The following is a 57,671-nucleotide window of genomic DNA, read 5'->3' as shown; positions in this document are numbered from 1 at the left end:
CTAGAACGGTCTGGAAGAGTTCCATGATCTACTAAGTGGTTGATCTGCTCAGCGTCTAACGTTTCTACTTCTAACAATGTTTGAGCTACAAGCTCTAACTTGTCACGGTTTTCCGTTAAGATCTGCTTCGCACGCTCATAGCTTTCTTTAATGAAACGTTGGATTTCATTATCAATTTCATGAGCAATCGCATCACTGTAGTTTTGTTCACTGTGTAAATCACGACCTAAGAATACTTGGCCTTGTTGTGATTGACCGAATTGCATTGGTCCTAACTTTTCACTCATACCGTATTCTGTTACCATTTTACGAGCGATGCTTGTTGCACGCTGGAAGTCATTGTGAGCACCTGTACTCACTTCGCCGAAAATAATTTCCTCAGCTACGCGACCACCAAGCAATCCAACAATTTTATCCAGCAGCTCTGGCTTCGTCATAAAGTAGCGATCTTCTTTTGGTAACATAACAGCATATCCACCAGCTTGCCCACGTGGAACAATGGTTACTTTATGTACCATATCAGCTTCGTCTAATACGACACCGATAATTGTATGTCCTGCTTCATGATAAGCAACAATATTGCGTTCTTTTTTAGAAATAACTCGACTTTTCTTAGCTGGACCTGCAATTACGCGGTCTGTTGCTTCGTCAATATCGACCATTTCAATTTTCTTTTTGTCCTGTCTAGCAGCTACTAAGGCAGCTTCGTTTAACAAGTTTTCTAAATCTGCACCTGAGAAACCTGGCGTACGCATAGCAATTGCTTTTAAGTTTACTGATTCATCTAAAGGCTTATTGCGAGCATGTACTTTAAGCACTGCTTCACGGCCATTTACATCTGGACGATCTACCGTAATTTGACGGTCGAAGCGGCCTGGACGTAATAACGCTGGATCTAAAATATCCGGGCGGTTTGTTGCTGCAATAATAATGATACCTTCGTTAGCACCAAAACCATCCATCTCAACAAGCAACTGGTTCAATGTTTGTTCACGCTCATCGTGTCCACCACCAAGACCTGCGCCACGTTGACGACCTACAGCATCGATTTCATCAATAAAGATAATACATGGAGCATTCTTCTTCGCATTTTCGAATAAATCACGAACACGAGAAGCACCGACCCCAACAAACATTTCAACAAAGTCCGAACCACTGATAGAGAAGAAAGGAACGCCTGCTTCACCAGCAACAGCTCTTGCTAATAATGTTTTACCAGTACCAGGAGGTCCCACAAGTAAGACACCCTTCGGAATTCTTGCACCTAGCTCTGCGAATTTACGAGGATCTTTTAAGAACTCAACAACTTCCACAAGTTCTTGCTTTTCTTCGTCTGCACCAGCTACGTCTTTAAATTTAACCTTTTTCTTTTCTTCGCTGTAAAGCTTAGCCTTACTCTTACCGAAGTTCATAACACGACTTCCGCCGCCCTGAGCTTGGTTCAGTAAGAAGAAGAATAGGATGAAAATAATAACAAACGGAATGATTGACGTAAAGAACGTTACCCAGCCGCTTGTTTCATCAGCAGGTTTAAAATCAACTTCTACTTGATTATTTTCTGAAGCAGCGTCAATACGATCAAGTGCTTTGTCACCATCTACGATGTAAGTTTGGAACGTTTGATCCTTTTTATAAGAATCTAACTTTCCTTGCACAACATACACGCCTCTTTCAGGCTTCATAGAGAGTGATTTCACATCACCTTTGTCTAAGTGTTGAACAAATGTATCGTATCTCATTGGTTCTGCTTTTTGATTAGAGCCACTAAAGAAGCTTACCACGCCAATAATGACTAAAAATATAAGTAAATAAAAGATGGTATTACGGAAGATCCGATTCATTTCTTACCTCCTCCCACGATAAACAAATACTGTATTCAATACTAACATAGAACATTTATCCTATCCAATAAATTGCACTTGGATATGTGCTTCTTAATTGCTGTATACTTGCGGTTTAAGAACCCCAATATACGGCAGGTTACGATATTTTTCTTGATAATCCAATCCATACCCTACTACGAACGCATCAGGTACTTCAAATCCAACGTAATCTGCTTTAATAGCTGCTTTACGACCTGTTGGTTTGTCTAAGAGTGTGACAATCTTAATTGACTTAGCTTTACGGTACTTGAATAACTCTACAAGATAGCTAAGTGTTAAGCCGCTGTCGATAATATCCTCTAAGATAAGAATGTCTCGACCTTCAACTGATGTATCTAAATCTTTTAGGATTTTTACTTCACCAGAAGAAACCATCGCATTGCCATAACTTGATACATCCATAAAATCCATTTCTAAATATGTATCAACACGCTTAATTAGATCAGACATAAAAGGCATAGCGCCTTTTAGTACACCGATTACCAAAGGAAAACGGTCAGCGTATTCCTCAGATAATAGCTTACCCAATTCTTTTACTTTCTGTTGTATTTCTTCTTCTGAAATCAAAATTTCTTGAATATCCTGCTTCATTCCTTACTTGCCTCCTAGAAGTTTTCGCTACTTATAGTATAAAATAACATATCTGGACTTATGTGTATGCAGTTCATAAGCAGATTTTTTCAAACCAGGTAGCCACAAAATAGTTCCTTGGCTATCTTCCACTACCGGCCAATGATCTCTGAAGTGTAAAGGGATTTTTTCATCGATAAAAATATCCTTTACTTTTTTATGTCCCTTCATGCCCTTTACTCGCATTTTATCGCCATTTTTTCGTGTCCTTACCTTTAATGATTGTAAATCGTGAGCTTCATCTAAAAGAAAAACATCGTTTCCTTTTATATCTTCGACTTTATTATGTATTTCACAAATAAGCTGGTGACCATTTGGAAGCTCAACGACCCCTGGAATCGGAACAATAAATTCATATGGCTCGATGTTCCCCTCATTAAAGGTGAAAAGACAGTCGTTGTAAGATCGGATAATGCGTAAACCATTTGGAAAGTCAAGCGTCCCAGACGGTTTTTCACTTTCACAAAATCCTACTAACGTGTCAACATGCGCTGAGGAAAGGGTTGGAGGAATTTCTTTATAGAGATAGTTTAATATTAGTTGAATACCACGCCTTTGTAAAGGCTTGCGTATCCTTAGAAAACAATCTCTATCAATGAGAATTTCATTTTGCAATTTCTTTCTCATTACTTTATTCATCACATCGGTCGTTAATTCCTCTAAGTATGCTTGATCTTCATGCAAGTTCTCGCTAAATTGTTGAAATTTTTCATGTACAGCGACGTTTTCTTGCTTTAAAAATGGCAAAACGTAATGACGAAACCGATTTCTCGTGTACGAGTCTTTCTCATTACTCGGATCAATTCGAGGTGTAAGCCCATGTAGCTTACAGTAGCGATTGATTTCTTCTTTCGTTACGGCTAGGAAAGGCCTAATAATAAATCCATGCCCATATGGCCGCTTGGGCTGCATCCCTGCGTATCCATTCATCGTACTACCTCGAACCATTCGCATTAACATCGTTTCAATCTGATCATCTCCGTGATGTCCTAATGCAAGAAGGTTTGCTTTGTGCTTCTTCATAACATGAGTAAAAAATGCATAGCGGCATTCTCTGGCAGCTACTTGAGAAGATAGCTTTCTTTCCTTCTGATAGGCAGTAACATCAATCTGCTTCGCCTCACATTTAATATTCAATTGTTTGCAGTAGTTCTGCACATATTCCATGTCTTGCTGTGACTCTTGGCCCCGGAACATATGATCAACATGAGCAGCAATAATCGTAAGAGATTTTTGCTCTTTCAGACTCCATAAGAAATGCAGCAGCGCTAAAGAATCAGGACCACCAGAAATACCTACAACCACCGTAGAGCCTGCGGATAATAACTGATGTTTTGTCATAAAATTGTTCACTTGCTTTTCCATAGGAATGACTCATCCTTATAATGTACACGCAATAATGTATCATTAATTTACTTTATACGAATGACTATAAGGAAAGTTTCACAATTTCTCCAAACTTTATAGCACTTGAATAAATAGATACAAAATATAAATCAACATTACAGACGTACAAAGTAGTAGCGTCTCTAACACGTGAGAACGCTTCTTCTTTACTTTAACACGAGGGGCAGACGGTTGACGAACGTTTTGAGGCTTTGTTCCTCTACTTTTTGCCCCTCTTCTTTTTTCGACCGATAACACCTCTGTTTTCATTTCTTTAGCTGACTTATACTTTCCCGTAACCGCTTGATACAAAACGTCTCCGAAAGGTTCCAACTGCTTTGTTGTTAATATAAATTGTTTTAATTGTTCAGCCGGTTTGTCTGTTTTATTAATTCGCTTGCCATAAGCCGCGTGAATCAAAACCATAGATACGGCAAACAAATCATAGGTCGGTTCTGCTTTTCGGGAGCCAAGCCCCCAGTGCGCTCGATCATAAAAGTCGGTAAATTCTTTTATTGACCGCCCTTGCAGAGTTGTTCCTCCCACGTCGATCCATCGAACTTTTACGGGGTTAGATGTTACGACCAGGTTTTCGGGTTTTAAATCGCCAAATACCCACCCTTCTTCATGAAGGTTTTCTAAGTCTGTTAAGAGCTGACTTGCAAACACTTGCAACCATTCTGTCCCTCTTGTTGAGATAAAAGAAAGGAGAGGCTGCCCTTTCACATACTCCATTACATAGAAAGAAAGAGCGTGAGAACCATAGCTCCAATCATCTACATCAAGTAAACGCGGTCCTAGCACTTTGTCTTTGACTTGAGACAACTTTTTTAATACATTCACTTCTGCTGTAACGGACATGTTGGAAAAGCTTATTTTTAACGCCGCTAGCGTTCCGTTTACTAATTGGACTAAGTAGACAACTCCAGTTGCTCCCACGCCTAATTTCTCAAGAATTTTATAATGGACGTGATGCCATTTCCCTTGAATTTCTGTTCCCGGAGATAGGTTACATACCTGATTCTTCAATGTATTGTTCATTATTTTTTAACAACCCTCTCAATGAGCGCTTTTTGGTGAAATAATGAGTAGCCTCTTTGATAGCCGGTCCAGTAGGCGTAATACCTCCTGCTGTTAGTTTTGGGAAAATCGTTGAAAGCGACTCTAATCTTGGATTCCAGTCCATTAGCTTCTCTACATCTTTCTTTTTCCCAGGAAATAAAAAGATTGAAAATTGATTGTGCCCCATGCGAGCATTCAAGCTTAACGATAAATCTAACAGCGACTCCTTTACAGTAGGGAGCTTATTTTTCATACTTCCGCTCATGTCAACTAAAATAAGAATCTCTAAGTCAACCGTTTCCCCAAGTTCATCAACCACTTCCATGATTTCTCCTCGCTTCTCAGGAGATAACTCTTCTAATCTTGAATTAGAGGAACCTAGAATTTGCTGAAGTTCTTTATTTACAACGCCTTGAAGTGTTTGCGTCATTGCCTGCCTTGTAACCATTTGAACAGTTTGAGACAGCTGTTTTACGTAAACAATTTGACTCACGCCACCGCCTGACATGGCAATGCCTTCTATTTCATTCGTGCTTTGCTCATCAATTGTATCCTCTTCCATCACACCAATAACGTTTACACTAATTCCTTGTTCTTTAGCTAGTGCAGCCATTGCTACCGGATCTTCACCTGTATTTGAACCACCGTCCGTAATGACCAACATCTGTTTCAATGTACCTTTTTTCATAAAAAAATCCCCTCCTCATTATCAGTATTAACATGATAGACGAGGAGGAGATAAAATATACTTCTATCTAACTATTGTGCTTTTTTACGATAAGCGTAAGAAGGAATCGATGACCATTTCGGGGTATTGTGCTGAAGTTTTGCCACAACTACCGTCATATCATCTTCAATTAAACCTGATTTTGTTCGAATAACTTCTTCCATAATTAAGTCTGCAATTTCTTGTGGATCGTTTGTTTGAAGCTCGCCAATTTTTCGCTTCATCCACATTTCGTAGTTCTCAACGTGTTTCGGTCCTTCAAATACACCGTCACTCATCATAATTAACAAGTCTTCCGCCTTCATTTGTTCATTCACAACATCCACTTCAAATTCTTCAATAATGCCCATTGGCAAATTGCTTGCCTGTATTTTAATAACCTTATCTCCGCGTTTGATGAAGCTTGGCGTAGAACCGATTTTCAAGAAGTTTACATTGGCATCTTGTAAATCAATCATCGCTAAATCTAAGGTCGAAAAGATCTCATCGTTTGTACGCAGGGATAAAATAGAGTTAATCGATTTAATTGCAATTGTCTCTTCTATTCCTGTTTGTAAAATTTGTTTTAACAGCTGAAGCGTTTCGCTGCTTTCATAGTGGGCACGCTCTCCATTTCCCATGCCATCACTAATAGCTAGTGCATATTTACCGGCGTTTAGCTCAATCATGGAATAGCTGTCACCGGATACAAACCCTCCGCCTTTAGCAGCATGTGCTACGCCTGTATCAACAACGTATGCTTTTGTACAGCCAAACGAAACGTGGCAATAGCCTTGAGGATATTTAGCACATTCTTCGTTCTTTACTACAATACTTTCACCTAAAATATCCGTAAGCATTGGCGCAATAATTTTCTCGCATTCTCCTCTTCCGTGACAATATGGCACCCACATTTCAATATCTACATTTCCAGGTTCTAAGCTATAAATTTCAATTTGATTGATTTCCATCCCAAAGTTACGAAGAGCTTCTAAAATCTGTTCTTCTTGTACATTTAAATTTTCGCGCTCTCGCTTAATTTCTTTTGCAAAATTCCCCATGACTTCAGAGACACCGTGAAGCTGTTCTGCTACAATCCTTCTACTTTCTTGAATTTGTGCTTTTAAGTGCTGATTGGCTTTAAAATACGTAAGTTCATGCTCAATCACATCGATGACTTTTTTCGATTTCACGCAATGTTTGTCCATTTCTCGAATTAGCCTTGGATTTTGTTCAAGAGTGCCATTATCAACTTCAAGCATAATTTCCTTCATATATTCATAGGTTGTATCAAACTGCTGTGCCCAGCATTGTTCTTTTTTAAAACAAAATTGGCACGTCCTTTCGGTAACGCTGCTTAAGAAATAATCAACTTCTTTATCAGCGCTTGGCTTTTCATCGTAAAATCCATTTTGCGTAAAGCTTTTGGAAAGTGCTTGAAAAACATTTGAAAACTGTTCTACGCGATTTGCTGTTACATCTCGGATCTTACGCACGTACTGCTGTTGTTCAAGCATATTTTCAGATGTCCCTGGTACTAGTTTACTTAAGTTTTTCAAAACAAAAGATGGGGTTAATAAAAATAGGACAACGGCCGTCAGTGATTCATACAAATTAGTCGTCAATCCTTGATCTGCCTGAGCATATAGGCCAATTAGCAATGAACCAACAACCAGCCCTAGAGCTGCCCCTAGCTTTTTACCGTCTTTTAAAAGTCCTCCAAGCAAGCCAGAAAAAGCGAGTAAACTCATTTCGTACAAACTAGAAACATTCGCGAAACTTAAAATTAAACCGGTTACGACCCCGACCGTAGCTCCTATCGTAGGGCCAGATACAAACGCAAAAACTAGTACTAAGTAACGAGATAATATATGTTCAGCCGAAAGGCCGTAAATCATCCACCCTATTGTCCCTGTCATAACAGATGCCAACAAAATAATAAGAGAAATCACTTCTTCTGTTTTTAATGATTGTTTTCGCTTTCGATATGAAATTAAAGGCACGCTTTGTAGGAAAATCATTGTTAAGATAAAGCTCAACCCTGCTTCTACTGCCACAAATGTAAAATCATACATGGTGAATTCCTTGGTAAACACATAAAAAATAGTTAGTTTTGTAAGTAACATCGCGCTAAATACAGTGAACGGCAGTTTCTTTAACGGATCCATTGTCAGTATGCCGCTAAATCGATGAATTAGTAAGAAAACAAATAGTGTAGCAAATACGGTACCTCCATTTTGAATAGAAACACTAAATGCCCCTGCCAATACGGCTAAACTTGCTAACGGTGCTTTTTCTTTCTTTATAGCCATTACGGCTGCAAAGAATGGCAAAGCAAATGGCATGATTTTCATTAAAATTAACGCTCGTCCTAATAAGAAACCTACGACTAGCAGCAATAATCCCCATTGAAATAACACCTTTTCCGTTTTCATACCCGCCTTTGTAAATACACGGGACATTTCTAATCTAGTTCGGTTAAATACCGCCTCTGTTGTTGGACTTGCAAAATCTCTTTCCGTCTTTTGCATTCTCCCACCACCCGCTAATTATACTTATTCGTTATTATATCGCGGCGAAAGGTGAAATTTTGTCAAACGGACTAGCAAAATACCTATAATCGTTCGACTATTTTCTAGTATTATATTGAAAACTATACAAAAAGATGTACAATCTTACATGGAGATTTAAAAAATATGAGAGATACTGTTCGCCCCAGAGAAAGCCTATGCTCATCATTCTTTTTTAAAAGCAAATAAAAGTCTATAAAAATAACAAAAAAGTTATTGACAATAACCCTGCTTTTTTATATTATTATAAATGTCTTTTAGAGAACGTATAATGGCGGTGTAGCTCAGCTGGCTAGAGCGTACGGTTCATACCCGTGAGGTCGGGGGTTCGATCCCCTCCGCCGCTACTCGAATAACGGCCCGTTGGTCAAGCGGTTAAGACACCGCCCTTTCACGGCGGTAACACGGGTTCGAATCCCGTACGGGTCATCAAAAAGCATGTACAACAAGTACATGCTTTTTTTCTACTCTTTTTTACATATAAAAAAAGCACCTTTTAGATAAAAGGTACTTTCCAAAAACTCGCTATCTATTTGATATAAGCAGCAAGTTAACCGCGTTTTGCACCGCGTCCACCGCGTTTTGATTCGGTATGGCGTTTTAGGGAAGATAAACGTTCTTCACTGTCTTTTAAGAAACGATTCATTTTTTGTTCGAATGTTTCTTTTGTACGGAAATCATTACCGCCACCACGATTGTTATTACGTTGTGGGCGTGAATCACGTGGACGGTCTGAGCGTGGCGCTCTTGCAGGACGCTCTGGTCTTTCTGGACGTTCTGGTTTGTCTACCGCTTTCTTAATTGAAAGACCAATTTTACCATCTTTCTCAACGTTAATTACTTTGACTTCAACTTCGTCGCCCACTTTTAAATGGTCGTTAATGTCCTTTACGTAATTATCAGCTACTTCACTGATATGAACCAAGCCTGTTGAACCTCCTGGTAACTCAACAAAAGCTCCAAAGTTCGTAATACCTGTTACCTTTCCCTGTAACTTGCTGCCTACTTCGATTGACATAAAAAAAATGCTCCTCCTTAAATGATAAAAGAAATCAATTTATTATATTATACAAAAAGCAAAAATACACTGTCAACGAACCATACGTTTAGTCTTTTTTTACATTAAAGATAATTTCCCCGTCTTCTGATAAAAAATAATCTCTCCGGGCAATCTTTTTAATATAATCATCGTCATTCAACTTGACGATTTCACCTTTTAACTGTTTTTGCTTGCTTTGTAATTTTGTCAGCTGCTGTTCTAATTTTACCTTCTCAGCTTTTTTGTTCTCAATAGCTGAGGTTTGCGTAATTAAAGCTGATACCATCAATCCACCAATGATTAAGGCCAACACTCCGAAAACAGTCAAACGCCTAATTAAACCGATACGCTTTCGATCTGTATTTTGTTTAATTTGTTCTTGTTTATGGCTATAATCAGTATTTAACTTCGCGACCTTTTTTTTTCGTACCGCACTCATTGAATTAGTCGTCCCCCTTGTTTTTTAAAGTGTTCACCCATGCAACGACTCTCATTATCATATTCTTTGCACGATTGTAAATTCCTTCTATATACCGAAAACCCATATGTAAAAATCGTTTTACAGGTTTAGGCATCATTCTCCAAAATACGAAAAGAACCCACCTAGTCGGTAAGTAAATAAGCTTTAGACAGAATACGAGCAGCTTATGAACAGCTCGGTAGATCCCTAAAGCGACTACAAGTAGAATATGAATAAAGAAGCGGATAGGCTTGACCAAAAAAATATTACTAAGCGTTAAAACACCTCGATATAAACTTAATACGCTCGAGACAGTAAATGTTAATACTTTTAAATACAGTGATTGAAATAAGCTTTGATACGCGGCAAAGCCGCAAAACAAAGCAAGAAACGCATACAAACGCAGTTCTCCTTCATTCACTAAAAACAACACATAAAAAATGAGAAGAGCTTGCACCATCCAAAACAATACGTCATTTACAAATACGAACCATGGGCGTGATTTAGAGCGATTAACAAAGTAACGATAAGTATCGAGAGAAGCACCTAAACCGCTTCCCAACGATACCATCGCAAGCATTGTATAGAGCTGAATGTTTAAACTCATCGAAACAACTTACTAAAGAATCCTTTAGCCTTCTCCGATTGGTTCTCATCTAAGTAAACTATATCAAAGATTTTTCCTTTTATCGATACAATTCCTTGATCAACGTCTAAATTTTTCATTTGCAGATTTTGCCCTCTAACTGACAAGAAACCCATCACTGTTTCAAGTAAAAATTCCTCATTGTCAAAGCTCTCTACCTGCTTCACACCCGTGATATCTAAGAGACGCCGACCCTTCATCACTAAATCATGATTTGGAGTATGGTCTTTGTTTGAATTGCTTGTTTCATAAAATTGGCTCATATCTTCATCCCCACCTCATTCATTAAGAGCATTCGCTCTTGTTATCTGTTGTTTAAAACATATGAATGAGAAAGGTGATTTAGAACAAGCCTTCATCAGTTATACTTCAGATGAAATACGCTCTTCTTTGACAATTGAGTACAAATTAGCTGCTTCTTCTTTTTTAGCTGCTTCTTGAAGAGCCTCTATTTTAACGGTAATTTTCTTCGTGCCAAATGTGATGGCTAATTCATCTCCTACTTTCACATTTGTGCTTGCTTTTGCAACGATACCATTAATCGTAATACGGCCCTTGTCTGATACTTCTTTTGCCAATGTACGGCGCTTAATTAAACGTGATACTTTTAAAAATTTATCTAACCTCATAATTCCCTCACCTTTCTGTTTTACAAACCTGTTTTTTTGGCTTCTTCCCAAAATTCATCTAACTCTTTTAACGAAAAAGATTCAAATGGTTTTTCAGAAGCTCTCACTTTTTCTTCAATATATTGAAATCGATTTAAAAATTTTGTATTCGTTTTAGCTAATGCAGCTTCAGAGTCGATTTTATAAAATCTTGCAATATTCACTAAAGCAAATAAAATATCTCCAAATTCATCGCTCATTTTTTCTTTATCAGCATGCTGTACTTCATCTTGGAATTCAGCAAGTTCTTCCTGTACTTTTTCCCACATAGGTTCAACTTCTGACCAATCGAAACCAACTTTTGCAGCTTGTTTTTGGTATCCGTGCGCTTTCATTAAAGAAGGCATAGCCCCAGGTACAGAAGCTAACAGAGAAGAAGGCTCCTCTCCTTTTTCTTCTTTTTTGATTTCATCCCAATTTTTTAAGACCTCATCTGCATCATTCACGCTCACTTCCCCAAATACATGCGGATGGCGTCTTACCATTTTCTCTGAAACACTGCGAATGACGTCATCAATTGAAAACATTCCTTCATCTTCACCGATTTGTGCATGAAGCAATACCTGCAGCAATACATCACCGAGCTCTTCAATCATATTATCGTCATCTTGACGGTCAATTGCATCTAATAACTCATAAGACTCTTCTAGCAAATAGCGCTTGAGCGATTCATGCGTTTGTTTTTGATCCCAAGGACATCCGTTTGGCCCTCTGAGCGTGGCAATAATCCTTCTGAATGAGTCAAATTGATGGTATAAAACCGTTTCGTCCGCTACTGGAGGGACATAAATAGTCGTTAAGTTATTGAGCGACATTTCTCTATCTAATTCATACAGCTTGACCGGCTGGATTTTTTCTTCACTGCTTCCCGCTGCCGTTACAATGTAAACGAGGTAATCATCAGGAACGTGTTCCATCAGCGTTAGTTTTACCTCTGAAGCAACGAACTGATCGTACACTTGAGCAATTAGAACATGACCCGTTAACTCTATTTCGCTTCGCTTTAAGTCTGTTCCGTCTAGCAGCTGAAATCCTTCAATAGGATCGATCTTTAGTGCGCCAAAAATTGGATCTAAGAAGCTTTGTCCCCCTTTAATTTCAACAGGAATGCTGCGTTCTTTTCCTTTTTGTAAAAGTAATTGAACCGTACGTTCTGCCACTAAAGGATGCCCGGGAACGGCATACACCACTTCTTCTACTGAAGCTTTATCGATTAAATCATTTGATATATGTTCATATACCTCTTCAAATCCATCATAAGATTCGTATACGTCATCATAGGATACGTACGTCAAGCCTTCACTTTCTAATTCTTTGATTACAGGATGTTCTTTTGTGCGCATATAAATATGCTTTTCCTGCTGCAGCAAGCGATAGATGCCTACGGGTAGCTGCTCTAAATCGCCTGCTCCTAAACCAATAACTGTTACTTTACCTGTCATTGCTTCACCTTCTTATTTATTTTTTAATACGTATTTAGCTAAAACACTTCCCATTGGAAGTAAACGTAATTCCTCTTCGGTAAAAATATGTTGTTTCATAATGATAAACAAATAAAACAAACCGCCTATTAAAACACCAGATCCTGTTTCAACCACTTGTTTGCTTGTATCTAAACCATTAGACCATACAAAGTGATGTAAACAAAATAAATAGCTTTGCAAAAGAATGACCATTGCTATGCCCGTTATAAAAATACCTCCACTCGCCTTTTTCGGAACGAGCGATACAGCTAGCTTTTTATACAGACAAAATAGATTGATTGCTGCAACAATAGCGAATCCAGCTGAGGAAGCAATGGCTGCTCCTATGGTTTGAAAATCTGGTATTAGCCAAAGATTCAATATCAGTTTAACCGTCATGCCAGCGATGACGGCTATTACAGGTGCGAAAACAGCTCCCATCCCCTGAAGCACAGCTCCAGCAGTTGCTGCTACGGTTGTAAATATAACTAACAAGCTCAAAATTTGTAAAACGTCCGTTCCGTCGGAGTTACTATATAAAAGCATATTAATGGGTTTCATCAGCGCAATCAAGCCAAAGGCTGCTCCAACTCCGACTACAAGCGATAGTCGGAGAGACAGCTGAACTTTTTCAAGCACAAATGACAAGTTCTTTTTCGCAATGGCTGAAGAAATAACGGGTACAAGTGAAAGTGAAAAAGCTGTACCTACTACTGTACCTAATTGAATCAACGGAAGTCCACGGTCATAAATACCTTTTGAAACTTTTGCTGCCTGTTCAGCCATGCCATGCGCCGTCAGACCGGAATATAATGTAAAGGAATCAATAAGCTGAATAAACAGCAGACCCATAGCGCTGATACAAATTAATAAACCTTGAATAATAAGGATTTTCACTACTTTTTTGATGTCTGCTTTTTTTATGCGTTGAAATACTCCCTTAGAATTTGTCTTTGTTCTAAAAACAAATAAACATAAAATAATAAGAGATGTTATACCGCCTGTTATGGAACCAAAAATAGCTCCTGCTCCTGCAGTATAAGGACCATACCCATGGTGGATAAAGAAAATAGATAGGCACAAAATAGTCCCTACTCGAACAATTTGTTCTGCGATTTGAGACAACGCAGTAGGAAACATATTATATAATCCTTGATAATAACCACGAATGACAGCAATAAACGGAATAAGTAAAAACGAAAATGAAATAATTTGAATGAGAAGCGTTAACTGACGATCTCCCATCCACTCGGCAATCGTTTCTGCAAAGATATATTGGAGGGAAAACATTATGCAGCCTACTACAAACAAAAAAGCAAATGAAACTTGAAGTATTCCTCGGATTTCCTTTCTCCGATTTGTTGCCACATAATCGGCTACTAACTTTGAAATAATTACAGGGAAACCGTATGTACCTAGCTGTAGCGCAATTCCATATAGCGGATAAACTTGCTGATAGATATAAAACCCTATATCTCCCGCAATATGGTGATATGGAATACGGTAAGTAGCACTTAAGATTTTCGTAAATAAACCTGCGAGCGTTAAAATAATCGCGCCGTTAAAAATAGAATAGAGCTTTGATTGTTTCTGCATTCCTACACCTTTCACCTGCAGCTTGTAATTATGTGAACAACGCTTTTTATGAGCCGCTAACTGTAGAAGAATAGCGCTTTGTTCTTATAAAACATCCTGCACTTTCCAATAAATAAAATACCGTACCATTATATCATGTTCTCTTTATTTCTAAGGTAAGACAGCATGAAAAAAGGTAGCAGAAACTGCTACCTTTTCAGTAAATAATGTAAAATAAAGATAATTACGCTTACTGCTCCATTTGACGAGATAAGAAGCTAGCTGCTGTTTCGGCTGCTTTATGCTCTACTTCACCAAGAGACTTCTCTTTTGAGAAGATGACAACAGCTCCAATCGGATCTCCATTTGCAATAATCGGACCGATTGTGTAAGAAGAAATATTTTCTTCGTATCCATCGACAAATTCAAGGTTTTTCCCATCAGTTACTAAAGAAGAACTGCGACTTTCCATAACAGATTCTACTAAAGAACTAATGTTTTTATTTAAGTATTCTTTTTTAGAGCTTCCTGCTACCGCAATAAATACATCGCGGTCACAAATAAGTACAGGATGACCTAAGCTATCGTATAGCGCTTCGCCATACTCTTTTGCAAAATCTCCTAATTCACTAATTGGCGAATATTTCTTTAAAATAACTTCTCCATCGCGATCGACGAAAATCTCTAGCGGGTCTCCCTCTCGGATGCGAAGTGTTCTTCTAATTTCTTTTGGAATCACAACGCGACCCAAATCATCAATACGACGAACAATACCTGTTGCTTTCATTCATTGAAGCCTCTCTTTCATATGATGATTAAAATAGTTGGTGAATATCACTGATGGCTATATGATAAAAGGTTCACCTTTGTTGAGGTTAGTATTCTTCACTCTACAACTTCTATTCACCAACCATCTCTTTTTTTGTTAAAAAGTGTGCTTTTATTAAAAAAATGTCCAAAAAACCGCCAAAACATGGGGATTTGGACATTTTTATTTCGGCTATATAAAAAGAAGGCTCAAAAATGAGCCTTCTTTTTAATTCGTAACTTGTTCTTTTTTAACAGTGGCTACTCCTTTTACTAACTGATACACAATATTGAGCCATTCTTTTTGAGCAAGTCCTTTTACGTTAACCACTAATTTTACTTTCTTGCCTTCCATACCTAAGCTGACCATTCTGCCAAATTGATCACCTAGCATGAATAATTTTTGGCCGTCTATCGTTGAGCTCGCTTCTTCAGAAAGCAGAATAGAAATTTCTTGTTTTGACTGAAGAATAGATTCTACTAGGTTCTGCGTTGCATATACTTTTGTTTCAGCTACTTTAAACAAGTACTCAACCTCAGCCGGATACTCCCCAAAACGATCAATCATTTCATCTTGCAATTCTTGAATATCCTCTAGTGCTTCAATTCCTCTAAAGCGCTTATACATCTCAATTTTCAAGCGGCCGTCTGTAATGTACTGATCAGGGATATACGCGTCTAAGTCCAGATTCATTTCCACATTAAATTTCACACTTTCTCCGTCAGACCCGCGTCTTTCCTCTATCGCTTCTTTAAGCATTTGTGAATAGAGATCGAAACCGACAGAATCGATAAATCCATGCTGCTGAGCACCCAGTAGGTTTCCGGCGCCACGTATTGAAAGATCACGCATAGCAATTTTAAAACCAGAACCTAATTCAGTAAATTCCTTAATAGCTTGCAGACGCTTTTCAGCTACTTCTGTCAGTACTTTGTCTTTATGATACGTAAAGTACGCATATGCCACGCGATTTGAACGACCTACGCGTCCTCTTAATTGATACAGTTGTGATAATCCCATCTTATCAGCATTGTTAACAATGAGCGTATTTACATTTGGAATATCTACTCCTGTTTCGATAATAGTTGTACTCACAATCACGTCATATTCGCCTTCTAAAAAGCTTAAGATAACCGCTTCGAGTTCTGTTTCATTCATTTTTCCGTGGGCATACGTTACCCTAGCATCAGGCACGAGCATCGAAATTTCTTCTGCTTTTCGTTCAATATCTTCTACGCGATTATATAAAAAGTAAACTTGGCCATCACGCGCTAACTCACGCTCAATCGCTTCACGAACTAGAACTGGATTATACTCCACTACATATGTTTGAACCGGAAAACGATTTTCAGGCGGCGTTTCAATAACAGACAAATCCCTTACACCCAACATAGACATATGTAATGTTCGTGGAATAGGTGTTGCTGTAAGTGTAAGGACATCAACGTTTGCTTTCATTTGCTTGATTTTTTCCTTGTGCGTTACACCAAAACGTTGCTCTTCATCGATAACTAACAACCCTAAATCCTTATAAATCACATCTTTAGATAGTAAACGATGTGTACCAATCACTACATCTACGGTCCCATTTTTTAGCCCTTTAATTGTTTCCTGCTGCTGTTTACGGCTGCGAAAGCGGCTCAATAGCCCAATATTAATTGGGTAGTCTTGAAAACGCTCACGGATGGTTTCATAATGCTGCTGAGCTAAAATAGTGGTTGGTACTAAAATAGCCACTTGTTTTCCATCTGTCACAGCTTTAAACGCAGCACGAATGGCTACTTCTGTTTTTCCGTATCCAACGTCTCCACAAAGCAGACGATCCATTGGTCTTTCATGTTCCATATCCTTTTTAATTTCTTGTACAGAACGAAGCTGATCTTCGGTTTCTTGATAAGGGAAAGCTGTTTCAAATTCTCTCTGTAAATCGCCATCCGGGGAAAATGCATAACCTTTACTTGCTTCGCGCTCTGCATACAGTTTAATTAAGTCATCAGCGATGTCTTGAACAGAAGACTCAACTTTTCGTTTCACTTTCTTCCAGTCATTTCCGCCAAGTTTATATACTTTCGGCTCTTTCCCTTCAGAGCCTACATATTTTTGTACTTGATCAATCTGTTCAACAGGAACGTACAGCTTGTCAGAGCCTTCATATTTGATATGGATATAATCTTTATGATTACCGTTAATCTCTAACGTTTCCATTCCTAAATAACGGCCAATACCGTGGTTCACGTGAACGACATAGTCACCTACGTTTAACTCTGAATAGCTTTTAATACGCTCTGCATTGGAAAGCTTTTGACGACGCTTTGATTTCTTGATCCGTTTTTTAAACAATTCTTCCTCGGTTAAAACTGCTAATTTTTGCATCGGCAGTTCAAAGCCCATTTGTAAATCGCCTTCAATAATTTGAACAAGACCTGGCACAAGCTGACCATTTCCATCTAAAATAGATGAATCAATATCATAATCTGCTAGCACCCCTTCGAGTTTTTTCACGCGCTCTTTATCTGCTCCTAAGAGGACTACCGTATAATTAGCATTTTTCCAACGTTCAATTTCACTTTTTAATAAGTTCATTTGGCCGTAAAACTGCTGCATCTGCTTACATGAAATATTAATAATATTTTGCGGACTCGTATACGATACGTGCTTCAAAAATAACGATAAGTATAAAAACTGATGTTTTGCTCGCTGAATAAGAGATGGGAGCTTATGAGATAATTGAACATCTCGAACAATTTGCCCCTGTCCTAATAATTCTGTTATCCATTCAGCTTCCTCTGTTTCAAGCTGATCAGACGTCTCTTGAATTCGAGTTGTTTCATCAAAGATGACAAGGCCACCTTCTGGTAAATAATCTAGTAAACTAGCAGGCGATTCGTAAAAGAATGATAAATACTTGAACATATTTTCAAGAAGTTGACCTTGACGCAGCTGTTCGATTTCACCTTTAATATTTTCTGTTAAGGTAGCTTTTAGCGCTGCGTTTTTCACTTGCTGCAGCGTCGAAGCCAGCTGTGCTTCTAGTTCTTCAATTCCTTGGGCCACTTCATTTTGGCTCACAATGATTTCCGTAGCAGGGCCGATTGAAATTTCTTTTAACTGCTCTTGAGAGCGTTGATCCTCAATTGTAAAAGTACGAATGGAATCAATCTCTGTATCAAATAGTTCAATTCGGACAGGTAACTCTTCTGTTAACGGATAGATGTCAATTATTCCTCCGCGCACACTAAACTCACCCGGAGCTGAAACCATCGATGCCCGCTCATAGCCCAACTCAACTAACCTTTTTAAATAATGATCAACGTCGATGTCAATTCCCATTTGAAACGGCAGCTGCGTTTGCTCCCATCTTGCTTTAGGAGGTAGCAGCTTTCGAATCCCTGCAAGCGGCGTTACAACTACTCCACCTGTATGTTGACTCCAATAATTGAGTACTTCAATTCGCTGAGCCTTTAATTCTGGACTTGCAATCCCCACTTCTGTAGCAACTAAATCGTTAACAGGGTATAAGAAAACGTCTTTTTCCGGTAAAAGGTGCAAAAGGTCTTCATACACTTTTTGGGCTTGATATAAATTATGAGTCACTACTAATAAGGGGTATTTTTTATCCTCATTTAAGAGTGCCATTAATACAGATCGAGCTGAACCGGAAATTCCCGTTACTAACTGTTCTTTCAAACCTTCTTCTAAACTGCTGACAACAGCTCCAATTTCTTTATTTTCTTCAAATTGCTGTCTAATCCCTCGCAAAGGAATTCCCTCCTCCCATGATATGTCTAAACTAAACAGAAAAACGCTTTGGTTTGAGACCAAAGCTTTTTATTGTATAAATGTTTCGTACTGATGATAGTCTGGATTTCGTTCTAGCGCTTCTTGACAGTCTTCACAAATAATTTTAACCACGATGTCTCCACTATTATGGTAGTGAATAAAGTCTTTTCGTTCATCTGCGGTCAGGTGATTAAAACCGAGTGCTTCTGTATTGTGAGCTGTCTTTTCTATCATACCGACTTTTGCGCCACAATGTCTACAGAAATAATGAATAGACATACAAATCCTCCCAAATCTTTTAGTGTTAGTATGGACGATTGAGAGAAATTTTATTCTGCTTAATTATAGCGATTCATTACTTCTAAGAACGTTTGACCTAAAAAGTCTTCACTCGCGTGCACAGACGTTTTCATCGCTTCTTCCATATGAACCATTTCATCTTCTGTAAAGCGCCCTAGTACATAGTCAACTACTTTCATACCGTTTTTCGGACGATCAATCCCAATACGAATTCGGTTAAACTCTTGGGTTTTTAAATGCTGAATAATTGATTTTATTCCGTTATGGCCGCCTGGACTTCCTTTTGTACGCAATCTTACTTTTCCGCACGGTAAATCTAAGTCATCGTAAATAACAAGCAAGTCTTCGACGTCTATATCAAAATAGTCCATTAACGGGCGAATACTTTCTCCTGATAAATTCATATATGTTAGAGGCTTTAATAATATGACTTTTTCTCCTCTTATTATACCTGTTCCATATATTCCGTTAAACTTTGTTTTATCTAATGAAATCATAAACTGTTCGGCAATTTTATCAATTGCCATAAATCCTATGTTATGACGAGTACGGTCATATTCTTTTCCAGGATTCCCTAAACCAACGATTAATTTCAAAATAGATACTCCTTTCCACTCTATGTAAGTTGTACATAATAGGTAAATGTCTTTAATGTTTTACATTACTATATAGTATCACTTTTATTATAATCAATTCACACAAAAAGACGTAACCTTTTGGTTACGTCTTTTTATATTATTCTTCGCTATCTTTTTCTTTTGTTGCTTCAACGTCGCCTTCAGCATCCTGAACTTCGCCGCTATCCGGCTCTTCTTCCTGTTGAGGAGGTAGTACAGAAGCAACTGTATCTTCTGCATCATGCGTAATTTCTAGCTTTTTATCTACCTTAATATCCCCTACTGTAATTGTATCGTTAATTCCCAAATCTGATACATCTACATCAATAGATGATGGGATATCTTGCGGCAAGCCTTTTAATGAAATTTCATATAGAGACTGCTGTAATACGCCGCCTTCTTTTGTTCCTTTTGCTTCTCCTACTAGAGATAAAGAAACTTCAGTATCAATTTCTTTCTTCATGTCGACCACTTGGAAATCGGCGTGGACAATTTCGTTTTTTAATGGATCGGTTTGAATATCATGTAACATTACGGAATATTTTTGCTTGTCCACTTGTAATGTTAACACTCCATTGCGTCCTGCTTCACGAATAGTCTTAATAAAATCAGCACTGTTTAAGTAAATAGGCGTGGATTCTGTTTTATTTCCGTAAACAACCGCTGGGAAGTTTCCTTCGTCGCGAATTTTTCTATTTGTAGAATTTTTGAAATCCGTTCTTTTATTTGCTTGAATTGAAATACTCATTTTATTCACCTTCCAGTATGTTTTCTACTTAAAATGTACCCTTTTTAGAAGGCTGCTAAACATAAAACTCGTTTCAATCAGCAATATATCTTTGCTCATCCCGTCCAAATCCCTTTAAAACCAAGGATTAGCCCATTTAATTTTTTTCAAAAAAACCTCTTTCCAAATGGAAAGAGGTTCTGTTTATCAATCAAATAACGTACTAACTGATTGCTCTTCGTGAACACGAATAATCGCTTCACCAATTAACGGAGCTACCGAAAGTTCTGTTACTTTACCAATTTTCTTATCTTCTGTTAAAGCAATAGAGTTTGTTACAGCTAGCTCTTTGATTGTAGAATTTTGAATACGCTCAATCGCAGGGCCTGAAAGAACTGGGTGTGTACAACAAGCATATACTTCTTTTGCACCTGCTTCAATTAATGCACTTGCACCAATTGTAATTGTACCAGCTGTATCAATCATGTCATCAATCAAGATTGCTGTTTTCCCTTCCACTTGTCCAACAATGTTCATAACTTCTGCTACGTTTGGACGTGGGCGACGTTTGTCAATGATAGCGATCGGCGCTTTTAGACGTTCCGCTAAACGGCGAGCACGCGTTACGCCACCGTGGTCCGGAGATACAACAACAACGTCATCAAGGTTTTTACTCTTGAAGTATTCACCTAAAATTGGAACACCTACTAAATGGTCAATTGGAATATCGAAGAAACCTTGAATTTGAGGAGCATGTAAATCTAATGTGATAATACGAGTAGCTCCCGCTTTTTCAATGATATTTGCTGCTAATTTGGCAGTGATTGGTTCACGTGCACGAGCTTTACGATCCTGACGAGCATAGCCATAGTAAGGCATAACGATGTTAATTGTTTTAGCTGATGCACGTTTTAATGCATCAATCATAATTAATAATTCCATTAAGTGTTCGTTAACTGGAGCACTTGTTGATTGAATGATAAATACATCACAACCACGGATACTTTCTTCAATGTTAATTTGAATTTCACCGTCACTGAAACGATCAACCGAACATTTACCTAATTCCACACCAATTACTTTTGCGATCTCTTCAGCTAAAGCCTTGTTTGAATTTAGCGTAAATAACTTTAAATTTTCATCAGCATATACATTTGACATTTTATTGTGAAACCTCCGTCAGGATTTTTTATTAATATCAAGCTTTTCAGCATAGTTTTCTTTATTTACTTGTTTCGCACGAGCAATTGATAATGCTTTTCCTGGCACATTATCCGTTACGGTTGAACCAGCTGCAACATAGGCGCCTTCACCAATTGTTACAGGTGCAATTAAGTTTGAGTTACATCCTACGAATGCCCCATCTTCAATCTTTGTTAAAAATTTATTTTTCCCATCGTAGTTAACTGTAATAGATCCGCACCCTAAGTTTACACCTTTTCCGACCTCTGCGTCTCCAATATAACTTAAATGAGAAGCTTTGCTACCTTTGCCAAAAGATGCTTTTTTAATTTCTACAAAGTTTCCTACGCGCACTTCATCTCCAATTAATGATTGAGGACGAATATGTGCAAATGGGCCAATTGTGACTTCGTGACCAATTTCACTATCGTGAGCAACAGAATGGCGAATAGAAGTATTATTACCTATTTTGCAGTCTTTAATTTCACTGTTAGGTCCTACTTCACAGTTCTCTCCAATTACAACTGTTCCTTGAATAACCGTACCAGGATAAATAACCGTATCTCTGCCAATGACAGCATCTGCTGAAATGTACGTGTTAGAAGGATCCACAATCGTCACTCCATTTAACATATGCTGCTTGTTGATACGCTTTTTCATTGTTTCTTCTGCTTGAGACAGAGCAAATCGATCATTAACGCCCAATGTTTCAGCAAAATCGGATGTTTGATATGCAGAAATAATTTGACCTTCATTTTTTAGAATTTCGATAACATCAGGTAAATAGTACTCTCCCTGTACATTATCATTTGAAACTTTTGAAAGTGTCTCAAATAATTTCTCATTATCAAAACAGTACGTACCAGTATTAATTTCCTGTACAAGACGCTCTTGTTCTGTGGCATCTTTATGCTCAACAATCTTTTCAACAGAGCCTTGTTCATTTCGAATGATGCGTCCATATCCTGTTGGATCTTCTGCATGAGCCGTTAAAATAGTTGCCATTGCATTTGTTGCTTCATGATGCTTTAATAAAGATTCAATTGTTTCAGCTGTAATAAGCGGAGTATCTCCACATACAACAATTGTCGTACCTTTTTCATGTGCAAGTAAAGATTCTGCTTGCATTACTGCATGAGCTGTTCCTAACTGCTCTTCTTGTAAAGCAAATAAGCTTTTATCTCCAACATGTGATTTCACTTTTTCGGCACCGTGACCTACAACTGTAATTAAATTTGTTAAATCTAAGCGTGATAACTGATCAATTACGTGTTGCACCATCGGTTTGCCACACACAGGGTGTAACACTTTATATAAAGATGACTTCATACGTGTACCCTGACCAGCTGCCAATATGACTGCATATCTTTTTGACATAACAGGCCTCCAATTTTACCTTTTTATCCATTAAGAATATTATATCAAAAATGACAGCATTTCAAGGAATCATTTATAAGTCATGAATTTTATTTTTTGGTAATGCTAAAGTTTTACAAAGGTGTGAAATTATATAAGCGGTAATCAAAAAGAAAAGAGCCTACTTTTCAGTAGACTCTTAATGTATCATATGTTTACGAAGCACCCGCTTCTTCGAATTCAACTTCTACCTCACCTAAACGATGATATTCTGCTAAAACAGCATCTTGAATCTTTCCGCGAGTATTTGAATTGATTGGATGTGCAATATCACGGAACTCACCATCCGGTGTACGTTTACTTGGCATGGCTACAAATAAGCCATTATTACCATCAATCACACGAATATCATGAACAACAAATTCACCATCTAATGTGATTGAAGCAATCGCTCTCATACGTCCTTCAGTGTTCACGCGGCGTAATCTTACGTCAGTTACTTCCATCTTGTTCACCACCTTTTTCTATGCGAAGCTTTACATACTTAATTCCACAGAATTTTGTGTTTTCCTGCTATTCAGAAAAAATTTTTAGAAAATTTTCGCAAAAAAAGTGAACAATTGGAAGTTACTTGCTTTTTGTTAGAAATTTGTTAATTTAATTACCCTTTAACAAGCGCAATAACTTCAATTTCAACAAGTACATCTTTAGGTAGTCTCGCTACTTCTACACATGAACGTGCCGGCTTATGGTCGCCGAAGTAGTCACCATAGACTTCATTTAATGCTGCGAAGTCGTTCATATCTTTAATGAACACGGTTGCCTTTACAACTGTATTTAGAGAAGCTCCTGCTTCTTCAAGAACTGCTTTTAGATTTTCAAATACTTGAGTAGCTTGTACTTGAACATCGCCTTCGACCAACGTACCATCTGGACGAAGTGGAATTTGACCTGAACTGTAAAACAAGTTATTCACAACAATTCCCTGTGAATATGGACCAATAGCTTGCGGTGCATTTTTTGTTTGAACCTGTAACATATGTTCCTCTCCCTTACTTGATCAAATATATTTTAAGTAATTGCCTTCCTGTACACGAATTTGTTTATCTTTAATATTTACATCTGTTAATTGTACAAGAGACACATACTCATCCACTAAACGTTCTTCAATATCTTCTGATTCTACTAAAACTCCAATACCAGCAACAGTTGCATCAAACTCTTCAAGCAAACTAACCATTCCATTTACCGTACCGCCGGCTTTCATGAAGTCATCAATGATGAGTACATTTGACCCCACCGCTAAACTTCTCTTAGCTAACAGCATCGTTTGAATGCGCTTAGATGAACCTGACACGTAGTTAATACTAACGGTCGATCCTTCAGTTACTTTACTGTCTCTGCGCACAATAACAACGGGCACGTCTAAATACTGAGCAACCGCATACGCAATAGGAATACCTTTTGTTGCTACAGTCATCACCACATCGATTTTGCGGTTAGCAAAAAGCGATGCATACAAGCGACCGATTTTATTCACAACGCGGGGGTTCCCTAAAATATCAGTTAAATATAAATATCCACCTGGCAATAAACGCTCAGGTTTTTCAATCAACCCACATAATTCTTGAACAAGCTGACCGGCTTCTTCATTCGTCATCTTTGGAATGAATTTAACTCCGCCGGCAGCCCCTGGTAGCGTAACCAAAGTTCCGATACCCTGCTGTTCAAAAGTTTGTTTAATAATCGCCATATCTTCGCTAATAGATGATTTTGCGGAATCATATTTATCTGCAAAATACGTAAGAGGGATAAGGCGCTGAGGGTTTTGAATGAAATAGTTGGTCATATCAATTAATCGTCCACTACGTCGAAACTTCATAACATCCTCCTGAAAATCCGAATATTGTAATGTAAATATAACATTAACATACGGATTTATTCAAGCGTTATTCGTTCACCTAGTAACCTAACTGCATAAACTTTATCACAAAAGCCACGTAATCCATTATAAATGCGATGCATACGTGAATCATGCTGTACAAGTCCAAATACAGTTGGCCCACTGCCGCTCATGAGTACAGCATCGGCGCCAAAACGCTTTATTTGTTCTTTAATGAGAGCTACTTCCGGATGCATTTTCAGCGTTACTGCTTCCAATACATTTCCGACAAGGCTACACATTTGATCATAATTTCCTGATTGTATGGCGTGAACCATCTCATCTACTTTAGGATGATCCATTTCCTCAATTTTTAAGTTTCGATATACATCTGCTGTAGAAACACCTATTTCAGGCTTAGCCAAAATCACCCAGCAGCTTGGAGGTGCCTCAATATGCTCTACAATCTCTCCGCGCCCTGTAGCAAGAGCTGTCCCTCCGTACACGCAAAAAGATACGTCAGAGCCAATCTCAGCCCCTATTTCTGCAAGTGTGTCTAATGATAACCCTAATTCCCATAACGTATTTAAACCGCGTAATGTAGCAGCCGCGTCACTGCTGCCTCCAGCTAATCCAGCAGCTACTGGAATATGTTTATCAATTAATATATTTACACCTTTTGAAATGTTATAACGTCGCTTCAAAATCTGCGCTGCCTGATAAGCAAGATTTCGCTGGTCATCTGGAACAAAGCGATTATGAGAATAAATAACAATTCGTCCATCTTCACGATCAGAAAGTTCAATTCTGTCCGCTAAATCAATTGTTGTCATAATCATCTTAACTTCATGGTAACCATCTGGGCGTTTATGTAACACATCAAGTGACAAATTTATTTTAGCCGGTGCTTTCACCATTAATTTCAACTTACTTCACCTACTTCATCTTATCGAGTTTAACGCTATTTTATCATAAAATGAACAAGATATAGCTGTTCATTTAAACATCTTTGTTTAATCCTCTGTTTTATCTTTCATTTTGGGACAAAAAAACCGAAGCGGTTATACACTTCGGTTTTCCTCATTTCACTTTAAATAATCGCATAAGCATTGATTTTCACTATTGCCTTAGCTGCTGCTGTGCAAGCTCCACTGCTCGCTTCACCATATTGCCTGCGTCTTTTGCCCGAATAGCGCCCCAACCTTCTGCTTGTACAGTATCGTAAAAACCAAGTTCTTTAGCCAGTTCTTCTTTCAGCTTCGATGACATAATCCCTCTACGCCTTGACATTGTACATGGCTCCTTTACGTATAAAATGAAATTTCAACCTGAATCTCCTCGCTCTTTATACATGAAAATGCGAGGACGATATGTATAGTATGTATAAAAAATAATGTATATATAATTTGAAAAAAAGACCAATAAAAAAGCAGTAAACCAATGTCCACTGCTCATCACCACTTGCTATATTGCCTATGTCATTCTTAGAAAAATTTTAGTTGCACTGTTTCCGTTAACACATCTGCGTAACTATACGAAACGCGCTCCAAAGAGTTTTCCTCTTGATCTAATTCAACGATAAAAACAGATGGGTACGTTTCTGTTAATACACCTGAACGTTCTACTGTTTTTCTACGACCACCGTTTGCTTTTAAAGTTAATCGTTGGCCTAGGTGCAAATCCAGCGCTTGCTTAATATCAGACAAAGTTTTCGCCATATTGGTCCACCTCACTATGTATAGTGTAACACATGTTAGAAAAATAGTCAAAAACATAAAATTATAACAATCTATCTCTAATTGTGTCAATAAATAATTTTCAACATGAATCTACATTTCGCTGTTAGTATGCTCGTTTTTTAACGAAATATGTATATCTTTAGCAAATATTGAAAATGATTTTGTGAAATTCAGCGTATACTTTGGCTTCATACGAAAAAACAACTGGTTGCACATCATGCGTGTACATGCTGTAACCAGTTGTTTTTATTTCTACTCATCGCTTTCATAAGGCATGCCCGTGCGAAGCAGCCCTTTTGTTTCTACTCCTCCTAAACCTTTAGCACCCGTTAATGTATTACGTAAGACGTCCCATACATTAATACGATCCGTGAAAGGAGTAAAACTTAGTTTTGCTACTACATACACGGGGTCAAGCGCATGAATATTTACACGCGAAGGTGAACTAGCAAAGTTTGCTCCAGCTTGAATCAATAATTCAAAATGCGATTGACAGGCACCTGCAAAAATCACCAGCTGATCTAAATTACCAACTCTTTTTCTTGCTTCTTGGACTGTTCGAATATAGTGCTTGGAATGTCTATAAGCAAGAAGATCATCCTTATTTCCTTTTCCTTTGGAATAAGCATCATGCCCTGTCAGCACCAGAATATCAGGCCTTACATCCTCAATTAACTTTCCAACTTTCTCCGGCATCTCTGACTCTACGCAATGAACACCATAAACAGGAACACCAATTTTTTCGTAAACTAATAAACATTTACGTAAATAATTAGGGTCTCCGTCTACGTGCAGGACCTTTCCAGGAATTTGAAACAAGCGATGTGAATGGCTGTATCCATTAGTCATGCTATATTCAGTTTTCTCTCGAACGAGCCGATAATCCTGTTGAATAAGCTCCAAGGATCTTTCTAAAAGTTCTTCTTCTTGTTTTTTTCTTTGATCCTGTTCTTTAGCATCCACAACCTCTAAATCTGTACAAGGAGCGTCGGCAATCAACCGAACGTCTTCTCCTATTAAAGTCGCATATTTCCCCGCTTCGCTGTCATTAATAGCTATAACACGAAAAAGCAAATCTCTTTGATAAGAAGGTCGTGTAACTATATCACCAATTTTGATGTTCATATGCTTCACTCCGTCTTTGCTACTTCAAAAATAAATTCTCTTCATAGCCTATGACTTCATGATAAAAATGTGATGATTTAGCGAAATGATTTTAAAAGTTGGTCACTTAACGCTCCGAATTCTTGAATAGACAGCGTTTCGCCTCTTCTTTTCGGATCAATTTCAGCAGTTGCAAGTGCTTGCTCAATGTCCGCTTTTTTCTGTTTCCCATTTGGCAAGTTGTTCACTAGATTGTTTAAAATAGTTTTTCGGCGCTGTCCAAAACTTGCTCGTACAACTTGGAAGAAGAATGCTTCATCTTGTACTTCTACCGCTGGCTTCGGTCTTCTCAGCAGCCGAATAACAGCTGAATCTACATTAGGCTGCGGATTAAATACTGTTTTAGGCACAATCATAACCGTCTCAGCCTCTGTATAGTATTGAATCGCAATAGAAAGTGAACCGTACTCCTTTGTTCCCGGTTTAGCTGCTATACGGTCGGCAACTTCTTTTTGAAGCATAACAACGATTCCCCGTACCGGAATTTGCTCTTCTAATAATTTCATCAAAATGGGTGTCGTCACGTAATACGGTAAATTCGCAACGACCATTAAATCTTCTATGTTTTCGAATTCTTGTTCGAGCGTCTCTTTTAAATCCGCTTTTAACACATCTTGATGAATAACTTTTGCATTTGGGTAAGGAGAAAGAGTGTCGGCTAAAATCGGAAGCAGACGCTGGTCGATTTCAAATGCCAGTACTTTTTTTGCGCGCTTTGCTAGCTGTTCAGTTAACGCTCCGATACCGGGTCCAATTTCAATTGCTCCCGTTTCTTCTGTTATTTCTGCATGATCAACAATGCGATGTAAAATGTTCGTATCAATTAAAAAATTTTGTCCCAAACTCTTTTTAAATGTAAAACCGTATTTCTTTAAAATTTCCTTGGTTCGATTAGGCGTTGCAATATCTTTTAACACGATTCCTTTTCCTCCTTATTTATCTGCTCAACAGCTTTGATAAACTCCTCTTTTGAAATTTGGAACATCTGTAATCGTTTATGAAGCTGCTTTCCATTGGCATAGCCTATTTTTAATAACTTTCCTATTCTTTCACGTCGAGACTTGGCTTTACTATCTCCTACCAAACGAGCTACGATTAAATCCTCTTGAGAAATCTCCATATCTGCTTCTACCCACTCTTGCTTTACATCTTTTAGTGCTTTTTGAATAGACGCAATAGAAGCATGTTCAACTCCAATACCTTTGCCGTTTTTAGGGCGAGCCTCTTCTTTATCTAAAAATGCATGTTTACATCCTGGAACACGTTCTGAAACAATATTTCGAATTCGCTGTCCTGGATAATCTGGATCTGTAAAAATAATTACGCCTCTTGTTTTTTGAGCTAATTTTACTTTTTCAATGGTTTCTTCATTTACAGCTGATCCATTTGTCTCGATAGTATCCGCATCCACTGCACGTTTAATCGCTACGGTATCGTCCCGACCTTCTACTACAATAATTTCTTTAATCTTCATTTCTTCCTCCAAAACATTCAGTTTTGTTCATTTGCTTTTCAGTAAAAATGAAATGCTCGTTACTCACATCATTTTTCTTCTATGAAATCAACGTTTTATCTTATTATCAACTAAATTAAAAAGCATCTATCTGTTATTTTAACTGAAAAAGGCAGAGGATAACATTCTCCTCTGCGCCTATCTTTACTTTAACACGAAAATGATTGTTATATGAGAAAAAGTTTTAATCATTAATGCCAAATAGCTTTTTAGCGTTAGCTGTTGTAATATCAGCCAACTCTTCATACGTTATGCCTTTTAACTCTGCAATTTGCTCCGCTACGTATGACACATAACCAGGTTCATTGCGCTTGCCGCGGAATGGATGAGGAGTTAGATAAGGACAGTCTGTTTCAATTAATAGTTTATCTAAAGGAAGTTCTGCAGCAACTTCTTTTGGTTTTTTTGCATTTTTAAAAGTAACAGGTCCACCAAAAGAAATATACATATTCATATCCATACACTGCTTCGCTACTTCAATACTGCCCGTGAAGCAATGCATAATCCCGCCTACTTCCTCTACGTGCTCTTCTTTTAAAATGGTTACCACGTCTTCGGTGGCATCACGATTATGAATAATGATAGGTAAATTCACTTTGCGCGCTAAGCGAATTTGACGGCGAAATACGTCCTTTTGAACCTCTTTAGGTGATTTATCCCAATGATAGTCTAATCCCATCTCTCCTAAAGCCACAACTTTCGGATGCTGAGCTAACTCTTCAATCCAAGCTAAATGCTCATCCGTCATATCAATTGCATCTACTGGATGCCAGCCTACACTAGCATAGATAAAGTCGTACGTTTCAGCTATTTGAATAGCTTTTTTAATGGTAGGTTCATCAAATCCAACAACCACCATGTTTTGAACACCTTTTTCTAACGCGCGATTAATTACTTCTTGCAAATCGTCTTCATACTGTTCTGCGTTTAAATGAACATGTGTATCAAATAACATCTAATCGATCCTTTCCATGAATAAAAGGGGGTCCTCGCATGTTACACGTGAAACACCCCTTTTAACTATACTTATTTTATCTTCGTGCCGTTTGCTAAGTTTTGATCTACGCTTGCTAGTGAAAGACCATTCTCATCTTCACCGGCTAAAATCATTCCTTGTGATAGTTCGCCGCGCAATTTTACAGGTTTTAAGTTGGTTACACAAATTACTTTGCGACCTACTAATTCTTCAGGCTTATAAAACTTGGCAATACCTGATACAACTTGGCGTTTTTCATAGCCAAGATCAAGCTGCAGCTTTAATAGTTTATCTGCCTTCTTAACTGGTTCTACTTGCGTAACTTGCGCTACACGAAGCTCTACTTTCATGAAATCATCAATCGTAATCTCTTCAGAAGGCTCTTCCTTCACAACAGGTTTTTCTTCCTTCGGAGCACTTCCTTGCATCTGCTCTTTAATAAACGCTACCTCTTCTTCTCGATCTAGACGAGGGAACATTGGCTCACCTTTTTCTACTTTTGTGCCTTCTTTAAGCATATTAAAGCGCGTCGTGCTTTCCCACGTTTTTAACACATCTTCTTTTACACCGATCTGAGCAAAAATTTTCTCAGGTGTACGTGTTAAGAACGGCTGTAGTAATACCGCAATGTGACGAATTGATTCAGCTAGATGTGTCATAACGGAAGCAAGTTCTGCACGCTTATTCTCATCTTTTGCTAACGCCCAAGGCTGCGTTTCATCAATGTATTTATTCGTGCGGCTTACATATTGCCAGATAGAAGCAAGAGCCACTGAAAACTCCATATCCTCCATCGCTTCTTCATATTTATTCACTGTATCTTTTTGAGCTTGTACGATAAGTGCATCAAACTCGGTTACATTTCCTTCATAAGTCGGAATAACACCATCAAAATACTTATTAATCATCGCCACTGTACGGTTAACTAGGTTGCCAAGGTCATTTGCTAAGTCAAAGTTAATACGTTCAACAAACGCTTCTGGTGTGAATACACCGTCTGAACCGAATGGAACTTCACGAAGCAAGTAGTAACGAAGGGCATCTAACCCATAGCGGTCAATCAATGTCACTGGGTCTACTACATTCCCTTTTGACTTCGACATCTTTCCATCTTTCATTAATAACCAGCCGTGAGCAAATACTTTCTTAGGAAGTGGCAAATCAAGTGCCATCAACATGATTGGCCAATAAATGGTATGGAAACGTACGATTTCTTTTCCTACTAAATGTACGTTAGCCGGCCAGTATTTTCGATAGTTTTCATCATTTTCAGTATCATACCCAAGAGAGGTGATATAGTTAGAAAGCGCATCAATCCATACGTAAATAACGTGTTTTGGGTTACCTGGAACTTTTACCCCCCAATCAAACGTCGTACGAGAAACAGCTAAGTCTTCAAGACCCGGCTTAATAAAATTATTGATCATTTCGTTTTTACGAGACTCCGGTTGAATAAATGAAGGGTTCTCTTCATAAAAAGCTAGTAAACGATCTACGTATTTCCCCATTTTAAAGAAATAGGACTCTTCTCGAACGAGCTCTACAGGGTGTCCGCTATCCGGGCTTTTCCCACCTACAACTTTTCCATTTTCAACGATTGGATCTACTAGTTGATGCTCTGTATAGTACGTCTCATCGGGAACTGAATACCAACCTTCATACTCATCAAGATAAATATCACCCTGTTCTAAAAGGCGCGCGAAAATCTTTTCCACGATTTCTTTATGTCTTGGTTCTGTTGTACGGATAAAATCGTCATACGAAATATCCATCTTATCCCACAGCTCTTTGATTCCAGAGACAATATCATCTACGTATTGCTGAGGTGTCACGTTTTTCTCTTCTGCTTTTCGCTGAATTTTTTGACCATGTTCATCCGTACCTGTTAAATAACGTACGTCAAACCCTCTCAAACGTTTATAACGAGCCATTGCATCTCCCGCTACCGTCGTGTATGCGTGCCCTATATGTAATTTACCACTCGGATAATAAATCGGCGTAGTAATGTAAAATGTATTATTTCCATCTGCCATGTTCATAACCTCCAACATTCCATTTCAACATTTTGATTTATATGGATGTAATCATATAAACCCTGTCTTCTTATTCTACTATCTATCATACTATTTTACATGATAATTTCAAAACATTCTCTTCCTATATACACGGGAATATGACGGATTCACTTCATTTTTAAATAATCGTTATTTTCCCAAAAAATAATCCTGTTAATTGTATCAGCTTCGCCCTATTTTTATAAAAAATATACCCCCATTCAAAAAGTCACTTTGATAAAAACGACAAATAGGTCTAATTTTGTCGTTTTATGTCGAATTATATTTACCCTATCTTCAAAATAGTTAATATCAAGCTATTTAGGCGATTAATCTTTTTTCCAATGAAACCCCTTGTCATTCCTTGACTGACGGTCACAATTAGCTTCTAAACGAGTCGGGGAAAAAATTTTTTCCCAGCTACATTTTTTTACATATAAAATGATTGACTAGTTTTGGAAACGCTGGTATTATGAAAGTACGTTGAAATTGTCGAATAATGACGAAAGTAATAACATAGAAAAATGATCATTGAGAGGAGAACGATTAACATGAAATCTACAGGTATTGTTCGTAAAGTTGATGAATTAGGACGCGTAGTAATTCCAATTGAATTACGTCGTACATTAGGAATTGCAGAGAAAGATGCTCTAGAAATCTATGTAGATGAAGAGCGCATCATCTTAAAAAAATATAAACCAAACATGACTTGCCAAGTAACAGGTGAAGTATCTGATGATAACATTCAACTTGCTAGCGGCAAATTAATTCTAAGCCGTGAAGGTGCAGAACAAATCATGAAAGAACTTCAAGATTCTTTACAAGCTTCTAAATAAAACGAAAAGCTGTCTATGATAGACAGCTTTTTTTAATGTACGTGATATTCACTATAAATGTCTCGTTTTGATACATCTCGGTCTTTTGCCACTTGCTTAATCGCTTCTTTGTTTGAAAGTCCTTCTTCTACATAGTGATCAACGTGCTCGATAATGGTGAGCTGTTCCCACCATAGATTACTTTCATCTGGCGCTTCTTCATTTGTCCCTTCAAGAATTAAGCAGAATTCCCCTCTAATATCTGTGGCATTTGTCCATTCAATTGCTTCTAATACGCTTCCTCTTAAAAATTCTTCATAGCGTTTGGTTAACTCTCTACATAACACAATAGATCGGTTCCCTAAAATTTCTTCTATACTCTTTAGCGTTTCTTTTAATCGATGAGGGGCTTCATAAAATATCATGCTTTCTTTAATATACTGAAGCTCTTGAAGCTGTTCTTTACGCTGTTTTTTATTTCTGTTTAAAAATCCATAGAAATAAAACTGCCCTGTAGGTAGACCAGAAGCAATTAAAGCTGTTAATGCTGCGTTAGGCCCCGGCAGCGGAACAACCGTATATCCTTCTTTAACGGCAGCTACCACTAACTCATAACCAGGATCTGAAATACAGGGCATACCCGCGTCGCTTACTAAAGCAATATTTTTTTCACTGTCCAAGTCGCTTAACAGCTGTTCACTTTTTGTATGTTTATTATGTTCATGATAACTTGTAATAGGCGTATCGATTTCAAAGTGGTTACATAGTTTTTTCGTTTGTCTCGTATCTTCTGCGGCAATATAATCAACTTCTTTTAAAATTCGAATCGCACGAAATGTCATATCCTCTAAGTTTCCAATAGGAGTGGGAACTAAATATAAAACGCCTCGTTCATTCGATACATCATAACTTTTTTGTGATTTCATTCTGCTTTTCTTGCTCCCTTCGAATGTAAGCCTGTTTTTGCATTCTGCTTAACTGTTTGAACCAATACTCTTTTTGCATAGCTTCTGTTTTAGAAGTAAACACCTCATGCCAAATTAATGAAACAGGCCTTCTTGCTCTCGTATATTTTGCCCCTTTCCCTTCATTATGGACAGAAATACGTTTTTGCAAATTATTCGTGTAACCAGCGTAATACGTACAGTCCTTGCATTCAACTACATAAAAATAATGATTATTCTGTTCCATATAAAATCCTTTTTAATTCGTCCGTGTATTCATCATTATCTTGGTAGACCACCAGCGGAGGAAGAATCTTTAAATCTGGACTTCCATCCTTCGTACCTTCAATTAAAAGTGTATTTGCTTCTTTCCCATCTTTAGGATAGACAAACTGAAGTCTCTTTGGCTCTAAACGGTATTGCCTCATTAACGTAACGATATCTAATAGTCTCCCTGGACGGTGAACCAATGCTACTTTTCCGCCTTGCTTAACTAGTTGACTACTGGCTCTAATCACATCTTCCAACGAACAATGAATTTCGTGGCGAGCGATTGCAAAGTGTTCGTTTTCATTTATTTCTTCTTTATTGGATGTGGTGAAATAAGGAGGATTACATGTTACAACATCATATTTTCCATAACCCAGTTCTTGAGGTGCATTTTTTAAATCACCATGTATCATTTTAATCTGCCCATCCAGCTGATTATACGCAATACTTCTTTGTGCCATACTATGTAGCCGCTCTTGAATTTCTACACCAATGATTTTTCCCTTTGTTCGTTTAGATAAAAACAGTGGGATTACACCGTTTCCTGAACATAAATCAACCAAGTTGCCTTTACGAATTGGGACATAAGCAAAGTGAGATAAAAGCACAGCATCCAATGAAAAGGAAAAGACAGATGGACTTTGAATAATGCGCATTTCCTCATCGGCTAATAGATAATCTAAACGTTCATCTCCATATAACTCAACCATAATCGTTCTTCTCCTTGTACATCTATTATTTACATCTTTTACTCATAAAAAGAACCTCTCCAAAAGGGAGAGGTGTTGTTACTTTTTATTTAAAAATGACAAGCAAAACAAACAGTCTCCATCTTTACGCACACTTCCATAATGAATGTTACAAATATGAAAACCCTCTTGGTAAAGGCGAGCCAAATTGTCATATCCTTCTCCGATATCAATTTGTTTTTGCTCTTTTGTTTGAGCGCTTGCTTTTGAATGTCTATTTTTCAGCTTCGTTTCGAAGTTTGTCTGGTCAAGGCGACGGCGCAAATGATCATTTTCTATTTGCAGATGATGATTTTCTTCAATTAGCTCAGCAAGATGCTCTTTCAACTCACCTAACTGCTTATATAAATGACCAATTTGTTCCTCCATGTTTGTCACCGAATCAAAAATCTCTTTTTTATCCACCTTTGCCCACCTCGTTAATCTGTGGCTTGAAACGAAACAGCACCTTCATTATTGATCTCATCCAGAGTATACTCTAAAATTTGTTCGTGATCTGACAGTTCCACTTGAATAATTCTTTCCAAAATATTCAAACCTACTACACGTCCTGAACCATCTGAAGTTTTAATTGTTGAGCCTATATCAGGAAGCTGTTCTTTTGCCGTTTCATACTCATCATTTTCATATTTTAAACAACACATCAAACGTCCGCATAAACCAGAAATTTTCGTTGGATTAAGCGATAGGTTTTGGTCTTTGGCCATCTTAATAGAAACCGGCTCAAAATCACCTAAAAACGTTGAGCAACATAGCATACGTCCACAAGGACCTATCCCACCCAACAGTTTTGCCTCGTCTCGTACACCAATTTGACGAAGCTCAATTCGCGTACGGAAAATAGCAGCTAAATCTTTAACTAGCTCTCTAAAATCAATACGGCCGTCTGCTGTAAAATAAAAAATGACTTTATTACGATCAAACGTATATTCTACATCTACTAACTTCATATCTAAATCGTGTGATTGAATTTTTTGCACGCATACGTCATACGCTTCTCTAGCAGCTTGTTTATTTTCATCCACAATCAGCCTGTCTTTTTGTTCAGCAATGCGGATTACTTTTTTCAAAGGAAGCACGACATCATGTTCACTTACTTGCTTTTTGTTAATAACCACTCTGCCAAATTCAACACCACGAACTGTTTCTACAATAACAAACTCACCATCTGGAATTGTAAGTTCTCCAGGGTCAAAATAATATATTTTTCCCGCTTTTTTAAAGCGAACGCCTACTACATCATACAAGCTTTTATCCCTCCTGCAAATCCAACACCAGCTGTTCCATTAATAACTGTAGATTCATATTTGAATTTAATTTATTTTTGGCCTTCAAGATAACCTCTAAGCGATAAATCGCTTTTTCCTGCGTTGTCTGAAGAGCTTGCTGTTTTAATTCTTCTATTTTATGACGATAGACGATTTTAGACTCTTGTCCAACTTGCAGCGTCAACAAATCACGGTAAAGAAGCATCAATAAAGTTAAACCAATATGAGCTTGTTCTTTTTCTTTAAAATGTGTTACCCACTTTTCATGAATAAAAAGAAGAGCTTGTTGAGGTCTCGTTGTTAACACTTCATATAATTGTATCACTAACTTTATTGCAAGTCCAAACCATTCATCTTTACTTAATTCAATTGCTTCATCAATGCTGTTTGTTAAATTAGACAAGATGGACGCATCTACTGCGGAAAGGCCATTTTCTACTAGTTTTTCAGCTAACTGTTCTGGTGTAAGAGATCGAAATGATATTACTTGGCAACGTGAGATAATCGTATCTAATAAGCGCTGTATATTTTCTGTTAATAAAATTGCATAAGTTCCGTTGCCAGGCTCTTCTAAAAATTTCAGTAAACTATTTGCTGCGCTTACTGTCATTTTATCAACATGATTCACAATATATAACTTTTTATTAGATTCAACACCGGTTTTTGTGAATTCTGATTGCAAGAATTGAATTTGCTCTTTTTTAATCGATAAACCAGCTGGCTCAATCAAGTGAATATCTGGATGATTACCTGAATCAATTCGCCGGCAGTTACTGCACTCATGGCATGGCCTATGATTAACTGGATTTTGGCAAAACAGTGCTTTAGCAAACAAAAAACTAATTTGTTTTTTACCTGTTCCTTTGCTTCCTTCAAATAAATAAGCATGAGCAACTCGCTCTTTAAGTAAGCTGTTTTGCAAAATCTTTAATACGTTCGGCTGAAGAGCTTCAAGCTGTTCCCATGTATTTCCCATTCAATCATCACTTTCTATTTAAAATCTTCTCTCTTAAAATTGATGAAATTGATCTACTGGTAGTACGAATACTGTAGCTCCGCCCACTTCAACTTCAACAGGATACGGAATGTATGAATCTGCATTACCACCCATCGGTGCCACAGGAGAAATCATCTGTCTGCGGTTTTCACATTGGCCCTTAATAATATCAAGTACTTCATCTACTTTATGATCATCTGTACCAATCATAATTGTTGTATTCCCTGATTTTAAAAATCCGCCCGTACTTGATAATTTGGTTGAACGAAATCCTCTTTCTACAAGTGCATTTAAAAGCTTTGAGCTATCTGAATCTTGAATAACGGCCATTACTAATTTCATGAATAACACCTCATTTTACTTTATTGTTAAGAATAGTATAGCAAGAATAACAATCATCTGTATTTATTTTAAAATCAATTGTATCTGTTTATAAGCTTCTTCACAGACCTTTTCAATGGATTGATTTGCATCAATTCGGCGAATACGCTCTGGAAATTGACTCAAAAGAGATAGATATCCATCTCGTACTTTGTAATGAAAGTCTAAGGATTCTAAATCTAATCGATTAATCTCATCTTTTCGACCTTTATTAATTCTTTCTAATCCTACCTCAGGCTCAATATCAAAATATAAAGTGGCCTGTGGCATCGTTTGCTCAATAGCAAATTGATTGATAGCAAAAATATCTTCTACACCTATCCCCCGCGCATTTCCTTGATAAGCAAGTGAGCTATCAATAAAACGGTCACATAATACTATATTCCCTTTATTTAGCTCAGGAATCACTTTTTCTACAAGATGTTGTCTCCTAGCCGCAGCGTAAAGAAGTGCTTCTGTTCTGGCATCCATTTCCGTGTTAGATGGATTTAAGATGATTTCACGAATTTGTTCAGCAATTCGTATGCCTCCAGGCTCTCTTGTTAATACAATGTTATAGCCATCTTGTATTAATTTTTGTTGAACCATATGGATGATGGTCGTCTTACCAGCACCCTCTGGCCCTTCGAATGTAATAAACGTTCCTGACATGTATAAATTCCTTTCTCTATTTAAATACTTCTATCTTTCCTTCTTCCATACAAGAGCCGCCTTGAATATGACCATTTAACCTTTGAATATGCAAAATATAGTCAATATGATTGCTCGTAATCGTTTCTCCCTCCATTAAAATAGGAATTCCAGGAGGATATGGAATAATAGATTGTGCGCTTACACACCCAATCGCTTCTTCAAACGAACACATATGCTTTGTCCTTAATTTTCTTTCTTCCATAGACAGGAGAACCGTTGCCCTTGAAAAACGAAATGGTTTGATTAGTGGTTTTTCATACGACTTACGCTGTATATTTGCTACTGCTTGTCTAACCCGCTTAATTGTATCATTAAAGTCCCAACTGCTGCTTAACGGTAGAACAAACAATACATAGTTAACGTCAGCTAGTTCTGTATAAATATCTTGTTTTTCCAGTTCCTTTTGCAAATCATATCCTGTTGCCGCCGAACAAGTCAATGTCATTTTCAAAAGGTCGGTAGCAGTTTGATCTGTTTCCACATTAATAGTTGAAAGTGTATCAATCTTATTAATCTTTTCAACAAACGAATGAATATTGTCAGTCATTCTATCGATATCATGCTGTGTAAACTGCTGCAGATAATACCGTGCCAAATCGAGAGAAGCCATAATAGGGTATGAAGGACTGCTTGACTGAAGTACTTGTAGGTAATGGCGCACCGCTTGCTTATTCACTAATGTTCCCTGCATATGTAAATAAGAACCCATTGTCATAGCTGGTAGCGTTTTATGTGCTGACTGAACGACAAGGTCAGCTCCATACGTAACAGCTGACGACGGAAAAGGATTGCCTAAAATAAAATGGGCTCCATGAGCTTCATCAATAACTATAGGAATATTGTAGCTATGAATAAAGTCAATGGTCTCCTTTAAATCTCGTGCCACCCCGTAGTAAGTAGGATTTGTTAATACAAATGCTTTTATATCCTCAGAACGCTCTAAAGCCGCTTTAATTGTTTTAATGGATACACCTGTACTAAGATGTGTTTTTGAATCTATTTCAGGAGCTAAAAAAATAGGTGATGCCTTTGATAAAGTAATAGCATTAAAAATAGATTTATGAGAATCTCTTTGAACAGCAATTTTATCTCCTTCTTGACAAAGAGATAAAATTGCTGAGAGGTTGCCTACAGTAGAACCATTAACTAAAAAAAAGCTTTCATCTACTCCATACAACTTTGCCGTTAACTCTTGTGCTTCTTTAATAACAGATTCTGCTTCATGTAAATCATCTAATCCGCTAATTTCCGTTAGATCGTATTGCAAAAAATCTGCGTAAGAAGACTGAATATGTGAAGGTAGAATTTGACCATTTTTATGGCCGGGCACGTGGTAAGAGAGTGACCTCTTTTCGCTATGCCTTACTAAACGGTTATATAAAGGTAAATATGTATCCATACATCCATTCCTTACTTTTTGTAAATATAACATTGTTAACTTGATAAAAGAATATGTAAGCATTTTTCCTATCAAAATTCATTTTTCTTTCATTATAACAAACTTAGATGATTTTTTTGAGCCATATAAAGAAGCCCTTATAAAAAAGGGCTTTTAGTAAGAAAACGCTCCTGATATTCTCTTTAATTGATTTACTAACAATTGATAACGAAAATGAGATGAATCCACCTCTACAATCTCTACCTCGCAGTGTTGGCATATAAAGCTGGAAAACACCTCAATACCCTTTGTATGCTGTTCATGACAAACGGAACATGTTTTAATTTGTTTTTCCATTACTCTCCACCTCCACTAAATAAGTATCGACAAGATGTAACTTCTTTATGCAGTTCATTTACCCCATTTTATGTAGATAGCTTATACTTTGTGAATAATAAAAAAAGACTAGCTATTTTAGCTAGTCTTTTTTCAAGTGCCTGGCAACGTCCTACTCTCACAGGGACAAAGTCCCAACTACCATTGGCGCTAAAGAGCTTAACTTCCGTGTTCGCTTGCATGTATTAGGCACGCCGCCAGCGTTCATCCTGAGCCAGGATCAAACTCTCCGAAGAAATGTTTGACTTGCTCGTTTAAAAAAATAAAAATTAACGTTGACGTTTACTATTTCGTTCAGTTTTCAAAGAACTCTTGTCTCAAGGCGACTTTCTTATCTTACCACCTTAAGAATAACTTGTCAACAACTTTTTTCTTTAAGTTATTTTTGAGTTATTTTTCGTTACTGTCTTAGCGACGTATATAAATATAACATCTGATAACTTGCTGGTCAACAACTTTTTCAAAAAAAATAAAAGTTTTCTCGAAAAGATTCCAGAAAACTTTTATTTTGGATATTCTTCCAAATTATAATATGAAATTATTAATAACAAGTAGGGCAGCTATTCCTGGAATACCTAAAATAGCTGAAACAATAGCTGTGGGGAAATTAATAGGAATATGAATACCGAACTGTACGCCAAAGATGTTAATAAAGAAAAGCAGCAAAACGCCAATAATAAGCTTAATCGATAAATTTCCAATGACTCGAAGCATTTTTTCAACACCACCTGTTACTAAGAGTAGAATGATTAGCCCTATTAAAAAAGACACAACTACAATAGGATGATTTAGCATGTTGCCTCCTTCTTAAAGCAGATAAGTTACCTTATATATATGTCCAAGCATTCAAAAAAAGCACTATTTCACGGAAGGAAATCCTTATTTTATAAAGACAACAAAACAGGATGCCTCTATGACATCCTGTTAATTGAAATATTTCGATGTTTGGCTTCTTTTAATAGAAAAAGATACTTCATTTTGGCTAATCGAATATCTACCATTACCTCTTCTGAAGGATCTACACTTCTTTCTACCATTGAAGTTTTGTGACTCCATTCCTGCTTTACTTGCATAAAAGTCTTCACAAATTCATCATCGTACTCTTTGCGTAGCCAACCTTTTCGTTTAAAAAACATATGCAAGTACCTCGTTATACTTCTCTTCTACCTTCTAGGGCTTTAGATAATGTTACTTCGTCCGCGTACTCAAGGTCTCCTCCGACGGGTAACCCATGAGCAATTCTAGTAATTTTAATTCCTGTCGGCTTTAAGAGCCTAGAGATATACATAGCCGTAGCTTCGCCCTCTATATTCGGGTTAGTAGCTAAAATCACTTCTTGAATCTCATCATCTTGAAGTCTTTTTAATAACTCTGGTACTTTGATATCTTCAGGCCCTATTCCTTCCATAGGTGAAATTGCGCCATGCAGGACATGATACAAGCCGTTATATTCTTTCATTTTCTCCATTGCAATGACATCTTTAGGGTCTTGCACGACACACACCACACTGCGCTCTCTACGCTGATCTTGACAAATGTAGCAAGGATCTTGATCTGTGATATGCCCACAAACTGAACAATAGGTTAAATTTCGCTTCGCATTAACTAATGCTTTTGCAAAATCTAATACCGTATCTTCTTTCATAGATAAAACAAAGAACGCTAAGCGAACAGCTGTTTTTGGACCAATGCCGGGTAACTTCATAAAACTATCTATAAGCTTTGATATTGGTTCTGGATAATGCACGTGGCAACCACCTTATTAAAGTCCTGGAATATTTAAACCTTTTGTAAATTGACCCATTGTGTTATTTGTTAAATCGTCCATTTGTTTTAATGCGTCATTTGTTGCTGCTAGTACTAAATCTTGTAGCATTTCAATATCTTCAGGATCTACTACATCCTCTTTAATATTTACATCAATTACTTGTTTCTGACCGTTAACCACAACTGTTACCATTCCACCGCCAGCTGTACCTTCAACAGTTTTTTCAGCTAACTCTTCCTGCGCTTTTTGCATATCTTTTTGCATTTTTTGCATTTGTTTCATCATTTTTTGCATATTGCCCATGCCTTTCATCATATGAACATTCCTCCTAAATTTACTCTTGAATTTCGATTAAGTCTTCTCCAAATAGCTTTTTCGCTTCTGCAACCACGGGGTCTTCCTCCTGTGGTTGACCTGATGACCCATCACTTTGCTGTCCTTGAAGAAACTCTTCTCTTACTTTATCCCATTCACTTTCTGGAATTGCAACCATTTCACGCTTGCTGCCAATTAAAGTATATAAGATATTCTCTAAATTATCACGTACATTGTTGTTATTTTCAGAAGCCATTTTGCAATGAATTTCATATTTGAATTTAAGTATAAATGATTGATCTGAAGACGCAACCGGTTCACTGTTAGATAACAACGCTGCATGTGAAGCTTTATTTTGTTGTTTCAATGTGTCTAATACCTGCGCCCAAGATCGCTTAATGGTTTCTAAATTCTGCCGAGTGGCATTTTTTAAAACTTCATTTACCTTTCCAACAGGCGTTTTGTACTGACTTCTTGACTGTCTTGTCTGTTTTTTCTCTGTTTGCGCTGCCTGAGCTGTATGATCAACTTGAATGCCTTTTTCTTTTAGCTGCTGCAGTTCTGCTTCCATTTGATTCATTTTTTGCAAAATGTCTTGATATGGAAGAGCACCCTCTTGATTTGTAGAACTTTGAGCTAATTTTACTAAAGCTACTTCAAGTAGCACTCGAGGATGATTGCTCCATTTCATCTCTTGCTGAGTTTGGTTCAATTCAGCAATGACTTTATAAATAAAGGCACTATCCATTTTTGAACTAAGTTCTTTAAACTCTTCGTTAACCGCTGCTTTTTCAAGTAAATATGCATTTTCTTCTGAAGCTTGATAAAGCAGAACATCACGATAATAGAAGATGAGGTCCTCTACAAACCTCGCTGGATCTTTTCCGTTTTTGATCAAACTTTCAACAGAATCTAGCGCTTCTACAATGTTTTCGTTAAAGATAGCTTGGACGATCTTCACAATAAAAGACTGTGATACTGCTCCTGTTATGGATAGAACATCCTCTAAGCTCACCTTCTCCGTACTATACGAGATGGCTTGGTCTAAAAGACTAAGTGCATCACGCATGCCGCCTTCTGAAGCTTTCGCAATTTCGTAAAGAGCATCCTCGCTTACTTCTAGCTCTTCAGAACCTAATACTTCCTTCATTCGATATACGATATCTTCTGGCGAAATGCGTTTGAAATCAAAGCGCTGACATCTGGAGATAATCGTTAATGGAATTTTATGGGGCTCTGTTGTAGCTAAAATAAAGATGACATGTGCAGGAGGTTCTTCTAACGTTTTTAACAAAGCGTTAAAAGCTCCAATTGAAAGCATATGAACTTCATCAATAATGTACACTTTGTATCGAACAGCACTAGGTGCATATTTTACTTTATCACGGATATCTCGAATTTCATCGACTCCATTATTAGAGGCTGCATCAATTTCAATTACATCAGAAATGGAACCATCCGTAATTCCCCGACAAGTTGCACATTCATTACAAGGTTCAGCAATGGGTGCTTTTTCACAGTTAACGGCTTTCGCTAAAATTTTAGCAGCTGTTGTCTTCCCTGTCCCTCGAGGCCCAGAAAATAAATACGCATGCGAAAATTTTTCTTGGACAAGGGCATTTTGAAGTGTTTTGATAATATGTTGTTGACCGACTACGTCGTTAAAGCTTTGAGGACGGTATACACGGTACAGAGCCTGATATGCCACTACATCCTCTCCTTTTAATATAATTCATTAGTTCTCATTATAGCGTATTATGAGGTTTTTTTTCAAAATAGTAAGAGATAAAATAAAAAGCCTACTCTCACAGAGTAGACTAAACTTATGTATATAACTGCCGTGCACCTTCCGTCGATTAGCCACCCCAGGCGTTACTTAAGCAGTTAGCTCGGTTCAGGCGACCCCATGGCACATGAGAGGTTCTGCTTACTGCTGCTTCCTTCCGGACCTGACAGGGTTCACAGATTCCCATTGCATAGGACCCAAACGTCAACACCACTTACTTAAGGCAGGCCCTAAGATGAGCTAACCTCAAGAAGGAATTCGGCCTCGCTAGAGCGGATTGCGAGTACAGGGCACCGCTACCTCCCCGCTTAGCACGGCAAAGTTGAAACCAATAGTTTGGGCATCAAGTTGATGCATTTACAAGTATACGTCTTTTCATTCAAAAATGCAACCGCTATGGAAAACTTACTTTTTTAGCGCTATTTTCCAGCCTTTTTTCGTTGACGTAACTCACGAAAAAAAGTCGTTAAGAGGCTCCCGCATTCTTCTTCTAGCATACCTCCTACTACTTCTGCTTGATGATTAAACTTTTCAAACTCTAATAAATTTAACAATGTTCCAGCGCAGCCACCTTTAGGATCATAAGCGCCAAACACAACTCTTTTCACTCTTGATAATACAATAGCACCTGCACACATCGGACATGGTTCTAAGGTGACATATAACGTAGCGTCTTCCAACCTCCATGTTCCTAGTTTCTTACATGCTTCATCAATGGCTAAAAGTTCCGCATGAGCAACTGATCGCTGTTCTGTTTCTCGTAAGTTATAAGCTGCAGCAATCACCTCATCATTTTGAACAATAACTGCTCCAATAGGAACCTCTAATTTATCTTTAGCTTTTAATGCTTCATCAATTGCCAACCTCATATACTTTTCATCATTTAACACTTTTTATCCAACCTTACATATTATATTTTTTCTGAGTCAAACTATTTACTATGTACATCAGGAAAAGGAGAGACCTTGTGTGAAGAATGCTAAAACTGCTTTAATTATTATTGATATGCTAAACGATTTTCAATTCAAAAACGGCAAAGTACTTGCTGAAAAATCTTTAATAATCGCTCAAAATATTGCCGAATTAAAACAATATGCCTCGTCTCAACATATCCCTATTATTTACGTCAATGACCACTATAAGCTATGGCAAGCAAACTTAGAAACCATTTTAACACACTGCACAAATGAGGTAAGTTCACCCATTCTACATCACATTTCACCACAGAACGCTGATTACTTTTTAATTAAACCAAAGCATTCTATTTTCTATGGAACAGCTTTAAATATTTTGCTATCACAGCTCGATGTGCATACACTTATTTTAACAGGAATTGCGGGAAATATATGCGTGCTTTTTTCAGCCAACGATGCTTATATGCGTGAGTATAATTTAATTGTGCCTGAAGATTGTATTGCTTCAAACGCAGATGAAGACAATACCTTTGCTTTAAGAATGATGCATAACGTATTAAATGCTCGTATTTGCAAACATACTGAGTTGATGAATTAAGTAAAAAGCCTTCTCATATGATGGAAGTAAGTCATATGAAATGGAGGCTTTTTATTATGCAAATTTACACTGTTAAAGCAGGTGACAGTATATATAGTATTGCAAAACAGTTCCGGATTGACGCAGGAAAGATTATAAGAGCAAATGAATTACCTAATCCAAATCAACTCGTCATCGGGCAATCTATGGTTATTCCCATCAACGGTACTTACTACACAGTAAAAGCTGGGGACACTATATGGAAAATAGGACGAAAATTAGGCGTTAGCTATCAGGCTATTGCCAATGCGAACAATGTTTCAGTTACAGCACCCTTAACACCTGGCCGCCGCATCTTAATTCCCCCTTCCCCAAACAAAAGAAACGGTGAGTTTTTAGGGTATGTTGAAACAAGCAATCGAAAAATCACCCCTCAAACAGAGAAAATGATTAATCAAAATGCAAAATACCTTACTTATCTCGGACCAGCGAACTTCGAAGTGCAAAAAGACGGTTCTCTAAAGGCACCTCCACTTAACAATTTAGGTTCTATTGCTAAAGAAAATGACGTCATCTTCTTAATGGTATTGGCTAATATTGAAAACGGTGCATTCAGTGATGAAGTCGGCCGAGCAATTTTAACTAATAAAGACGTTCAAGATACGCTCTTAAATAATATTGTAAAAACAGCGAAAGAACAAAATTTCAGAGACATTCACTTTGACTTCGAATTTTTGCGTCCGGCAGATAAAGAAGCCTATATTGCATTCTTACAGAAAGCAAAAAAGCGTCTTCAAGATGAGCAACTTCTCATGTCTGTGGCTTTAGCTCCGAAGACAAGTCGAGATCAAAAAGGCAAATGGTATGAAGCACATGATTATAAAGCCATTGGAGAGATTGCTAACTTCGTTGTTCCAATGACATATGAATGGGGATATAGCGGTGGGCCTCCTATGGCCGTCTCTCCTATTGGTCCCGTACGTGATGTTTTAGAATATGCAGTATCTGAAATACCTAGTTCAAAAATTATCATGGGCCAAAACCTATACGGTTACGATTGGACACTGCCTTACAAACCAGGAGGAGAATATGCCAAAGCCATTAGTCCTCAACGAGCTATTGAGTTGGCAGCTCGTTATAAAGTAGCTATTCAATACGACAATAAAGCACAAGCTCCTTTCTTCCGGTATAAAGATGAACAGCAGCGCACTCACGAAGTATGGTTTGAAGACGCTAGGTCTATTCAGGCCAAGTTTGATTTAATCAAAGAATTAAAACTTAGAGGAATGGCCTACTGGAAACTAGGCTTAGATTTCCCGCAAAACTGGCTCTTGATTGAAGACAACTTCAAAATTACAAAAAGAGTGACACAGCCATAAATAGGGAAAGCTTACTGTTAACAGTAGGCTTTTTGTTATTCTTCTTACTGAAAGAAATTTCTTTTCCCCTTATTCTCCTTCTCTATGTTAAAATATTTTTTGTCTGTTTTTTTTGAACGAGTGGTCATGAAGGAGGCAAATGAATGCAAGGCACACCTTTTATTTCAGTAGAAGGACCCATCGGTGTCGGAAAAACCTCTCTAGCTAAAGAGATTGCACAAGCATTTCAGTTCGAAATTTTAAAAGAAATCGTAGATGAAAATCCATTTCTCGGGAAATTTTATGAGAATATCGACGAGTGGAGTTTTCAAACCGAAATGTTTTTTCTATGTAATCGATATAAGCAGTTAGAGGATATTCAAAAAGGGTTCTTATCTTATAAAAAACCTGTTGTAGCAGATTATCATATTATGAAAAACATGATTTTCGCTGAGCAAACGTTAAAAGATGAACAGTATAAAAAATATGTACAAATCTTCCACATCTTAACGGCTGATATGCCGGCTCCGAACATTATTATTTATTTAAATGCCAGTTTAGATACCTTGCTAAAGCGTATTAAAATGCGTGGAAGAGAAATTGAACGAAACATCGATCCTCACTACCTTGCGAGACTAAGTGATGATTATGAAAAAGCTATGACGGCATTTGAACAAAAGAACCCTGACGTAACCATTTTACGTTATAACGGTGATGAAATAGATTTTGTACAAAATAAACAACACTTAAATAGAATCTTATCAGAGGTTCAAGAGAGTATGTTGAAAAGGAGTATATAATGGTAAACTTACGATCGAAATACAACATTCCTAATGATGCTGTGTTGACGATAGCTGGTACAGTTGGAGTTGGGAAATCTACGATGACTCAATCATTGGCTGATGCTCTCCAATTTCGCACATCGTTTGAAAAAGTAGATTCCAACCCTTACCTGGACAAATTTTATGGGGATTTTGAACGCTGGAGCTTTCACCTACAGGTATATTTTTTAGCGGAACGCTTTAAAGAACAAAAGAAGATTTTCGAGTATGGCGGCGGCTTTATCCAAGACAGATCCATTTACGAAGATACCGGTATCTTTGCTAAGATGCATTTTGAAAAGGGAACAATGTCTAAAGTAGACTATGAGACATATACAAGCTTGTTCGATGCAATGGTTATGACTCCATACTTCCCTCATCCAGATCTGCTCATTTATTTGGAAGGCAGCTTCGAAGATATTGTAGATCGCATTCAAGAAAGAGGGCGACCAATGGAACAACAAACGCCTCTTGATTATTGGAAAGAGATGCACGCCCGATATGAAGAATGGATTAATAACTTTACGGCTTGTCCTATTCTCCGTTTAGATATTAGAGAATACGACCTTCTCAAGGATCCTGATTCAATTGAATCAATTGTTGAAAAAGTGGCTCGCTTTTTACAACATAATGAAAAGTTAAAACGTCGTCAGCTATAAAAAAATGCCGCTTTAATAAATAAAGCGGCATTTTCAACAAATAAAAAACCGTTACTTATAAGTAACGGTTTTCCAATCTCCAATTTATCGCGCTATGTTAATTGCATTATAAGTCAAATATGGCGGAGGAAGAGGGATTCGAACCCCCGCGGGCTTTAACACCCCTGTCGGTTTTCAAGACCGATCCCTTCAGCCGGACTTGGGTATTCCTCCGTATCGACAAGTATTAATTTATCATATAAAAATAATGAAGTCAACTCTTTTATTAATTTTTTTAAAAAAGATGTTCATTAAAAATTAATTTAATGAACATCTTCTACTTTTATTTAGAAATAACTTCTTTATTTCCCATATATGGACGCAGCACTTCTGGAATTTGAATTGATCCATCTTCCTGCTGGTAGTTTTCTAAAATTGCAGCTACCGTACGGCCAATTGCTAAGCCAGAACCATTTAGTGTATGAACATGTTCTGGTTTTGCTTTTGTATCACGGCGGAAGCGAATATTAGCACGGCGAGCTTGGAAGCTTTCAAAGTTTGAACAAGAAGAAATTTCACGATAAGTTTCATAACTTGGAATCCAAACTTCAATATCATACTTTTTGGCTGCTGTGAAACCTAAGTCAGCTGTACACATGCTTAGAACTCGGTAAGGTAAACCTAATAGTTGAAGAACCTTTTCAGCATGGCCCGTTAATTTTTCTAATTCATCATAAGAATCTTCTGGCTTAACAAAGCGAACAAGTTCTACTTTATTAAACTGATGCTGACGAATAAGCCCACGTGTATCTCTTCCTGCAGAGCCTGCTTCTGAGCGGAAGCAAGCACTATACGCTGTATAAGCAATTGGAAGCTGATCTCCGCTTAAAATTTCATCACGATGTAAATTTGTAACTGGTACTTCAGCTGTAGGAATTAAGAAATAATCTTCTTCTTTAATTTTAAATGCATCTTCTTCAAATTTAGGAAGCTGCCCTGTTCCTGTCATACTTGTACGATTCACCATATATGGAGGAAGGATTTCTTCATAACCATGCTCATCCATATGTAAATCCATCATAAAGTTAATAAGAGCACGTTCTAATCTTGCACCTAACCCTTTATAAAATACAAAGCGGCTTCCCGTTACTTTCGAAGCTCTTTCAAAATCTAAAATATTTAAATCTGTTCCTAAATCCCAGTGCGGTTTTGGTTCAAAATCAAATTGTTTAATTTCTCCCCATTTGCGAACTTCTACGTTATCATCTTCAGTTTCACCTACAGGCGTACTTTCATGTGGAACGTTAGGAATTGAAAGCAGCAATAGCTCTAACTCTTCTTCAACGCTGCGAAGCTCTTCATCCAATTGCTTTACGCGGTCTCCTACTTCACGCATTTCAACGATTAAATGATCAGCATCTTGTTTTTCACGTTTCAATTGTGCAATTTGCTGTGATACTTCATTTCGCTTGCTTTTTAACTCTTCTGTTTGAGCAATTAGCTCACGGCGTTTTGCATCTAACTCTTCAAAGCGACCTAAGTCCGTTAAGTCCTCACCACGAAACTTGAGCTTTTCTTTTACTTCATTAAAATTAGCACGTAAAAATTTTAAATCTAACATACTGAGTACCTCCTTTAGTATAAAAGGGCAAAATAAAAACTCTCATCCCTATGAAAGGGACGAGAGTTTACCCGCGTTGCCACCCTAATTGAAAGCTAAAATAAGCCTTCCTCTTAAACCAGATAACGGATGAACCGAAACTGCCTACTACTTTTTCGACAGCTTGCTCCAGGACGGATTCATAAGAATTGATTATCGATTCACACCAGCCATCGACTCTCTTGAAATCAAAAATCTTATTACTATTTCCTATCAACGCTTTATACCAATATCATTTTTATTAATCATAATGTACTACAAGTCTTTACAAGATGCAATTCATTTATACAGGTTTTTTCGAAGCTTCTTCAACCATTGCTACAAAATACTGAGCCATGCGAGCATCATCTGTTAATTCTGGATGAAACGAACATCCCAAGAATTGACCTTGTCTTGCTGCAACAATTCGGTCGTTATGCATTGCCAAGACTTCAACGTTTTCTCCTACTTCTACAATATGCGGAGCACGGATAAATACGCCTATAAAATCTTCACCAATATCTTTAATATTTAGAGCAGCTTCAAAGCTATCTCGTTGGCGCCCAAATGAATTTCGAGCTACCGTAATATCCATAACACCTAAATGGGGCTCTTCACGGTCAACAACTTGTCCTGCAAGTAAAATTAAACCCGCACACGTACCAAACACCGGTTTACCTGCTTGTGCAAACTGGCGAAGAGGTTCCATAAAGTCATACTTGTCAATCAGACGACGCATCGCTGTGCTTTCGCCGCCCGGTAGGATTAAACCATCTATTTCGTCTAGCTGTTCAACTTTTTTAATGATAATGGCTTCAGCGCCTGCTGCTTCTAATGCTTGTGCATGCTCGCGAAAGGCACCTTGTAATCCTAACACGCCTACTTTTACCATTTTGTCAAAACTCCCTTTAAATTACCATCCACGCTCTTGCATGCGGTTTTCTGGTAGTAATGATGAAATTTCAATTCCTTTCATTGCACTTCCTAATCCTTTTGACAAGTTTGCAATGAGTTCATAATCTTGATAATGCGTTGTTGCCTCAACGATTGCTCGAGCAAATTTTTCAGGGTTGTCGGATTTAAAGATTCCTGAACCAACGAACACACCGTCTGCTCCAAGCTGCATCATTAACGCTGCGTCTGCTGGTGTTGCTACACCGCCCGCTGCAAAGTTTACAACCGGTAGGCGACCTTCACGTTTAATTTGCAGTAATAACTCATAAGGCGCGCCTAATAGTTTTGCCTCTGTCATTAACTCATCTTCGTCCATGCCCACAACTTTACGTACTTGAGCGTTTACTTGGCGCATATGACGCACTGCTTCCACGATGTTTCCTGTCCCTGGTTCGCCTTTTGTACGAAGCATTGCAGCTCCTTCAGCAATACGGCGGGATGCTTCACCAAGATCACGACAACCGCACACAAATGGAACCGTAAATGTATTTTTATTTAAATGAAACTCCTCATCAGCTGGAGTCAACACTTCACTTTCATCGATGTAGTCTACACCCATCGCTTCTAGCACGCGTGCTTCAACAATATGGCCAATACGAGCTTTTGCCATAACTGGAATGGACACAGCATTCATCACTTCTTCAACAATTGTTGGGTCTGCCATACGAGACACGCCGCCTGCTGCACGGATATCAGCTGGAACACGCTCTAATGCCATAACGGCAACAGCGCCTGCTGCTTCTGCAATTTTTGCTTGCTCTGCGTTGATCACGTCCATGATAACGCCACCTTTTTGCATTTCCGCCATTCCTCGTTTTACACGATCAGTACCTGTAATGTTATTCATGTTTGTCTTCCTCCTGTATCAAGTGTTTCACAATAATTTTTAGTGTATATACAAAATTCAAAACTTAGTGTCTATTTTACCGTATTTTTCGGAAAATTCCTATCTAATTTATAGATTATATACAAACAAATCTAAAAATAAAAAAAGAGATACTCCCTTGTAGTATCTCTTCTTTCTCTTGAGTTATCATTAAAACCAGTTATTCACTGTATTTGCAGCATTCATCCAAATATCGCTGAAGAAGTTGCCAATACTGCGGATAGCGAGAGAGAACCATCCAGCTTTTTCAACAGATTCGTTTGTCACGACCGGCGTCATGCTATCTGTAGTTTGGCCTCCTACATAGCCTAGATCTTTAAGATTGCTGTTTGTTGCACTTACATAAGCAACTGTTTCTCCTTTTTTAATAGGAGCAACAACTTTTTGATCGTTCATAACTTTATCGTTTAACTTAAAGTTGATTTTAGTATGATCTTTTTGACCTTTTTCGGTAATAATTTTTACCGAATTCTTTGGAGAAACGGAAGCTTCTTTTGATTTTCCTTTAGCAACATCAATTGTTTCATGCCCTTTAATCTCGCCGTTAGCAGGCACTACTTCTTTTAACTGAAAATGACTAAAAGCATAGTCCAATATCTTTTTCGTTTGAGAAAAACGAGCAGCTTCTGTAGACTTGCCGTTTTCCTTGGCATTCATTACAACTGTTATGTATCTTACCCCGTTACGCTCTGCAGTTCCAGTGAAACATTGACCTGCAAAATCTGTATGACCAGTTTTTAAGCCGTCTACGCCGCTGTATGCAGCTGAAAAACCAGGGAGCATCTTATTCCAATTGTTCATTTTTGTTTCGCCTTGTTGCCCTTGTCTAAACATCTTGGAAGGAGTTTTGGCTACTTCCAAAGATTCTGGATAATCATGAATCAAGTGATAAGCAAGAGTAGCAACTGCCCGAGCAGATAGGAGGTTCTCATCTTCTTCCTTTGTTCCTTTTGGATACATCCCTTTTAACAAGGAATTAGAAAGACCTGTAGAATTGACAAATTTTGATTCACCCATATTTAATTTTTTTGCTGTTTCATTCATTAACTTAATGAAACCTTCTTCAGAACCACTGACAGCTTCAGCTAAAGCAATGGCTGCTCCATTAGCTGAATAAATAGCCATGGCATCATATAATTCTTTTACCGTATATTTTTGGTTTTCGATTAATGGTACATTTGATAATCCATAATCCTGAGAAATTTTAGCTGCATATTTACTAACTGGCACACGTTGATCCCAAGATAATTTCTTATCTTTTATGGATTCTAATACTAGGTATTCCGTCATCATTTTTGTCATGCTTGCAATACCTAATAAAGCATCCGTATTTTTCCCGTATAGCACTTTCCCCGTACTTGCCTCTACTAAAATGGCTGCGTCTGCTTCAACGCCAATATCATCTGTTTTAGAAGCAGCTGATGCTTGTGTAGAGACAAAAAATACGCTGGCCATTAACATAACAGCAATGACACAAATTAATTGTTTCTGTACTGCGTTTCTCACTCTATACCCTCCAAACGTAAACTCACATAAATGTAATTTTATCATACTAAAATTTAAAAAAATAGATAAAGAAGTACTGTTACATTCATGATTAATGACATAAAAAACACGTTTCCCTATTAAGGAAACGTGTTTTTTACACATTCATGATTATCTCATAGAATAGTTAGGAGATTCTTTTGTAATTTGTACATCATGTGGGTGACTTTCTCTTAAGCCTGCTCCAGTCATACGGATGAATTGTGCCTGTTCACGTAACGCTTCTAAGTTAGCTGAACCACAGTAACCCATTCCTGCGCGTAAACCACCAATCATTTGATATAAAGTATCTGCTACAGGTCCTTTGTAAGGCAAACGGCCTTCGATACCTTCTGGAACTAATTTTTTATTATCTTCTTGGAAGTATCGATCTTTACTTCCTTTTTCCATAGCTCCCACAGAGCCCATTCCACGATACACTTTAAAGCGTCTTCCTTGGTAGATTTCTGTTTCGCCAGGGCTTTCTGTCGTTCCTGCTAGAAGGCTTCCTAGCATTACTGTATGTCCACCAGCTGCAAGTGCTTTTACGATATCTCCAGAGTACTTAATACCGCCATCTGCAATAATAGCTACCCCGTGCTTACGAGCTTCAGTTGCACAGTCATATACTGCCGTAATTTGTGGAACGCCTACACCAGCGACAACACGAGTTGTACAAATTGAACCAGGTCCAATTCCTACTTTTACTACGTTTGCTCCGGCTTCAATTAATGCTTTTGTACCTTCAGCCGTTGCTACGTTACCAGCGATAATATTTAATTCTGGATATGCCTCGCGAATGCTGCGCACTGTATCTAAAACGCCTTGTGAATGTCCATGCGCTGTATCAATAACGATAACATCAACGCCAGCTTGTACTAATTTTTCGATACGAACATTTGAATCAGCTGTTACGCCAACAGCTGCTCCAACTAATAATCGACCTTGTTGATCTTTAGCTGCATTTGGAAACTCAATTACTTTTTCAATGTCTTTAATTGTGATAAGGCCTTTTAATACGCCATTGTCATCTACAAGAGGTAACTTTTCAATTTTGTATTGCTGTAGAATTTTCTCTGCTTCTTCTAAAGTCGTTCCTACTGGAGCAGTAACTAATTCTTCTTTTGTCATTACATCAGCAATTTGCATTGAATAATCTTGGATGAAACGCAAGTCACGGTTTGTAAGGATTCCAACTAGTTTTTGTTCTTCTTCGTTGTTGACAATCGGCACACCTGAGATACGATATTTGCCCATTAAGTGTTCAGCAGCAAATACTTGGTTTTCAGGAGTTAAAAAGAAAGGATCCGTGATAACACCACTTTCAGAACGTTTTACTTTATCAACTTGTTCTGCTTGCTGTTCAATCGACATGTTTTTGTGAATGATACCCAAACCACCTTGTCTAGCCATCGCAATAGCCATTTCAGCTTCTGTAACTGTATCCATTCCTGCACTGATGAACGGCACCTTTAATTTTAATGTTTTTGTTAGTTCAACACTCATATCAACGTCTTTAGGTAGTACCTCAGATTTTGCTGGCACCAGTAAAACGTCATCAAATGTTAAGCCTTCTTTAGAAAATTTGCTTTCCCACATTATAGAATCCTCCTTTAAACGACAGAATATTATTAGTAGATTAACAAGCAGATATGTACCTGTCAATAACTTCACTAGATATCAGATAATTCTAATAAAAAGAAAAGGTGATTTAGTTGCATAAATTTAATGATGTTTGGACGTCCTACAATTTATTTTTCTCCGTTCCTTTTGTACAAGACTTTTTAAAAAAGCGCTATCAAAAATTGAATTATAGCGATGCAGAGCAACATAGTTTTAAAAACAGTTACCCATTTATTTATTATTTGGAACACAGTAAAAATTATTATCAAGTTGCGGCACAATCTCCTGTATCAGTTCAACCCGTTTTATTATTTTATGGAATGTCACAGCTGTTAAAAGCTTGTTTGTTAACGCAAAACCCCGTATATCCCGAAAATACGGCGGTGTTAGCACATGGAGTATCAACACGAAAAAGAAAAAAACAAAGTTATGATTTTTTAGATGATGAAGTTAAGATTCAAAAAAGCGGTTTATTTTCACAAGTAGGAGAAGAATTGTTTCATGTGAAACAACTAGAAGGTAGTAAATATACAATGAATTATCTGTTGTCTTGTGTACCTGAATTAGATACATTATTTTTAAACTTGGGCACGAGGCCATCTTCCCATTTAACAACTATTGGATCGCTTCCAGCTACCTCTTTGCCTATTCCTGAACAAGTTACACGGTGTTATCATATGAATCACGAAAGACTCTATTCTTTTTTAAAAGAGCGTTCCCATCTATCATTGTCTTTGTCAGAAGATCAGGTATGTATTCTTGACCCTTCAAGCTGTTTATATAATTGTTCACCTTTTATGTACAATTTCCAAGCTAACACGTTGCATGCACCGTTGGAAAAAGATAGCTGCTTATATTTCCCTGAGATGTTGGCACATTACTTATTACTTTATAATTTAAGTATGATTTCACGTTATGAAACAGAGTGGTGGTATGAATTATTGCATACATACTCTTCGAAAGATTATCCATTTATCTTGAGGTTCCTTGAGGTTACAGCTCAAAAGATTCCTTACTTAATTTCTTGTTACTTAAATGAACACACAAAAAAAGACTAGCTAAAATAGCTAGTCTTTTTTCAAGTGCCTGGCAACGTCCTACTCTCACAGGGACAAAGTCCCAACTACCATTGGCGCTAAAGAGCTTAACTTCCGTGTTCGGTATGGGAACGGGTGTGACCTCTTCGCTATCGCCACCAGACAAGAGATTGCTCTCTCAAAACTAGGTAACAGTTTGCTGAGTAAAGCTTACGCTTTTAAAAGTTTGGTTAAGTCCTCGATCGATTAGTATCAGTCAGCTACACATGTCGCCACGCTTCCACCTCTGACCTATCAACCTGATCATCTTTCAGGGATCTTACTAGCTTGCGCTATGGGAAATCTCATCTTGAGGGGGGCTTCATGCTTAGATGCTTTCAGCACTTATCCCGTCCACACATAGCTACCCAGCGATGCCTTTGGCAAGACAACTGGTACACCAGCGGTGTGTCCATCCCGGTCCTCTCGTACTAAGGACAGCTCCTCTCAAATTTCCTACGCCCACGACGGATAGGGACCGAACTGTCTCACGACGTTCTGAACCCAGCTCGCGTACCGCTTTAATGGGCGAACAGCCCAACCCTTGGGACCGACTACAGCCCCAGGATGCGATGAGCCGACATCGAGGTGCCAAACCTCCCCGTCGATGTGGACTCTTGGGGGAGATAAGCCTGTTATCCCCGGGGTAGCTTTTATCCGTTGAGCGATGGCCCTTCCATGCGGAACCACCGGATCACTAAGCCCGACTTTCGTCCCTGCTCGACTTGTAGGTCTCGCAGTCAAGCTCCCTTGTGCCTTTACACTCTACGAATGATTTCCAACCATTCTGAGGGAACCTTTGGGCGCCTCCGTTACATTTTAGGAGGCGACCGCCCCAGTCAAACTGCCCACCTGACACTGTCTCCCGGCCCGATCAGGGCCGCGGGTTAGAATTTCAATACAGCCAGGGTAGTATCCCACCGACGCCTCCACCGAAGCTAGCGCTCCGGCTTCTCAGGCTCCTACCTATCCTGTACAAGCTGTACCAAAATTCAATATCAGGCTACAGTAAAGCTCCACGGGGTCTTTCCGTCCTGTCGCGGGTAACCTGCATCTTCACAGGTACTATAATTTCACCGAGTCTCTCGTTGAGACAGTGCCCAGATCGTTACGCCTTTCGTGCGGGTCGGAACTTACCCGACAAGGAATTTCGCTACCTTAGGACCGTTATAGTTACGGCCGCCGTTTACTGGGGCTTCGATTCAGAGCTTCTCCCAAAGGATAACCCCTCCTCTTAACCTTCCAGCACCGGGCAGGCGTCAGCCCCTATACTTCGCCTTGCGGCTTCGCAGAGACCTGTGTTTTTGCTAAACAGTCGCCTGGGCCTATTCACTGCGGCTCTCTCGGGCTATACACCCTACCAGAGCACCCCTTCTCCCGAAGTTACGGGGTCATTTTGCCGAGTTCCTTAACGAGAGTTCTCTCGATCACCTTAGGATTCTCTCCTCGCCTACCTGTGTCGGTTTGCGGTACGGGCACCTCCCGCCTCGCTAGAGGCTTTTCTTGGCAGTGTGGAATCAGGAACTTCGGTACTATAATTCCCTCGTCATCACAGCTCAGCCTTTATGATGAGCGGATTTGCCTACTCATCAGCCTAACTGCTTGAACGCGCATATCCAGCAGCGCGCTTACCCTATCCTACTGCGTCCCCCCATTACTCAAACGGCGGGGAGGTGGTACAGGAATATCAACCTGTTGGCCATCGCCTACGCTTT

At 38.1% G+C, this 57,671-nt stretch carries 58 protein-coding genes, 3 tRNA genes, 2 rRNA genes, 1 other RNA gene and 1 other annotated feature (2 of these 65 cut by a window edge); of the genes, 8 read left to right on the top strand and 56 right to left on the bottom strand.

Annotated elements, in window-relative coordinates; all coding sequences use genetic code 11:
- From ftsH to spoIIE, 6 genes are all read right to left on the bottom strand, one after another.
- Positions 1–1,841 carry the 5' portion of an ATP-dependent zinc metalloprotease FtsH gene (gene ftsH / locus CEQ83_RS00365; protein WP_013054885.1) on the bottom strand. 70 nt of this gene lie to the left of the window's left edge, so the window shows 1,841 of its 1,911 coding nt (coding positions 1–1,841); the start codon lies at positions 1,839–1,841; the stop codon falls past the left edge of the window.
- A gap of 93 nt (positions 1,842–1,934) precedes the next feature.
- Positions 1,935–2,474 carry a hypoxanthine phosphoribosyltransferase gene (gene hpt, locus CEQ83_RS00360; RefSeq protein WP_028412649.1) on the bottom strand — a complete coding sequence of 180 codons (540 nt, stop codon included), beginning with the start codon at positions 2,472–2,474 and terminating at the stop codon, positions 1,935–1,937.
- Between the two features lie 27 nt (positions 2,475–2,501).
- The gene (gene tilS, locus CEQ83_RS00355; protein WP_028412648.1) at positions 2,502–3,878 is read right to left on the bottom strand and encodes a tRNA lysidine(34) synthetase TilS; all 1,377 of its coding nucleotides are present in this window, start codon (positions 3,876–3,878) and stop codon (positions 2,502–2,504) included.
- 96 nt (positions 3,879–3,974) lie between these two features.
- Positions 3,975–4,940, bottom strand: a complete 966-nt coding sequence (locus CEQ83_RS00350) for a protein kinase domain-containing protein (protein ID WP_034263697.1) — start codon at positions 4,938–4,940, stop codon at positions 3,975–3,977.
- Complete coding sequence (locus CEQ83_RS00345; protein ID WP_013054881.1) at positions 4,909–5,649, bottom strand: VWA domain-containing protein; 741 nt, start codon at positions 5,647–5,649, stop codon at positions 4,909–4,911. The genes CEQ83_RS00350 and CEQ83_RS00345 overlap by 32 nt, the downstream gene beginning before the upstream one ends.
- Positions 5,650–5,720: 71 nt before the next feature.
- On the bottom strand, positions 5,721–8,198 hold the full coding sequence (gene spoIIE, locus CEQ83_RS00340; RefSeq protein ID WP_013054880.1) for a stage II sporulation protein E: 2,478 nt from the start codon (positions 8,196–8,198) through the stop codon (positions 5,721–5,723).
- 312 nt (positions 8,199–8,510) lie between these two features.
- On the opposite strand from spoIIE, the gene CEQ83_RS00335 reads away from it, so the two are divergent.
- Positions 8,511–8,584, top strand: a tRNA-Met gene (locus CEQ83_RS00335).
- A gap of 10 nt (positions 8,585–8,594) precedes the next feature.
- Positions 8,595–8,666: transfer RNA gene (locus CEQ83_RS00330), tRNA-Glu, on the top strand.
- A gap of 121 nt (positions 8,667–8,787) precedes the next feature.
- On the opposite strand, the gene CEQ83_RS00325 is transcribed toward CEQ83_RS00330, so the two are convergent.
- The 25 genes from CEQ83_RS00325 to metG form a co-directional block, all read right to left on the bottom strand.
- The gene (locus CEQ83_RS00325) at positions 8,788–9,255 is read right to left on the bottom strand and encodes a S1 domain-containing RNA-binding protein (protein ID WP_013054879.1); all 468 of its coding nucleotides are present in this window, start codon (positions 9,253–9,255) and stop codon (positions 8,788–8,790) included.
- 88 nt (positions 9,256–9,343) lie between these two features.
- Positions 9,344–9,715 carry an FtsB family cell division protein gene (locus CEQ83_RS00320; RefSeq protein ID WP_013054878.1) on the bottom strand — a complete coding sequence of 124 codons (372 nt, stop codon included), beginning with the start codon at positions 9,713–9,715 and terminating at the stop codon, positions 9,344–9,346.
- A gap of 4 nt (positions 9,716–9,719) precedes the next feature.
- On the bottom strand, positions 9,720–10,343 hold the full coding sequence (gene yabQ / locus CEQ83_RS00315) for a spore cortex biosynthesis protein YabQ (RefSeq protein WP_155016964.1): 624 nt from the start codon (positions 10,341–10,343) through the stop codon (positions 9,720–9,722).
- The gene (yabP, locus tag CEQ83_RS00310) at positions 10,340–10,645 is read right to left on the bottom strand and encodes a sporulation protein YabP (protein WP_013054876.1); all 306 of its coding nucleotides are present in this window, start codon (positions 10,643–10,645) and stop codon (positions 10,340–10,342) included. Before yabP ends, yabQ begins: the two co-directional genes overlap by 4 nt.
- Positions 10,646–10,744: 99 nt before the next feature.
- Positions 10,745–11,011, bottom strand: a complete 267-nt coding sequence (locus CEQ83_RS00305) for an RNA-binding S4 domain-containing protein (RefSeq protein ID WP_013054875.1) — start codon at positions 11,009–11,011, stop codon at positions 10,745–10,747.
- A 20-nt stretch (positions 11,012–11,031) separates the two neighbouring features.
- Complete coding sequence (gene yabN / locus CEQ83_RS00300; protein WP_028412645.1) at positions 11,032–12,492, bottom strand: bifunctional methyltransferase/pyrophosphohydrolase YabN; 1,461 nt, start codon at positions 12,490–12,492, stop codon at positions 11,032–11,034.
- Positions 12,493–12,504: 12 nt separating this feature from the next.
- The gene (locus tag CEQ83_RS00295) at positions 12,505–14,109 is read right to left on the bottom strand and encodes a putative polysaccharide biosynthesis protein (protein ID WP_028412644.1); all 1,605 of its coding nucleotides are present in this window, start codon (positions 14,107–14,109) and stop codon (positions 12,505–12,507) included.
- A 229-nt stretch (positions 14,110–14,338) separates the two neighbouring features.
- Entirely contained in the window at positions 14,339–14,875 is a 537-nt protein-coding gene (spoVT, locus tag CEQ83_RS00290) for a stage V sporulation protein T (RefSeq protein WP_028412643.1), read from the bottom strand.
- A gap of 249 nt (positions 14,876–15,124) precedes the next feature.
- Entirely contained in the window at positions 15,125–18,655 is a 3,531-nt protein-coding gene (mfd, locus tag CEQ83_RS00285; protein ID WP_028412642.1) for a transcription-repair coupling factor, read from the bottom strand.
- A 69-nt stretch (positions 18,656–18,724) separates the two neighbouring features.
- Positions 18,725–18,955 (bottom strand): anti-sigma-F factor Fin, encoded by a 231-nt coding sequence (locus tag CEQ83_RS00280; RefSeq protein WP_013054869.1) that lies wholly within the window; start codon positions 18,953–18,955, stop codon positions 18,725–18,727.
- A gap of 59 nt (positions 18,956–19,014) precedes the next feature.
- Entirely contained in the window at positions 19,015–19,572 is a 558-nt protein-coding gene (gene pth, locus CEQ83_RS00275; protein ID WP_028412641.1) for an aminoacyl-tRNA hydrolase, read from the bottom strand.
- Positions 19,573–19,711: 139 nt separating this feature from the next.
- Complete coding sequence (locus tag CEQ83_RS00270; RefSeq protein ID WP_028412640.1) at positions 19,712–20,341, bottom strand: 50S ribosomal protein L25/general stress protein Ctc; 630 nt, start codon at positions 20,339–20,341, stop codon at positions 19,712–19,714.
- A 186-nt stretch (positions 20,342–20,527) separates the two neighbouring features.
- The gene (locus CEQ83_RS00265; RefSeq protein ID WP_014462059.1) at positions 20,528–21,481 is read right to left on the bottom strand and encodes a ribose-phosphate diphosphokinase; all 954 of its coding nucleotides are present in this window, start codon (positions 21,479–21,481) and stop codon (positions 20,528–20,530) included.
- An 18-nt stretch (positions 21,482–21,499) separates the two neighbouring features.
- Entirely contained in the window at positions 21,500–22,879 is a 1,380-nt protein-coding gene (gene glmU, locus CEQ83_RS00260) for a bifunctional UDP-N-acetylglucosamine diphosphorylase/glucosamine-1-phosphate N-acetyltransferase GlmU (protein WP_028412639.1), read from the bottom strand.
- Between the two features lie 194 nt (positions 22,880–23,073).
- The gene (spoVG, locus tag CEQ83_RS00255) at positions 23,074–23,364 is read right to left on the bottom strand and encodes a septation regulator SpoVG (protein ID WP_013054864.1); all 291 of its coding nucleotides are present in this window, start codon (positions 23,362–23,364) and stop codon (positions 23,074–23,076) included.
- A 155-nt stretch (positions 23,365–23,519) separates the two neighbouring features.
- Positions 23,520–23,897, bottom strand: a complete 378-nt coding sequence (locus CEQ83_RS00250) for a RidA family protein (protein WP_013054863.1) — start codon at positions 23,895–23,897, stop codon at positions 23,520–23,522.
- A 21-nt stretch (positions 23,898–23,918) separates the two neighbouring features.
- Positions 23,919–24,740, bottom strand: a complete 822-nt coding sequence (gene purR, locus CEQ83_RS00245; RefSeq protein WP_013054862.1) for a pur operon repressor — start codon at positions 24,738–24,740, stop codon at positions 23,919–23,921.
- Between the two features lie 56 nt (positions 24,741–24,796).
- Positions 24,797–25,666: a 4-(cytidine 5'-diphospho)-2-C-methyl-D-erythritol kinase gene (ispE, locus tag CEQ83_RS00240; RefSeq protein WP_013054861.1), complete on the bottom strand. Its 870-nt coding sequence runs from the start codon at positions 25,664–25,666 to the stop codon at positions 24,797–24,799.
- Positions 25,667–25,859: 193 nt separating this feature from the next.
- Positions 25,860–26,030: a small, acid-soluble spore protein, alpha/beta type gene (locus tag CEQ83_RS00235; protein WP_016762700.1), complete on the bottom strand. Its 171-nt coding sequence runs from the start codon at positions 26,028–26,030 to the stop codon at positions 25,860–25,862.
- Positions 26,031–26,224: 194 nt separating this feature from the next.
- Entirely contained in the window at positions 26,225–26,458 is a 234-nt protein-coding gene (veg, locus tag CEQ83_RS00230) for a biofilm formation stimulator Veg (RefSeq protein WP_013054859.1), read from the bottom strand.
- 273 nt (positions 26,459–26,731) lie between these two features.
- Positions 26,732–27,604, bottom strand: coding sequence for a sporulation peptidase YabG (gene yabG, locus CEQ83_RS00225; protein WP_028412638.1), 873 nt, complete (start codon positions 27,602–27,604; stop codon positions 26,732–26,734).
- 77 nt (positions 27,605–27,681) lie between these two features.
- Positions 27,682–28,560 (bottom strand): 16S rRNA (adenine(1518)-N(6)/adenine(1519)-N(6))-dimethyltransferase RsmA, encoded by an 879-nt coding sequence (gene rsmA / locus CEQ83_RS00220; protein ID WP_028412637.1) that lies wholly within the window; start codon positions 28,558–28,560, stop codon positions 27,682–27,684.
- On the bottom strand, positions 28,554–29,117 hold the full coding sequence (rnmV, locus tag CEQ83_RS00215) for a ribonuclease M5 (RefSeq protein WP_028412636.1): 564 nt from the start codon (positions 29,115–29,117) through the stop codon (positions 28,554–28,556). Before rnmV ends, rsmA begins: the two co-directional genes overlap by 7 nt.
- A 223-nt stretch (positions 29,118–29,340) precedes the next feature.
- Positions 29,341–30,111, bottom strand: coding sequence for a TatD family hydrolase (locus tag CEQ83_RS00210; RefSeq protein ID WP_028412635.1), 771 nt, complete (start codon positions 30,109–30,111; stop codon positions 29,341–29,343).
- Positions 30,112–30,182: 71 nt separating this feature from the next.
- Positions 30,183–32,165, bottom strand: a complete 1,983-nt coding sequence (gene metG, locus CEQ83_RS00205) for a methionine--tRNA ligase (protein ID WP_028412634.1) — start codon at positions 32,163–32,165, stop codon at positions 30,183–30,185.
- A 566-nt stretch (positions 32,166–32,731) separates the two neighbouring features.
- On the opposite strand from metG, the gene CEQ83_RS00200 reads away from it, so the two are divergent.
- Complete coding sequence (locus CEQ83_RS00200; RefSeq protein WP_170836841.1) at positions 32,732–33,022, top strand: transition state genes transcriptional regulator AbrB; 291 nt, start codon at positions 32,732–32,734, stop codon at positions 33,020–33,022.
- 32 nt (positions 33,023–33,054) lie between these two features.
- Here the strand turns inward: CEQ83_RS00200 and rsmI are convergent, their stop codons facing one another.
- From rsmI to tadA, 17 genes are all read right to left on the bottom strand, one after another.
- Positions 33,055–33,927 (bottom strand): 16S rRNA (cytidine(1402)-2'-O)-methyltransferase, encoded by an 873-nt coding sequence (gene rsmI / locus CEQ83_RS00195; RefSeq protein ID WP_016762698.1) that lies wholly within the window; start codon positions 33,925–33,927, stop codon positions 33,055–33,057.
- On the bottom strand, positions 33,905–34,192 hold the full coding sequence (locus CEQ83_RS00190; protein WP_098113851.1) for a GIY-YIG nuclease family protein: 288 nt from the start codon (positions 34,190–34,192) through the stop codon (positions 33,905–33,907). Before CEQ83_RS00190 ends, rsmI begins: the two co-directional genes overlap by 23 nt.
- Positions 34,179–34,925: a tRNA1(Val) (adenine(37)-N6)-methyltransferase gene (locus CEQ83_RS00185; RefSeq protein ID WP_028412633.1), complete on the bottom strand. Its 747-nt coding sequence runs from the start codon at positions 34,923–34,925 to the stop codon at positions 34,179–34,181. Before CEQ83_RS00185 ends, CEQ83_RS00190 begins: the two co-directional genes overlap by 14 nt.
- Positions 34,926–35,003: 78 nt before the next feature.
- Positions 35,004–35,369, bottom strand: coding sequence for a DNA replication initiation control protein YabA (yabA, locus tag CEQ83_RS00180; RefSeq protein ID WP_013054848.1), 366 nt, complete (start codon positions 35,367–35,369; stop codon positions 35,004–35,006).
- Positions 35,370–35,383: 14 nt separating this feature from the next.
- A complete protein-coding gene (locus tag CEQ83_RS00175) occupies positions 35,384–36,211 on the bottom strand; it encodes a PSP1 domain-containing protein (protein ID WP_013054847.1) in 828 nt (275 codons plus the stop codon).
- A 4-nt stretch (positions 36,212–36,215) separates the two neighbouring features.
- Positions 36,216–37,208 (bottom strand): DNA polymerase III subunit delta', encoded by a 993-nt coding sequence (holB, locus tag CEQ83_RS00170; protein WP_013054846.1) that lies wholly within the window; start codon positions 37,206–37,208, stop codon positions 36,216–36,218.
- Between the two features lie 33 nt (positions 37,209–37,241).
- Positions 37,242–37,571 carry a cyclic-di-AMP receptor gene (locus CEQ83_RS00165; protein WP_013054845.1) on the bottom strand — a complete coding sequence of 110 codons (330 nt, stop codon included), beginning with the start codon at positions 37,569–37,571 and terminating at the stop codon, positions 37,242–37,244.
- A gap of 63 nt (positions 37,572–37,634) precedes the next feature.
- Positions 37,635–38,261: a dTMP kinase gene (tmk, locus tag CEQ83_RS00160; protein WP_028412632.1), complete on the bottom strand. Its 627-nt coding sequence runs from the start codon at positions 38,259–38,261 to the stop codon at positions 37,635–37,637.
- Between the two features lie 16 nt (positions 38,262–38,277).
- Positions 38,278–39,702: an aminotransferase class I/II-fold pyridoxal phosphate-dependent enzyme gene (locus CEQ83_RS00155; protein ID WP_028412631.1), complete on the bottom strand. Its 1,425-nt coding sequence runs from the start codon at positions 39,700–39,702 to the stop codon at positions 38,278–38,280.
- 153 nt (positions 39,703–39,855) lie between these two features.
- Positions 39,856–40,038 (bottom strand): sigma factor G inhibitor Gin, encoded by a 183-nt coding sequence (locus tag CEQ83_RS00150; protein ID WP_013081329.1) that lies wholly within the window; start codon positions 40,036–40,038, stop codon positions 39,856–39,858.
- Positions 40,039–40,602: 564 nt separating this feature from the next.
- On the bottom strand, positions 40,603–40,872 hold the full coding sequence (locus CEQ83_RS00145; RefSeq protein ID WP_013081328.1) for a pro-sigmaK processing inhibitor BofA family protein: 270 nt from the start codon (positions 40,870–40,872) through the stop codon (positions 40,603–40,605).
- 116 nt (positions 40,873–40,988) lie between these two features.
- On the bottom strand, positions 40,989–41,213 hold the full coding sequence (locus CEQ83_RS00140) for a YaaL family protein (RefSeq protein ID WP_013054840.1): 225 nt from the start codon (positions 41,211–41,213) through the stop codon (positions 40,989–40,991).
- Positions 41,214–41,227: 14 nt separating this feature from the next.
- Positions 41,228–41,824 (bottom strand): recombination mediator RecR, encoded by a 597-nt coding sequence (gene recR, locus CEQ83_RS00135; RefSeq protein ID WP_014461944.1) that lies wholly within the window; start codon positions 41,822–41,824, stop codon positions 41,228–41,230.
- 15 nt (positions 41,825–41,839) lie between these two features.
- Complete coding sequence (locus CEQ83_RS00130; RefSeq protein WP_013081327.1) at positions 41,840–42,160, bottom strand: YbaB/EbfC family nucleoid-associated protein; 321 nt, start codon at positions 42,158–42,160, stop codon at positions 41,840–41,842.
- A gap of 19 nt (positions 42,161–42,179) precedes the next feature.
- Entirely contained in the window at positions 42,180–43,868 is a 1,689-nt protein-coding gene (dnaX, locus tag CEQ83_RS00125) for a DNA polymerase III subunit gamma/tau (RefSeq protein WP_028412704.1), read from the bottom strand.
- 130 nt (positions 43,869–43,998) lie between these two features.
- An RNA gene (ffs, locus tag CEQ83_RS00120) (signal recognition particle sRNA large type) lies at positions 43,999–44,263 on the bottom strand.
- A gap of 102 nt (positions 44,264–44,365) precedes the next feature.
- Complete coding sequence (gene tadA / locus CEQ83_RS00115) at positions 44,366–44,836, bottom strand: tRNA adenosine(34) deaminase TadA (RefSeq protein WP_028412705.1); 471 nt, start codon at positions 44,834–44,836, stop codon at positions 44,366–44,368.
- A gap of 79 nt (positions 44,837–44,915) precedes the next feature.
- Here tadA and CEQ83_RS00110 point away from each other — a divergent pair, with 79 nt between their 5' ends.
- The 4 genes from CEQ83_RS00110 (at position 44,916) to CEQ83_RS00095 (ending at position 48,275) form a co-directional block, all read left to right on the top strand.
- On the top strand, positions 44,916–45,458 hold the full coding sequence (locus tag CEQ83_RS00110) for a cysteine hydrolase family protein (RefSeq protein WP_033580900.1): 543 nt from the start codon (positions 44,916–44,918) through the stop codon (positions 45,456–45,458).
- Between the two features lie 56 nt (positions 45,459–45,514).
- A complete protein-coding gene (locus tag CEQ83_RS00105) occupies positions 45,515–46,816 on the top strand; it encodes a glycoside hydrolase family 18 protein (RefSeq protein ID WP_013081323.1) in 1,302 nt (433 codons plus the stop codon).
- Between the two features lie 143 nt (positions 46,817–46,959).
- On the top strand, positions 46,960–47,595 hold the full coding sequence (locus CEQ83_RS00100) for a deoxynucleoside kinase (RefSeq protein ID WP_028412707.1): 636 nt from the start codon (positions 46,960–46,962) through the stop codon (positions 47,593–47,595).
- Positions 47,595–48,275 carry a deoxynucleoside kinase gene (locus tag CEQ83_RS00095; protein WP_028412708.1) on the top strand — a complete coding sequence of 227 codons (681 nt, stop codon included), beginning with the start codon at positions 47,595–47,597 and terminating at the stop codon, positions 48,273–48,275. The genes CEQ83_RS00100 and CEQ83_RS00095 overlap by 1 nt, the downstream gene beginning before the upstream one ends.
- 120 nt (positions 48,276–48,395) lie before the next feature.
- Here CEQ83_RS00095 and CEQ83_RS00090 read toward each other — a convergent pair.
- From CEQ83_RS00090 to guaB, 6 genes are all read right to left on the bottom strand, one after another.
- Positions 48,396–48,488: transfer RNA gene (locus CEQ83_RS00090), tRNA-Ser, on the bottom strand.
- Positions 48,489–48,597: 109 nt separating this feature from the next.
- Positions 48,598–49,875 (bottom strand): serine--tRNA ligase, encoded by a 1,278-nt coding sequence (gene serS / locus CEQ83_RS00085; RefSeq protein WP_028412709.1) that lies wholly within the window; start codon positions 49,873–49,875, stop codon positions 48,598–48,600.
- Between the two features lie 52 nt (positions 49,876–49,927).
- Positions 49,928–50,140: a binding site (T-box leader), on the bottom strand.
- Between the two features lie 57 nt (positions 50,141–50,197).
- Entirely contained in the window at positions 50,198–50,785 is a 588-nt protein-coding gene (pdxT, locus tag CEQ83_RS00080) for a pyridoxal 5'-phosphate synthase glutaminase subunit PdxT (RefSeq protein ID WP_028412710.1), read from the bottom strand.
- 21 nt (positions 50,786–50,806) lie between these two features.
- Positions 50,807–51,694 carry a pyridoxal 5'-phosphate synthase lyase subunit PdxS gene (pdxS, locus tag CEQ83_RS00075; RefSeq protein WP_013054829.1) on the bottom strand — a complete coding sequence of 296 codons (888 nt, stop codon included), beginning with the start codon at positions 51,692–51,694 and terminating at the stop codon, positions 50,807–50,809.
- 189 nt (positions 51,695–51,883) lie between these two features.
- On the bottom strand, positions 51,884–53,239 hold the full coding sequence (locus tag CEQ83_RS00070; RefSeq protein WP_028412711.1) for a serine hydrolase: 1,356 nt from the start codon (positions 53,237–53,239) through the stop codon (positions 51,884–51,886).
- A 150-nt stretch (positions 53,240–53,389) separates the two neighbouring features.
- Entirely contained in the window at positions 53,390–54,856 is a 1,467-nt protein-coding gene (guaB, locus tag CEQ83_RS00065; protein ID WP_013054827.1) for an IMP dehydrogenase, read from the bottom strand.
- A 116-nt stretch (positions 54,857–54,972) separates the two neighbouring features.
- Between guaB and CEQ83_RS00060 the strand changes: the two genes are divergently transcribed.
- Complete coding sequence (locus CEQ83_RS00060; RefSeq protein WP_028412712.1) at positions 54,973–55,938, top strand: YaaC family protein; 966 nt, start codon at positions 54,973–54,975, stop codon at positions 55,936–55,938.
- A 26-nt stretch (positions 55,939–55,964) separates the two neighbouring features.
- On the opposite strand, the gene rrf is transcribed toward CEQ83_RS00060, so the two are convergent.
- Both rrf and CEQ83_RS00050 read right to left on the bottom strand, forming a co-directional pair.
- Positions 55,965–56,080: ribosomal RNA gene (gene rrf, locus CEQ83_RS00055) — 5S ribosomal RNA — on the bottom strand.
- Positions 56,081–56,143: 63 nt separating this feature from the next.
- Positions 56,144–57,671 (bottom strand): 23S ribosomal RNA (locus tag CEQ83_RS00050); it runs 1,408 nt beyond the window's last position.

The sequence above is a fragment of the Priestia megaterium genome (assembly GCF_009497655.1).
Taxonomy (GTDB): Bacteria; Bacillota; Bacilli; order Bacillales; family Bacillaceae_H; genus Priestia; species Priestia zanthoxyli.
Note: the sequence above shows the minus strand (reverse complement) of the source record. Positions and strands in the feature narration are given on the sequence as shown.

Bases quoted from the DNA above. Each gene is read 5' to 3' on its own strand.
- tmk (WP_028412632.1), bottom strand. From the start codon at position 38,261: ATGTCAGGAACGTTTATTACATTCGAAGGGCCAGAGGGTGCTGGTAAG.
- CEQ83_RS00190 (WP_098113851.1), bottom strand. From the start codon at position 34,192: ATGGAACAGAATAATCATTATTTTTATGTAGTTGAATGCAAGGACTGT.
- CEQ83_RS00100 (WP_028412707.1), top strand. From the start codon at position 46,960: ATGCAAGGCACACCTTTTATTTCAGTAGAAGGACCCATCGGTGTCGGA.
- CEQ83_RS00295 (WP_028412644.1), bottom strand. From the start codon at position 14,109: ATGCAGAAACAATCAAAGCTCTATTCTATTTTTAACGGCGCGATTATT.
- CEQ83_RS00105 (WP_013081323.1), top strand. From the start codon at position 45,515: ATGCAAATTTACACTGTTAAAGCAGGTGACAGTATATATAGTATTGCA.
- tilS (WP_028412648.1), bottom strand. From the start codon at position 3,878: ATGGAAAAGCAAGTGAACAATTTTATGACAAAACATCAGTTATTATCC.
- CEQ83_RS00320 (WP_013054878.1), bottom strand. From the start codon at position 9,715: ATGAGTGCGGTACGAAAAAAAAAGGTCGCGAAGTTAAATACTGATTAT.
- CEQ83_RS00130 (WP_013081327.1), bottom strand. From the start codon at position 42,160: ATGATGAAAGGCATGGGCAATATGCAAAAAATGATGAAACAAATGCAA.
- rnmV (WP_028412636.1), bottom strand. From the start codon at position 29,117: ATGAAGATTAAAGAAATTATTGTAGTAGAAGGTCGGGACGATACCGTA.
- pdxT (WP_028412710.1), bottom strand. From the start codon at position 50,785: ATGGTAAAAGTAGGCGTGTTAGGATTACAAGGTGCCTTTCGCGAGCAT.
- yabQ (WP_155016964.1), bottom strand. From the start codon at position 10,343: ATGAGTTTAAACATTCAGCTCTATACAATGCTTGCGATGGTATCGTTG.
- CEQ83_RS00140 (WP_013054840.1), bottom strand. From the start codon at position 41,213: ATGTTTTTTAAACGAAAAGGTTGGCTACGCAAAGAGTACGATGATGAA.
- spoIIE (WP_013054880.1), bottom strand. From the start codon at position 8,198: ATGCAAAAGACGGAAAGAGATTTTGCAAGTCCAACAACAGAGGCGGTA.
- pdxS (WP_013054829.1), bottom strand. From the start codon at position 51,694: ATGAATAACATTACAGGTACTGATCGTGTAAAACGAGGAATGGCGGAA.
- CEQ83_RS00280 (WP_013054869.1), bottom strand. From the start codon at position 18,955: ATGTCTATTCATTATTTCTGTAGACATTGTGGCGCAAAAGTCGGTATG.
- CEQ83_RS00350 (WP_034263697.1), bottom strand. From the start codon at position 4,940: ATGAACAATACATTGAAGAATCAGGTATGTAACCTATCTCCGGGAACA.
- hpt (WP_028412649.1), bottom strand. From the start codon at position 2,474: ATGAAGCAGGATATTCAAGAAATTTTGATTTCAGAAGAAGAAATACAA.
- CEQ83_RS00305 (WP_013054875.1), bottom strand. From the start codon at position 11,011: ATGAGGTTAGATAAATTTTTAAAAGTATCACGTTTAATTAAGCGCCGT.
- metG (WP_028412634.1), bottom strand. From the start codon at position 32,165: ATGGCAGATGGAAATAATACATTTTACATTACTACGCCGATTTATTAT.
- serS (WP_028412709.1), bottom strand. From the start codon at position 49,875: ATGTTAGATTTAAAATTTTTACGTGCTAATTTTAATGAAGTAAAAGAA.
- CEQ83_RS00210 (WP_028412635.1), bottom strand. From the start codon at position 30,111: ATGTTATTTGATACACATGTTCATTTAAACGCAGAACAGTATGAAGAC.
- CEQ83_RS00165 (WP_013054845.1), bottom strand. From the start codon at position 37,571: ATGAAATTAGTAATGGCCGTTATTCAAGATTCAGATAGCTCAAAGCTT.
- rsmI (WP_016762698.1), bottom strand. From the start codon at position 33,927: ATGAAATCACAAAAAAGTTATGATGTATCGAATGAACGAGGCGTTTTA.
- CEQ83_RS00270 (WP_028412640.1), bottom strand. From the start codon at position 20,341: ATGAGTATTTCAATTCAAGCAAATAAAAGAACGGATTTCAAAAATTCT.
- CEQ83_RS00250 (WP_013054863.1), bottom strand. From the start codon at position 23,897: ATGTTACAGGTTCAAACAAAAAATGCACCGCAAGCTATTGGTCCATAT.
- spoVG (WP_013054864.1), bottom strand. From the start codon at position 23,364: ATGGAAGTAACTGACGTAAGATTACGCCGCGTGAACACTGAAGGACGT.
- glmU (WP_028412639.1), bottom strand. From the start codon at position 22,879: ATGTCAAAAAGATATGCAGTCATATTGGCAGCTGGTCAGGGTACACGT.
- CEQ83_RS00185 (WP_028412633.1), bottom strand. From the start codon at position 34,925: ATGGTTGAGTTATATGGAGATGAACGTTTAGATTATCTATTAGCCGAT.
- CEQ83_RS00235 (WP_016762700.1), bottom strand. From the start codon at position 26,030: ATGTCAAGGCGTAGAGGGATTATGTCATCGAAGCTGAAAGAAGAACTG.
- CEQ83_RS00145 (WP_013081328.1), bottom strand. From the start codon at position 40,872: ATGCTAAATCATCCTATTGTAGTTGTGTCTTTTTTAATAGGGCTAATC.
- guaB (WP_013054827.1), bottom strand. From the start codon at position 54,856: ATGTGGGAAAGCAAATTTTCTAAAGAAGGCTTAACATTTGATGACGTT.
- spoVT (WP_028412643.1), bottom strand. From the start codon at position 14,875: ATGAAAGCAACAGGTATTGTTCGTCGTATTGATGATTTGGGTCGCGTT.
- yabP (WP_013054876.1), bottom strand. From the start codon at position 10,645: ATGAGCCAATTTTATGAAACAAGCAATTCAAACAAAGACCATACTCCA.
- CEQ83_RS00150 (WP_013081329.1), bottom strand. From the start codon at position 40,038: ATGGAAAAACAAATTAAAACATGTTCCGTTTGTCATGAACAGCATACA.
- purR (WP_013054862.1), bottom strand. From the start codon at position 24,740: ATGAAGTTTCGACGTAGTGGACGATTAATTGATATGACCAACTATTTC.
- CEQ83_RS00265 (WP_014462059.1), bottom strand. From the start codon at position 21,481: ATGTCAAATGTATATGCTGATGAAAATTTAAAGTTATTTACGCTAAAT.
- CEQ83_RS00155 (WP_028412631.1), bottom strand. From the start codon at position 39,702: ATGGATACATATTTACCTTTATATAACCGTTTAGTAAGGCATAGCGAA.
- yabG (WP_028412638.1), bottom strand. From the start codon at position 27,604: ATGAACATCAAAATTGGTGATATAGTTACACGACCTTCTTATCAAAGA.
- CEQ83_RS00325 (WP_013054879.1), bottom strand. From the start codon at position 9,255: ATGTCAATCGAAGTAGGCAGCAAGTTACAGGGAAAGGTAACAGGTATT.
- holB (WP_013054846.1), bottom strand. From the start codon at position 37,208: ATGGGAAATACATGGGAACAGCTTGAAGCTCTTCAGCCGAACGTATTA.
- CEQ83_RS00095 (WP_028412708.1), top strand. From the start codon at position 47,595: ATGGTAAACTTACGATCGAAATACAACATTCCTAATGATGCTGTGTTG.
- veg (WP_013054859.1), bottom strand. From the start codon at position 26,458: ATGGCGAAAACTTTGTCTGATATTAAGCAAGCGCTGGATTTGCACCTA.
- CEQ83_RS00345 (WP_013054881.1), bottom strand. From the start codon at position 5,649: ATGAAAAAAGGTACATTGAAACAGATGTTGGTCATTACGGACGGTGGT.
- yabN (WP_028412645.1), bottom strand. From the start codon at position 12,492: ATGACAGGTAAAGTAACAGTTATTGGTTTAGGAGCAGGCGATTTAGAG.